The 55,820-nt window shown below is 73.4% G+C and carries 51 protein-coding genes and 1 pseudogene; 31 read left to right on the forward strand and 21 right to left on the reverse strand.

The annotated features are described in order from the left end of the window. Window positions 1–183 precede the first annotated feature (183 nt). A complete protein-coding gene (locus KUM32_RS00470) occupies window positions 184–2,577 on the reverse strand; it encodes an HAD-IC family P-type ATPase (protein ID WP_217139701.1) in 2,394 nt (797 codons plus the stop codon). Between the two features lie 304 nt (window positions 2,578–2,881). Beyond that, window positions 2,882–3,133, reverse strand: coding sequence for a DUF2530 domain-containing protein (locus KUM32_RS00475; protein WP_217139702.1), 252 nt, complete (start codon window positions 3,131–3,133; stop codon window positions 2,882–2,884). Between the two features lie 179 nt (window positions 3,134–3,312). On the opposite strand from KUM32_RS00475, the gene KUM32_RS00480 reads away from it, so the two are divergent. After that, on the forward strand, window positions 3,313–4,770 hold the full coding sequence (locus tag KUM32_RS00480) for an NCS2 family permease (protein ID WP_217139703.1): 1,458 nt from the start codon (window positions 3,313–3,315) through the stop codon (window positions 4,768–4,770). Window positions 4,771–4,777: 7 nt separating this feature from the next. On the opposite strand, the gene KUM32_RS00485 is transcribed toward KUM32_RS00480, so the two are convergent. Further along, a complete protein-coding gene (locus KUM32_RS00485) occupies window positions 4,778–4,960 on the reverse strand; it encodes a BrnA antitoxin family protein (RefSeq protein ID WP_217139704.1) in 183 nt (60 codons plus the stop codon). A gap of 155 nt (window positions 4,961–5,115) precedes the next feature. On the opposite strand from KUM32_RS00485, the gene KUM32_RS00490 reads away from it, so the two are divergent. After that, window positions 5,116–5,553 (forward strand): MarR family winged helix-turn-helix transcriptional regulator, encoded by a 438-nt coding sequence (locus KUM32_RS00490; protein WP_217139705.1) that lies wholly within the window; start codon window positions 5,116–5,118, stop codon window positions 5,551–5,553. Window positions 5,554–5,580: 27 nt separating this feature from the next. After that, window positions 5,581–6,960, forward strand: coding sequence for an MFS transporter (locus tag KUM32_RS00495; RefSeq protein ID WP_217139706.1), 1,380 nt, complete (start codon window positions 5,581–5,583; stop codon window positions 6,958–6,960). Between the two features lie 12 nt (window positions 6,961–6,972). Here KUM32_RS00495 and KUM32_RS00500 read toward each other — a convergent pair whose 3' ends face one another. Further along, window positions 6,973–7,149: a hypothetical protein gene (locus tag KUM32_RS00500; protein WP_217139707.1), complete on the reverse strand. Its 177-nt coding sequence runs from the start codon at window positions 7,147–7,149 to the stop codon at window positions 6,973–6,975. A gap of 32 nt (window positions 7,150–7,181) precedes the next feature. Here KUM32_RS00500 and thpR point away from each other — a divergent pair, with 32 nt between their 5' ends. Beyond that, window positions 7,182–7,754: an RNA 2',3'-cyclic phosphodiesterase gene (gene thpR / locus KUM32_RS00505; RefSeq protein ID WP_217139708.1), complete on the forward strand. Its 573-nt coding sequence runs from the start codon at window positions 7,182–7,184 to the stop codon at window positions 7,752–7,754. Window positions 7,755–7,913: 159 nt separating this feature from the next. Here the strand turns inward: thpR and KUM32_RS00510 are convergent, their stop codons facing one another. Together KUM32_RS00510 and KUM32_RS00515 are read right to left on the reverse strand one after the other, a co-directional pair. Then, window positions 7,914–8,906 carry an aldo/keto reductase gene (locus KUM32_RS00510; protein ID WP_217139709.1) on the reverse strand — a complete coding sequence of 331 codons (993 nt, stop codon included), beginning with the start codon at window positions 8,904–8,906 and terminating at the stop codon, window positions 7,914–7,916. Between the two features lie 52 nt (window positions 8,907–8,958). Then, window positions 8,959–9,270, reverse strand: a pseudogene (locus KUM32_RS00515) (Uma2 family endonuclease); the annotation flags it as partial. Between the two features lie 32 nt (window positions 9,271–9,302). Between KUM32_RS00515 and KUM32_RS00520 the strand changes: the two are divergent. After that, window positions 9,303–10,058, forward strand: coding sequence for an aminoglycoside adenylyltransferase family protein (locus KUM32_RS00520; protein WP_217139711.1), 756 nt, complete (start codon window positions 9,303–9,305; stop codon window positions 10,056–10,058). Here KUM32_RS00520 and KUM32_RS00525 read toward each other — a convergent pair. Continuing rightward, window positions 10,040–10,720, reverse strand: a complete 681-nt coding sequence (locus KUM32_RS00525) for an SGNH/GDSL hydrolase family protein (protein WP_217139712.1) — start codon at window positions 10,718–10,720, stop codon at window positions 10,040–10,042. The two genes, KUM32_RS00520 and KUM32_RS00525, sit on opposite strands and share 19 nt — an antisense overlap. A gap of 88 nt (window positions 10,721–10,808) precedes the next feature. On the opposite strand from KUM32_RS00525, the gene KUM32_RS00530 reads away from it, so the two are divergent. Beyond that, window positions 10,809–11,798 (forward strand): WD40 repeat domain-containing protein, encoded by a 990-nt coding sequence (locus KUM32_RS00530; protein WP_217139713.1) that lies wholly within the window; start codon window positions 10,809–10,811, stop codon window positions 11,796–11,798. Here the strand turns inward: KUM32_RS00530 and KUM32_RS00535 are convergent. Next, the gene (locus KUM32_RS00535; protein WP_217139714.1) at window positions 11,772–12,638 is read right to left on the reverse strand and encodes a TetR/AcrR family transcriptional regulator; all 867 of its coding nucleotides are present in this window, start codon (window positions 12,636–12,638) and stop codon (window positions 11,772–11,774) included. The genes KUM32_RS00530 and KUM32_RS00535 overlap by 27 nt on opposite strands. A gap of 89 nt (window positions 12,639–12,727) precedes the next feature. Here KUM32_RS00535 and KUM32_RS00540 point away from each other — a divergent pair, with 89 nt between their 5' ends. Continuing rightward, entirely contained in the window at window positions 12,728–13,732 is a 1,005-nt protein-coding gene (locus KUM32_RS00540) for an ATP-binding cassette domain-containing protein (RefSeq protein ID WP_217139715.1), read from the forward strand. Further along, a complete protein-coding gene (locus tag KUM32_RS00545) occupies window positions 13,729–14,553 on the forward strand; it encodes an ABC transporter permease (RefSeq protein WP_217139716.1) in 825 nt (274 codons plus the stop codon). Before KUM32_RS00540 ends, KUM32_RS00545 begins: the two co-directional genes overlap by 4 nt. A 75-nt stretch (window positions 14,554–14,628) precedes the next feature. Here KUM32_RS00545 and serC read toward each other — a convergent pair whose 3' ends face one another. After that, window positions 14,629–15,747 (reverse strand): phosphoserine transaminase, encoded by a 1,119-nt coding sequence (serC, locus tag KUM32_RS00550; RefSeq protein ID WP_217139717.1) that lies wholly within the window; start codon window positions 15,745–15,747, stop codon window positions 14,629–14,631. A 109-nt stretch (window positions 15,748–15,856) separates the two neighbouring features. Here serC and KUM32_RS00555 point away from each other — a divergent pair, with 109 nt between their 5' ends. Further along, the gene (locus KUM32_RS00555) at window positions 15,857–18,715 is read left to right on the forward strand and encodes an FAD-binding and (Fe-S)-binding domain-containing protein (protein ID WP_217139718.1); all 2,859 of its coding nucleotides are present in this window, start codon (window positions 15,857–15,859) and stop codon (window positions 18,713–18,715) included. Between the two features lie 107 nt (window positions 18,716–18,822). After that, on the forward strand, window positions 18,823–19,395 hold the full coding sequence (locus tag KUM32_RS00560; protein ID WP_217139719.1) for a DinB family protein: 573 nt from the start codon (window positions 18,823–18,825) through the stop codon (window positions 19,393–19,395). 138 nt (window positions 19,396–19,533) lie between these two features. On the opposite strand, the gene KUM32_RS00565 is transcribed toward KUM32_RS00560, so the two are convergent. The 3 genes from KUM32_RS00565 to KUM32_RS00575 form a co-directional block, all read right to left on the reverse strand. Continuing rightward, on the reverse strand, window positions 19,534–19,818 hold the full coding sequence (locus tag KUM32_RS00565; RefSeq protein WP_217139720.1) for a hypothetical protein: 285 nt from the start codon (window positions 19,816–19,818) through the stop codon (window positions 19,534–19,536). Continuing rightward, complete coding sequence (locus tag KUM32_RS00570) at window positions 19,815–20,063, reverse strand: hypothetical protein (RefSeq protein ID WP_217139721.1); 249 nt, start codon at window positions 20,061–20,063, stop codon at window positions 19,815–19,817. The genes KUM32_RS00565 and KUM32_RS00570 overlap by 4 nt, the downstream gene beginning before the upstream one ends. Before the next feature lie 185 nt (window positions 20,064–20,248). Further along, window positions 20,249–20,968 carry a GntR family transcriptional regulator gene (locus KUM32_RS00575; RefSeq protein WP_217139722.1) on the reverse strand — a complete coding sequence of 240 codons (720 nt, stop codon included), beginning with the start codon at window positions 20,966–20,968 and terminating at the stop codon, window positions 20,249–20,251. A 55-nt stretch (window positions 20,969–21,023) separates the two neighbouring features. Here KUM32_RS00575 and KUM32_RS00580 point away from each other — a divergent pair, with 55 nt between their 5' ends. Continuing rightward, window positions 21,024–21,839, forward strand: coding sequence for a bifunctional 2-polyprenyl-6-hydroxyphenol methylase/3-demethylubiquinol 3-O-methyltransferase UbiG (locus KUM32_RS00580; RefSeq protein WP_217139723.1), 816 nt, complete (start codon window positions 21,024–21,026; stop codon window positions 21,837–21,839). A 338-nt stretch (window positions 21,840–22,177) separates the two neighbouring features. Here KUM32_RS00580 and KUM32_RS00585 read toward each other — a convergent pair whose 3' ends face one another. Further along, window positions 22,178–22,630, reverse strand: coding sequence for an NUDIX hydrolase (locus KUM32_RS00585; protein WP_217139724.1), 453 nt, complete (start codon window positions 22,628–22,630; stop codon window positions 22,178–22,180). A 195-nt stretch (window positions 22,631–22,825) separates the two neighbouring features. Here KUM32_RS00585 and KUM32_RS00590 point away from each other — a divergent pair, with 195 nt between their 5' ends. From KUM32_RS00590 to KUM32_RS00625, 8 genes are all read left to right on the forward strand, one after another. Next, window positions 22,826–23,800, forward strand: a complete 975-nt coding sequence (locus KUM32_RS00590) for a DMT family transporter (protein ID WP_217139725.1) — start codon at window positions 22,826–22,828, stop codon at window positions 23,798–23,800. A 369-nt stretch (window positions 23,801–24,169) separates the two neighbouring features. Further along, window positions 24,170–24,964, forward strand: a complete 795-nt coding sequence (locus tag KUM32_RS00595) for a TIGR03084 family metal-binding protein (protein WP_217139726.1) — start codon at window positions 24,170–24,172, stop codon at window positions 24,962–24,964. Beyond that, on the forward strand, window positions 24,961–26,634 hold the full coding sequence (locus KUM32_RS00600; RefSeq protein WP_217139727.1) for an acyclic terpene utilization AtuA family protein: 1,674 nt from the start codon (window positions 24,961–24,963) through the stop codon (window positions 26,632–26,634). Before KUM32_RS00595 ends, KUM32_RS00600 begins: the two co-directional genes overlap by 4 nt. Continuing rightward, entirely contained in the window at window positions 26,631–28,229 is a 1,599-nt protein-coding gene (locus KUM32_RS00605; protein ID WP_217139728.1) for an acyl-CoA carboxylase subunit beta, read from the forward strand. Before KUM32_RS00600 ends, KUM32_RS00605 begins: the two co-directional genes overlap by 4 nt. A gap of 14 nt (window positions 28,230–28,243) precedes the next feature. Further along, window positions 28,244–30,160: a biotin carboxylase N-terminal domain-containing protein gene (locus KUM32_RS00610; RefSeq protein ID WP_217139729.1), complete on the forward strand. Its 1,917-nt coding sequence runs from the start codon at window positions 28,244–28,246 to the stop codon at window positions 30,158–30,160. After that, window positions 30,157–31,299 (forward strand): acyl-CoA dehydrogenase family protein, encoded by a 1,143-nt coding sequence (locus KUM32_RS00615; protein WP_217139730.1) that lies wholly within the window; start codon window positions 30,157–30,159, stop codon window positions 31,297–31,299. The genes KUM32_RS00610 and KUM32_RS00615 overlap by 4 nt, the downstream gene beginning before the upstream one ends. Before the next feature lie 227 nt (window positions 31,300–31,526). Next, window positions 31,527–32,261, forward strand: a complete 735-nt coding sequence (locus KUM32_RS00620) for an enoyl-CoA hydratase family protein (protein WP_217139731.1) — start codon at window positions 31,527–31,529, stop codon at window positions 32,259–32,261. Then, window positions 32,249–32,875 (forward strand): TetR/AcrR family transcriptional regulator, encoded by a 627-nt coding sequence (locus KUM32_RS00625; protein WP_217139732.1) that lies wholly within the window; start codon window positions 32,249–32,251, stop codon window positions 32,873–32,875. Before KUM32_RS00620 ends, KUM32_RS00625 begins: the two co-directional genes overlap by 13 nt. A gap of 60 nt (window positions 32,876–32,935) precedes the next feature. On the opposite strand, the gene pdxH is transcribed toward KUM32_RS00625, so the two are convergent. Further along, on the reverse strand, window positions 32,936–33,673 hold the full coding sequence (pdxH, locus tag KUM32_RS00630; protein WP_217139733.1) for a pyridoxamine 5'-phosphate oxidase: 738 nt from the start codon (window positions 33,671–33,673) through the stop codon (window positions 32,936–32,938). Between the two features lie 274 nt (window positions 33,674–33,947). Between pdxH and KUM32_RS00635 the strand changes: the two genes are divergently transcribed. After that, window positions 33,948–35,048 carry a citrate synthase 2 gene (locus KUM32_RS00635; RefSeq protein WP_217139734.1) on the forward strand — a complete coding sequence of 367 codons (1,101 nt, stop codon included), beginning with the start codon at window positions 33,948–33,950 and terminating at the stop codon, window positions 35,046–35,048. Between the two features lie 692 nt (window positions 35,049–35,740). Next, complete coding sequence (locus KUM32_RS00640; protein ID WP_217139752.1) at window positions 35,741–37,171, forward strand: PAS domain-containing protein; 1,431 nt, start codon at window positions 35,741–35,743, stop codon at window positions 37,169–37,171. Window positions 37,172–37,402: 231 nt separating this feature from the next. Here the strand turns inward: KUM32_RS00640 and KUM32_RS00645 are convergent, their stop codons facing one another. Beyond that, complete coding sequence (locus KUM32_RS00645) at window positions 37,403–38,158, reverse strand: SIS domain-containing protein (RefSeq protein WP_217139735.1); 756 nt, start codon at window positions 38,156–38,158, stop codon at window positions 37,403–37,405. Between the two features lie 255 nt (window positions 38,159–38,413). Between KUM32_RS00645 and KUM32_RS00650 the strand changes: the two genes are divergently transcribed. From KUM32_RS00650 to KUM32_RS00665, 4 genes are all read left to right on the forward strand, one after another. Beyond that, complete coding sequence (locus tag KUM32_RS00650; protein ID WP_217139736.1) at window positions 38,414–39,106, forward strand: metal-dependent transcriptional regulator; 693 nt, start codon at window positions 38,414–38,416, stop codon at window positions 39,104–39,106. Between the two features lie 599 nt (window positions 39,107–39,705). After that, window positions 39,706–40,605, forward strand: coding sequence for an alpha/beta fold hydrolase (locus KUM32_RS00655; RefSeq protein ID WP_217139737.1), 900 nt, complete (start codon window positions 39,706–39,708; stop codon window positions 40,603–40,605). 275 nt (window positions 40,606–40,880) lie between these two features. Further along, window positions 40,881–41,255, forward strand: a complete 375-nt coding sequence (locus KUM32_RS00660; RefSeq protein ID WP_217139738.1) for a PadR family transcriptional regulator — start codon at window positions 40,881–40,883, stop codon at window positions 41,253–41,255. After that, window positions 41,252–41,854: a hypothetical protein gene (locus tag KUM32_RS00665; protein WP_217139739.1), complete on the forward strand. Its 603-nt coding sequence runs from the start codon at window positions 41,252–41,254 to the stop codon at window positions 41,852–41,854. The genes KUM32_RS00660 and KUM32_RS00665 overlap by 4 nt, the downstream gene beginning before the upstream one ends. 82 nt (window positions 41,855–41,936) lie before the next feature. Here KUM32_RS00665 and KUM32_RS00670 read toward each other — a convergent pair whose 3' ends face one another. The 3 genes from KUM32_RS00670 to KUM32_RS00680 all read right to left on the reverse strand — a co-directional run bounded on the left by KUM32_RS00670 (window position 41,937) and on the right by KUM32_RS00680 (window position 45,502). After that, on the reverse strand, window positions 41,937–43,601 hold the full coding sequence (locus KUM32_RS00670; protein ID WP_254404839.1) for a transporter: 1,665 nt from the start codon (window positions 43,599–43,601) through the stop codon (window positions 41,937–41,939). Continuing rightward, complete coding sequence (locus KUM32_RS00675; protein WP_217139740.1) at window positions 43,598–44,374, reverse strand: ABC transporter ATP-binding protein; 777 nt, start codon at window positions 44,372–44,374, stop codon at window positions 43,598–43,600. The genes KUM32_RS00670 and KUM32_RS00675 overlap by 4 nt, the downstream gene beginning before the upstream one ends. A gap of 474 nt (window positions 44,375–44,848) precedes the next feature. After that, a complete protein-coding gene (locus KUM32_RS00680; protein WP_217139741.1) occupies window positions 44,849–45,502 on the reverse strand; it encodes a bifunctional DNA primase/polymerase in 654 nt (217 codons plus the stop codon). A 292-nt stretch (window positions 45,503–45,794) separates the two neighbouring features. Here KUM32_RS00680 and KUM32_RS00685 point away from each other — a divergent pair, with 292 nt between their 5' ends. Continuing rightward, window positions 45,795–47,180, forward strand: a complete 1,386-nt coding sequence (locus tag KUM32_RS00685) for a transcriptional regulator (RefSeq protein ID WP_217139742.1) — start codon at window positions 45,795–45,797, stop codon at window positions 47,178–47,180. A gap of 201 nt (window positions 47,181–47,381) precedes the next feature. After that, on the forward strand, window positions 47,382–49,079 hold the full coding sequence (locus KUM32_RS00690; RefSeq protein ID WP_217139743.1) for a hypothetical protein: 1,698 nt from the start codon (window positions 47,382–47,384) through the stop codon (window positions 49,077–49,079). A gap of 39 nt (window positions 49,080–49,118) precedes the next feature. On the opposite strand, the gene KUM32_RS00695 is transcribed toward KUM32_RS00690, so the two are convergent. Beyond that, entirely contained in the window at window positions 49,119–50,435 is a 1,317-nt protein-coding gene (locus KUM32_RS00695; RefSeq protein WP_217139744.1) for an ABC transporter substrate-binding protein, read from the reverse strand. 117 nt (window positions 50,436–50,552) lie between these two features. Here KUM32_RS00695 and KUM32_RS00700 point away from each other — a divergent pair, with 117 nt between their 5' ends. Both KUM32_RS00700 and purU read left to right on the forward strand, forming a co-directional pair. Beyond that, on the forward strand, window positions 50,553–51,053 hold the full coding sequence (locus KUM32_RS00700) for a hypothetical protein (protein ID WP_217139745.1): 501 nt from the start codon (window positions 50,553–50,555) through the stop codon (window positions 51,051–51,053). Window positions 51,054–51,099: 46 nt separating this feature from the next. Further along, window positions 51,100–51,993: a formyltetrahydrofolate deformylase gene (gene purU / locus KUM32_RS00705; RefSeq protein ID WP_217139746.1), complete on the forward strand. Its 894-nt coding sequence runs from the start codon at window positions 51,100–51,102 to the stop codon at window positions 51,991–51,993. 262 nt (window positions 51,994–52,255) lie between these two features. Here purU and KUM32_RS00710 read toward each other — a convergent pair whose 3' ends face one another. Together KUM32_RS00710 and KUM32_RS00715 are read right to left on the reverse strand one after the other, a co-directional pair. After that, window positions 52,256–53,683: a zf-HC2 domain-containing protein gene (locus KUM32_RS00710; protein WP_254404840.1), complete on the reverse strand. Its 1,428-nt coding sequence runs from the start codon at window positions 53,681–53,683 to the stop codon at window positions 52,256–52,258. Then, a complete protein-coding gene (locus KUM32_RS00715; protein ID WP_217139747.1) occupies window positions 53,680–54,270 on the reverse strand; it encodes a sigma-70 family RNA polymerase sigma factor in 591 nt (196 codons plus the stop codon). Before KUM32_RS00715 ends, KUM32_RS00710 begins: the two co-directional genes overlap by 4 nt. 349 nt (window positions 54,271–54,619) lie before the next feature. Between KUM32_RS00715 and KUM32_RS00720 the strand changes: the two genes are divergently transcribed. Further along, a complete protein-coding gene (locus KUM32_RS00720; protein ID WP_217139748.1) occupies window positions 54,620–55,000 on the forward strand; it encodes an STAS domain-containing protein in 381 nt (126 codons plus the stop codon). Between the two features lie 85 nt (window positions 55,001–55,085). Beyond that, the gene (locus KUM32_RS00725; RefSeq protein WP_217139749.1) at window positions 55,086–55,598 is read left to right on the forward strand and encodes an EF-hand domain-containing protein; all 513 of its coding nucleotides are present in this window, start codon (window positions 55,086–55,088) and stop codon (window positions 55,596–55,598) included. Window positions 55,599–55,820 lie beyond the last annotated feature (222 nt).

The following is a 55,820-nucleotide window of genomic DNA, read 5'->3' on the forward strand; positions in this document are numbered from 1 at the left end:
CCCTGGCTGAGATCATCGAACGCCTGCTGCCCGCACGCCGTCATCGGACCTGCCCCAGAGTGATCAAACGCAAGATGTCGAACTGGCCACTCAAACGGGCCGAGCACCGCAACCGGACACCACCCGCACCGGACACCACGACCATCACCCGACAAGACACAAACTAAATCACCGGCATTGCGGCTAGGCCGGGAAGCGGCGGTCGACCCACCGCCACAGCAGTTCCAGGGCGGCCGCCGCCCCCGCCGCGATGCCGACGGCGGCCCACGGCATCGTCACGCCCACCAGCTTCAGCGCGAAGAAGTCCTGCAGCCACGGCACCACCAGCACCACCAGGAAGGCCGCGCCCATGGCCGCCACCAGGCCCACACGCCACCAGGTGTAGGGGCGGGCGACGATCGCCAGCACCCACATCGAGATCAGGAACAGCGTCAGCGTCGCCGCGCTCGTCTCCGCGTCCAGCGCCCCCGGGCCGGAGTAGTGCTGCCGGGCGACGAGGTACGTCGTGAAGGTCGCCGCCGCGGCCACCACCCCGCCCGGGATCGCGTACCGCATCACCCGCCGGACGAAGTGGGGCTTGGCCCGTTCCTTGTTCGGGGCGAGGGCCAGGAAGAAGGCGGGGACGCCGATGGTGAGGGTGGAGAGCAGGGTGAGGTGGCGGGGCAGGAACGGGTACTCGACCTGGGAGCAGACCACCAGGATCGCCAGCAGCACCGAGTACACGGTCTTGACCAGGAACAGGGTCGCGACCCGGGTGATGTTGCCGATCACCCGGCGCCCTTCGGCGACCACCGCCGGCAGGGTGGCGAAGCTGTTGTTGAGCAGCACGATCTGCGCGACCGCCCGGGTGGCCTCCGAACCCGAGCCCATCGCCACGCCGATGTCGGCGTCCTTCAGTGCCAGGACGTCGTTCACGCCGTCGCCGGTCATGGCGACCGTGTGGCCGCGCGACTGGAGGGCGCCCACCATGTCCCGCTTCTGCTGCGGGGTGACCCGCCCGAACACCGTGCCCTCGTCCAGGGCCTCGGCCATGCCGTCGCGCTCCGCGGGGAGCCGGCGCGCGTCGACGGTGGCGCCGGTCAGACCGAGCTTGCCGGCGACCGCGCCGACCGACACCGCGTTGTCGCCGGAGATGACCTTGGCCCGGACGTTCTGCTCGTCGAAGTAGCGCAGGGTGTCCGCGGCGTCCGGGCGCAGCCGCTGCTCCAGGACGACCAGGGCGGTCGCCGTGACCCCCTCGGCCACCGCGGGGTCGTCCAGGTCACGGGCGGCGCGGGCGAGCAGCAGCACCCTGAGGCCCTGCTCGTTGAGCCGTACGGTCTCGGCGAGGGCGGGGTCGTCCTCGGCCAGCAGCACGTCCGGAGCGCCCAGCAGCCACGTACTGGAGGTGCCGTCGCCCTCGCTGAAGGCGGCGCCGCTGTACTTGCGGGCGGAGGAGAAGGGCAGGGACTCGGTGCAGCGCCAGTTGTCGGCCGCCGGGAAGGCCGCGACGACCGCCTGCAGGGAGGCGTTGGGGCGCGGGTCGGACTCGCCGAGGGCACCGAGCACCGTGCGGACGTACGTCTCGTCGGCGCCGTCGAGCGTGCGCAGCTCGGTGACGTCCATGCCGCCCTCGGTGAGGGTGCCGGTCTTGTCCAGGCAGACGGTGTCGACGCGGGCCAGGCCCTCGATGGCGGGCAGCTCCTGGACGAGGCACTGCTTCCGGCCGAGCCGGACGACGCCGATCGCGAAGGCGACGGAGGTGAGCAGGACCAGGCCCTCGGGGACCATGGGGACGATGCCGCCGACCGTGCGCGCGATCGAGTCGTCCAGCTCGTCGTCCTTGGCGAGCAGCTGGCTGAGGACCAGGCCGATCGCGGTCGGCACCATCATCCAGGTGACGTACTTCAGGATCGTGGAGATGCCGGAGCGCAGCTCGGACTGGACCAGGGTGAAGCGGGAAGCCTCCTCGGCGAGCTGCGCGGCGTACGCCTCGCGCCCCACCTTGGTCGCCCGGAAGGCGCCGCCGCCCGCGACCACGAAGCTGCCGGACATGACCTCGTCCCCGGGCTGTTTGACGACCGGGTCGGCCTCACCGGTCAGCAGCGACTCGTCGATCTCCAGCCCGTCCGCCTCGACGCAGACCCCGTCGACGACGATCTTGTCCCCGGGTCCGGTCTCGATGACGTCGTCCAGCACGATCTCCGACGTACTGACCTCGGCGGCCGTCCCGTCCCGGCGCACCGTCGGCCGGATCTCACCGATCAGCGCCAGTGAGTCCAGGGTCTTCTTCGCCCGCCACTCCTGGATGATGCCGATGCCGGTGTTGGCGAGGATCACGAAGCCGAACAGGCTGTCCTGGATCGGCGCGACGAACAGCATGATCACCCACAGCACGCCGATGATCGCGTTGAACCGGGTGAACACGTTGGCGCGGACGATGTCGGCCACCGAGCGGCTGCTGCGCACCGGTACGTCGTTGACCTCACCACGTGCGACCCGTTCGGCGACCTGGGCCGCCGTCAGTCCGGTCGCGGCCGGGGGGACGGGAAGGGCGTGCGAGGAGCCGAGCCGGCCGCCCGCGTCGAGATGCGTCATGCATTCGACGGTACGTGCGGTTTTGGGGCTTCACTCGCTGAAAACGCGGAAGATCCGACCTGGGGAGGAGTGCCACGCCGACACTTGATGCCGTGGTACTACGAGCCCCGCACCGCGAGCCCCCGCGCGGCGCCCTGCCGCCGCCGCGCCGTCGCCCGTACGCCGCGCCGTTGCCCGTACGCCGCGCCGTATCGCCCGTACGCCGCGCGGGGCCGCTCCTCGCGCAGGGGGCTGTCGCGCTCCGCCTGCACCGTCCCCCCGCGTCGGGTGCCGCTCCCCGTCTCCGCCGTCCGCCGGGCGGGCGCTACGCCGCGTCCCGCGCCCGCTTGATCGCGGCGTCGCGCTTGCGGACGTACCAGACGCCGATGAGGCCCAGGCCGCCGCCGGCCAGGCAGGTCCACACCCACCAGGCGTGGCCGTGGTCGTCGAACCAGCCGTAGAAGGGCAGCTGCACGAGGAAGAGGACGAACCAGAGGACGGTGCCGCCGGTGATGGTCGGAACCACGGGGCCCTCCAGGGGCTCCGGCGCCTCGTGCGTGGGTGTCCACTTCGTCATGCGTACAGCTTACGAGGAGGGCGCCGACGGACCCGCGGCGCGGCGCCGCGCGGGTCTACGCGCGGAGATAGCGATCTCGGGCTCATACGTTCATACTGAATCCGTTTGTCTCTGACCACTTTCATTCGTAGGAAACACCAACAAGGCCGTGGGGGAACCTGTTGGTGATGAGGTTCCGCATGTCCACCTCGGCCTCCGCCAAGGTCCCCCCGTCCCCCGAGTCGCCCGAAGACCGGCGGCCCCCGCAGAACGCCCTCGACCGCTACTTCAAGATCTCCGAGCGCGGCAGCACGCTGCCCCGCGAGGTCCGCGGCGGCTTCGCGACCTTCTTCGCGATGGCGTACATCATCGTGCTGAACCCGATCATCCTGGGCAGCGCGAAGGACATGTACGGCCACCAGCTCGACAACGGTCAGCTGGTCACCGCGACCGCCCTGACGGCGGCGTTCACCACGCTCCTCATGGGCGTCATCGGCAACGTCCCGATCGCGCTGGCCGCCGGCCTCGGTGTGAACTCCGTCGTCGCCCTCCAGCTCGCCCCGCGGATGTCCTGGCCGGACGCCATGGGCATGGTCGTGCTGGCCGGTTTCGTCGTGATGCTGCTGGTCGCCAGCGGCCTGCGCGAGCGTGTGATGAACGCCGTGCCCTACGGCCTGCGCAAGGCCATCTCCATCGGTATCGGCCTGTTCGTCATGATCGTCGGCCTGGTCGACTCCGGGTTCATCACCCGTATGCCGGACGCCGCCCACAGCACCGTCCCGCTCCGGCTGGGCACGGGCGGTCACCTGCACGGCTGGCCGGTGCTGGTCTTCGTCCTCGGCGTGCTGCTGACCCTCGCGCTGATCGTCCGCAAGACCCCGGGCGCCATCCTGATCTCGATCGTCGTGATGACCGTCGTCGCGGTGGTCATCAACGCCGTCGCCGACGTCCCCTCCTGGGGCCTGACCACCCCGAAGTGGCCCGGCAACCCCGTCTCCGCGCCCGACTTCGGGCTGGTGGGCGAGGTCAGCCTGTTCGGCGGGTTCGAGAAGGTCGGCGTCCTGACCGGCGTGCTGTTCGTCTTCACCGTGCTGCTGTCGTGCTTCTTCGACGCGATGGGCACGATCATGGGTGTCGGCGACGAGGCCAAGCTGACCGACGCCCAGGGCCAGATGCCCGGCATCAACAAGGTCCTGTTCGTCGACGGTGTCGCGGTCGCCGCGGGCGGTGCGAGCTCCGCCTCGGCCACGACCTGCTTCGTGGAGTCCACGGCCGGTGTCGGCGAGGGCGCGCGCACCGGCTTCGCGAACGTCGTCACCGGCGCGCTGTTCGCCATGGCGCTGTTCCTCACGCCGGTCGCCACGATGGTCCCGTCCCAGGCGGCCACCCCGGCGCTGATCGCGGTCGGCTTCCTGATCCTGTCCGGCTCGATCCGGGAGATCGACTGGTCCGACTTCACGATCGCCATCCCGGCCTTCGTGACGATGATGATGATGCCGTTCACCTACTCGATCACCAACGGCATCGGCATGGGCTTCATCACCTTCTCGGTGCTGCGCCTGGCGGCCGGGCGGGGCCGGGGGGTTCCCGCCGCGATGTACGTGGTGTCGGCGGTGTTCGCCTTCTACTACCTGATGCCGGCCCTCGGCCTCACGTGAGCGGAGCTCAGGTGACCCCGTAGAACCGGTCCGTCTCCTCCACGGCGGACTGGAACCGCTCGTCGAAGTCATTGCGAATGAGCGTCCGGACGACATAGTCCTGGACGCTCATTCCTCTTTTCGCCGCATGGTGCCGGAGCCGGTCGAGCAGCTCCCCGTCCATCCGCAGGCTGAGCACGCTGGTCCCCATGCGCACGAGGGTCGCCCCGCGGACCGGGTCCTGCTCCGTTTTCCGGAAACGACTCACTCGTACGGGTGAATCATGAGTTTCAGTGGCGGGCGTCACGGGCACACGGGTCGACGACCGGTGGTATTTCGCGAGACTAATGAGTTACGCTAAGGAACATGCCGGACCTCAAGCATGGCGACGACGCCGCCGCCGTGAACTCCCTGCGCTCCGCCGTGATGCGGTTGTCCCGTCGGCTCAAGCACCAGCGGGTCGACGAGTCGCTCAGCCCCACCGAGATGTCGGTGCTCGGCACCCTGTCCAACTGCGGCAGCGCCACCCCGGGCGAGCTCGCCCGCAAGGAACACGTCCAGCCGCCCTCGATGACCCGCATCGTGGCGCTCCTGGAGGCCAAGGGACTGGTCCGGCTGGAGCCGCACCCCGAGGACCGGCGCCAGAAGGTCGTGACGCAGACCGAGCAGGCCGTGGTCATGCTCGAGGAGAGCCGCCGCAAGCGGAACGCGTTCCTGGCCACGCTGGTCGAGGGACTCGACGAGGACGAGTGGGCGAAACTGCGCGCCGCCGCCCCCGTGCTGGAGAAGCTCGCACACCTGTAGGCAGCATTCGCGAGGAGGCGAACCCTTTTGAGTACGGGACCCGGAGCAGCTTCCGCCCCCGCACCTGACGGCCACGATGCCCCGACCGCCCACGACGCCCCGACCGCCCCCGACGCCCCCCGCAGGACGTCGATGTTCGCCTCCCTGAAGGTCAGGAACTACCGCCTGTTCTTCCTGGGGCAGGTCGTCTCCAACATCGGCACCTGGATGCAGCGCATCGCCCAGGACTGGCTGGTGCTCAGCCTCACCGGTTCCTCGGCCGCCGTCGGTATCACCACGGCCCTGCAGTTCCTGCCGATGCTCCTCTTCGGCCTCTACGGGGGCGTCCTCGTCGACCGCCTGCGCAAGCGGCCCACGCTGCTGGTCACCCAGTCCGCGATGGCCCTGACCGCGCTCGCCCTCGCCGCCCTCACCCTGTCCGGCCACGTCGAGGTCTGGCACGTCTACGTCGCCGCCTTCGCGATGGGCCTGGCCACCGTCGTCGACAACCCGGCCCGCCAGTCCTTCGTCGCCGAGCTGGTCGGCCGGGACCAGCTCCAGAACGCGGTCAGCCTCAATTCGGCCAACTTCCAGTCCGCCCGACTGGTCGGCCCCGCCGTCGCCGGTCTGATGATCACCGGGGTGGGCACCGGCTGGGCGTTCCTCGCCAACGGCCTGTCCTTCGTCGCGCCGCTGAGCTGCCTGCTGCTGATGCGCGCCCGCGAGCTGCACGCCGTCCAGCGCGCCCCGCGCGGCAAGGGACAGCTGCGCGAGGGCCTGCACTACGTCGCGGGCCGCCCCGAACTGATCTGGACGATCACCCTGGTCGGGTTCATCGGCACCTTCGGTTTCAACTTCCCGGTGTTCCTGTCCGCCTTCGCCGACGACGTCTTCGACGCGGGGGCCGGGTCCTACAGCCTCTTCAACACCCTCATGGCCGTCGGCTCACTGGCGGGTGCCCTGCTCGCCGCCCGGCGCGGCACGGCCCGGCTGCGCGTCCTGATCGCGGCGGCCCTGGCCTTCGGCGTCCTGGAGATCGTGGCGGCGGCGGCACCGGGGCTGTGGCTCTTCGCGCTGCTGATGATCCCCATCGGTGTCTTCAGCATGACCGTCAACGTCACGGCCAACACCAGCATCCAGATGTCCACCGACCCGGCCATGCGCGGCCGTGTCATGGCCCTGTACATGATGGTCTTCCTCGGCGGCTCCCCGGTCGGAGCCCCGATCGTCGGCTGGGTCACCGACACCTACGGTGCCCGGGTCGGCTTCGCCGCCGGCGGCGCGGTCGCGGCCACCGCCGCGCTCGTGATCGGCCTGGTCCTGGCCCGCGTCGGCAACCTGCGGTTGTCGGTCGGCTGGCACCGGGGACACCCTCAGGTGCGGTTCGTGCCGCGTGAGCGGCGGGAGGAGCTGGCTCCGGCGGCGTAGCCGGGCCCCGGGTCAGTCGCGGGGGAAGCCGTCGGTCCTGAGGGCGAGGCCGACGGCGGTGCCGGTCGGGTCTCGCGCTCCTCGCCGGGGGACGTCCGGCGCTCCTCGCCGGGGACGTCCGGCGCTCCTCGCCGGGGACGTCCGGCGCTCCTCGCCGGGGGACATCCGGCGCTCCTCGCCGGGGGACATCCGGCGCTCCTCCCCGGGGGACACTGGCCCCCATGAGACTGTTCGCCGCCGTACTGCCCCCCGAGGACGTCACCGCCGGCCTCGCCGCCGAGGTGGCCGCGCTGCGGGGGCTGCCCGGCGCGGACCGGCTGCGCTGGACCGGCCGCCCCGGCTGGCACTTCACGCTCGCCTTCTACGGCGAGGTCGACGACGGCCTCGTCCCCGGCCTGTCGGCCCGCCTGGAGCGTGCCGCGCACCGCACGGCCTCCTTCGAGCTGGCGCTGCGCGGGGGAGGCCAGTTCGGGCACGGGCGGGCGTTGTGGGCGGGCGCGGAGGGTGATCTCGCGACCCTGCGGCTGCTGGCCGACCGCGCCGAGGCGGCGGCGCGCAAGGCGGGGATCCCGATGGGGGAGCACCGGCGCTACACCCCCCACCTGACGCTGGCCCGCAGCCGGGCGGCGTTCGAGGTCCGGCCGTACGTCGACGCGCTGGCCGCCTTCGCCGGCCCCACCTGGACCGTGACGGACCTGGCACTGGTGCGCAGCAACCTGCCGGCCTCCGGAGTGCCGGGCGAACAGCCCCGCTACGAGGCGGTCGCCCGCTGGCCGCTCGGCGCCTCCGGTTAGGCTCGGGGCGTGGACCCGAAGACCCGTAACCGGATCATGGCCGGTGTGCTCGTGCTGATGCTCGTGGTGGTGGCGGTGGCGGCGGCGCTCGGTTAGCCGAAGGCCGCCGGCCACCTCAGACCCCTGCGTACCCCGCGATCCCCGCGATCCCCGCGGGTGTCACCAGGCGAACGCCTCCGGGGAGGGACCCGTCCCCGGGAAGATCTCGTCCAGCCCGCCCAGCAGCTCGTCCGAGAGCTCCAGCTCCACGGCCCGCAGCGCCGACGCGAGCTGCTCGGCGGTGCGCGGACCCACGATCGGGCCGGTGACGCCGGGCCGCGTCAGCAGCCAGGCCAGCGCGGCCTCGCCCGGCTCGACGCCGTGCTTGTCGAGCAGGTCCTCGTAGGCCTGGACCTGCGCCCGCTTCGCGGGGTCGGCCAGGGTGTCGGCCGCCCGTCCGGAGGCGCGTCGTCCGCCCTGGACCTCCTTCTTGATGACGCCGCCGAGCAGCCCGCCGTGCAGCGGCGACCAGGGGATGACGCCGAGGCCGTAGTCCTGCGCGGCCGGGATGACCTCCATCTCGGCGCGGCGCTCGGCCAGGTTGTAGAGGCACTGCTCGCTCACCAGGCCGATGGTGCCGCCGCGCCGGGCGGCGGCCTCGTTGGCCTGGGCGATCTTGTATCCGGGGAAGTTCGATGACCCGGCGTACAGGACCTTGCCCTGCTGGACCAGTACGTCGATGGCCTGCCAGATCTCGTCGAAGCCGGTGGCGCGGTCGATGTGGTGGAACTGGTACAGGTCGATGTGGTCCGTCCGCAGCCGCTTCAGGCTGGCGTCGACGGCCCGGCGGATGTTCACCGCGGACAGCTTGTCGTGGTTGGGCCACGCCTCGCCGTCGGCGCCCATGTTGCCGTACACCTTGGTGGCGAGGACCACCTTGTCGCGCCGGTCGCCGCCCTTGGCGAACCAGTTGCCGATGATCTCCTCGGTACGGCCCTTGTTCTCGCCCCAGCCGTACACGTTGGCGGTGTCGAAGAAGTTGACGCCGGCGTCCAGCGCCGCGTCCATGATCGCGTGACTGTCGGCCTCGTCGGTCTGCGGACCGAAGTTCATGGTCCCGAGGACGAGTCGGCTGACCTTGAGTCCTGTGCGTCCGAGCTGCGTGTACTCCATGGTGTCCAAGCCAACGGCTTGGAGTGCGCTCCAGGCAAGCGGGTGCGGTCGGTCAGTCGCGGGGGAAGCCGGCGGTGGGGAGCGTGAGGCCGAGGACGGTGCCGGTGAGGTCCAGGTCCTGTCCGAAGGCGACCTTGGTCCCGGTCGTGCAGTCGCCGTCCCCGGGGTGCGTGAAGATGTGGCACCTGCCCTGGTACGGGTCGGCGATGAGGCAGAGGGGGACCTCGGCGGCGGCGTAAGCCGGCTTCTTGGGGCCGTAGTCGTTGGCGGCCGTCCCCTGGGAGACGACCTCGGCCACGAACTCGACGTCCTGGTAGCGCCGGCCGTCGCACGGGCGGGAGCAGCCGCGCGGTACAAACGATACGCACGGTGACCAGGACACGGGAGAACGCGCATATGCCAGAGCGGGACCGCACCGACCACCTCGTCGCTCTCGTCCGGCGCCACCTCGGTGACCACGAGGTGCTCGGCGTCTACGCGCACGGCTCCGCGACCCTCGGCGGCCTGCGCCCGTACAGCGACCTGGATCTCCTCGTCGTCGTGCGGAACCCCACGACGCACGCGCGACGCGCCGCACTCACGGAAGGGTTGTTGAAGGTGTCCGGCGGTGCGGGGCGCCGCCCCGTCGAGCTGATCGTCGTCGTGCGGGACGACGTCCGGCCCTGGCGGTACCCGCCCCGCCGGGACTACCTCTACGGCGAGTGGCTGCGCGACGCCTGCGAACGCGGCCACGTGCCCGGGCCGGAGGACGATCCCGACCTCGCCCCGCTCCTGACGATGGCGCTGCGCGCCGACACCCCGCTGTACGGCCCGCCCCCGGCCGCCCTCCTCGACCCCGTTCCGCACGGGGACCTGCGGCGCGCGATCGTCGCCGGGGTGCCGGGGCTCCTGGCCGAGCTGGAGTTGGACACCCGCAACGTCCTGCTCACCCTCGCCCGGATCTGGAGCACGCTCGCCACCGGCGACATCCGCTCCAAGGACGCGGCGGCCGACTGGGCCCTCGCGCGCCTGCCGGCCGCCCACCGCCCGCCGGTGGCCCACGCCCGCGCCGTCTACCTGGGGCTGGCGGAGGAGCACTGGGGTGATGGCGTGCGGCCCTGCGCCGACCGCCTGGTCCGGGCGATCCGGGCGGCCTACGCGGCGGCGGAGTAGGGCCCGCCCAGCCCCCACTCCTCGTGCAGCGCGTCCGCGAAGGCCCCCGCGATCCGGTGCTCGCCGCTCTCGTTGGGGTGGGTGCCGTCGTAGGTGTCCGTGTGGAAGTCGTACGCCGGGGGCTGCGGGACGAGGAGGAGCGGGGAGCCCGGGGCGTCGAGGTCGGCGGCCGTCTTCGCCAGGAGGTCGTTGAAGCGGTGGACCTGGTCGGCGAAGGACGTGTCGGCCTGCACCCGGACGTTCGTGATCACCGGCAGGACGGCGATGCGGACCCGCGGGTTCGCCGACCGGGCCCCGGCCACGAAGGAGCGGACGTTGTCGGCGGTCTGCTCCGGGTTGGTGTAGAAGCCGAGGTCGATCAGGCCGAGGGAGACCAGGAGCACGTCGGCGCGGTGGGCGCGCACCGCCTCGCCAATCAGCGGGGCCATGTGGTGCCAGCCCTCGCCCCAGCCGGCCAGGTGGGCGCGGGGGAAGGCGGGGTCGGCGTAGGCGTACGAGGTGGGGGCGTCCGTGACCTGGTCGTGCAGGGTCTCGCGCGGGCCGACGAACGTGAAGGGACGGCCGTACGAGGCGCGCAGGTGCTGCCACAGCCGGTAGCGCCACGTGTGTTCGCCGGCGCTCCCGATCGTCATGGAGTCACCGACGAACATGAACCTGAGCATCCGCTCATCATGGTCGACCGGCCCGGGTGGCGCGATGTGAGACCGACCACCTAAAATGAACGGCCGGGCGGGATGGCAGTCTTGGGGCATGCGTCGACCCTTCGCCCTCCTCGCCTCGGCCCTTCTCGTGGGCGCGTTCGCCGTGCCCGCCTCCGCCGCCGACGGGGACGACGGGGTCGCCGGGTCCGGGGGGTTCACCATCAAGGACCCGCGCATCACCGAGTCCAGCGGGCTCGCCGCCTCCCGCCGGCACCCCGGCGTCTACTGGACGCACAACGACCAGGACACCGGGCCGTACCTGTACGCCGTGGACGGCGCGACCGGCGAGACCGTCGCCCGCGTCACGCTCTCCGGCATCGGCACGCCCCGTGACGTCGAGGCGATCTCCGTCGGGCCGGGCGACCGGATCTTCGTCGGCGACATCGGGGACAACCTCGGCGGCACCTGGCCGCACGTGTGGATCTACGAGCTGCCCGAGCCGAAGGAGCTCAAGGACCAGACGGTCAAGGCCACCCAGTACGTCGTGAAGTACGCGGACGGCGCCCGCGACGCCGAGTCGATGGTCGTCCACCCGAAGACCGGGCGGGTCTACCTCATCGACAAGAAGGAGGAGGGCGGGCACCTGTACGAGGGGCCCGCGAAGCTCTCCGCGTCCGGCACCAACGTCTTCCGGCGCGGCGCCGCCGTCGACCTCTGGGCCACCGACGCCGCGTTCTCCCCGGACGGCGAGCGACTCGCCGTGCGCGGCTACCTCGGGGGCATCTGGTACGACTGGAACGGCGGGAAGATCCAGCGCAAGGGCCGGATCAGCGTGCCCCTGGGGCAGGGCGAGTCCGTCACCTACACCGCCGACGGCGCCAAGCTGCTGCTCGGGATGGAGGGCGCCCAGAGCCCGGTGCGGGCCGAGGACGCGCCCGGGGCGGGGTCCGGCGGGGACAAGGAGTCGTCCGGGGGCACCGGGGCCGCCGCGTCCGACGAGGACGGCTCCGGCGGGAACACGCTCAAGGTCGGTGCGCTCGGCCTGCTCGTGGCGGTCGCCGCCGTCTTCGGGCTACGACGGCTGTTCCGGCGCGGCTGAGCAGACGTCCGGCGCGGTCGCGCCGGAGGAACGGCCCGCCGCGTCCCGCGCGGCCACCAGCACCTCCAGCCCGTCCAGGATGCGCTGCAGGCCGAACTCGAAGTGGTCGAAGCCGGTGCCGAAGGTGTCCTCGGAGAGGGAGGCCAGGACGGGGTAGCGGCCGCTGGTCATGGCCTTCTCCAGCACCGGCTGCTGGGCCGCCCAGAACTGCGCGTCCGTCAGCCCGGAGCGGCGCTCGGCCTCCTCCTGGTACACCTGCGTGCGGGCGGCGCCGACGACGTACCCGTCGACCATGATGATCGCCGACAGCAGTTCGGGGTCGGTCAGGCCCATCGGCCTGATCCGCGTGAGCACCTTCTCCATGCCCTCCAGGGCGGACGGGCCGAGGATGGGGCGGGACTGGTTGACCTCCAGCAGCCAGGTGTGGCGACGGTAGAGGGCGAGGGTGGCGCGGCCGAGGGCCTCCAGCGCCGAGCGCCAGCCGCCGTCGTCACCGCCGTCACTGCTGTCGCCGCCGCCGTCACCACCGCCGTCGCCGCCGCCGTCACCGGGGTTCTCGGACGGGCGCTGCACGCGGTCCAGCATCAGGTCGATCAGCTCGCCCTTGCCGGGGACGTAGCGGTACAGGGACATCGTGCCGGTGCCCAGTTCGGTGGCGATGCGGCGCATCGAGACCGCGCCGAGTCCTTCCCGGTCCGCGACCTCGACGGCGGCGTCCACGATCCGCTCCAGCGTCAGACCCGGTTTGGGCCCCCGGCTGGGCCGCCGGCCGGTGTCCCACAACAGGTCGAGGGTGCGGCCGATGTCACCGCTGCCGCTGGTCTCCGTACCGCTTGCCATGAGGGCAGTTTAGTTCCGCCGACAAAAACTGAGTACGGCGTACGCGTAATCGGGTACGGTGTACTCGGTTGTGAGTGAAAGGGGGACCCATGAGCGACGGACACGCGGTACGGGCCGAGGGTCTGCGCAAGCGGTACGGCGGCAAACACGCCCTCGACGGCTTCGACCTGGCCGTCCGCGAGGGCACGGTGCACGGCCTGCTGGGGCCGAACGGCGCGGGCAAGACCACCGCCGTGCGCATCCTGTCCACGCTCGTCCGGATGGACGGGGGACGGGCCGAGGTGGCCGGCCGGGACGTCGCCCGGCAGGCGCGCGAGGTGCGGGCGCGGATCGGCCTCACCGGGCAGTACGCGGCCGTGGACGAGGTGCTCACCGGCCGCCAGAACCTGGAGATGTTCGGACGCCTGTTCCACCTGGGCGGCAGGCGGGCCCGGGCCCGCGCGGCCGAGCTGCTGGAGCAGTTCGACCTGACCGACGCCGCCGACCGGGGCGTCGGCAAGTACAGCGGGGGCATGCGGCGCCGCCTCGACCTCGCCGCGTCGATGATCCTCGCCCCGTCCGTGCTGTTCCTGGACGAGCCGACGACGGGCCTCGACCCGCGCAGCCGCGGCGAGGTGTGGGACTCCGTGCGGGCGCTGGTGGCGAGTGGCACGACCGTGCTGCTGACCACGCAGTACCTGGAGGAGGCCGACAAGCTGGCCTCCCGCATCACCGTCATCGACCAGGGCAGGGCCATCGCCGACGACACCCCGGACGGGCTGAAGAACCTGGTCGGCGGCGACCGCATCGAGGTCGTGGTCGCCGACCGGAGCGAGATACCGAGGGTGGTGAAGACGGTCGCCCGCGTCTGCGACGGTGAACCCGAGGCCGACGAGGTGGCGCTGCGCGTGCACGCCCCGGTCACCGACCGGGTGGCCGCGCTGACCGAGGTGGCGCGCAGTCTCCAGGACGAGGGCGTCGCCGTGGAGGACATCGGGCTGCGCAGGCCGAGCCTCGACGACGTGTTCCTGCGCCTGACCGGCCACCGTACGGACCGACTGGACACGGAACGCACGGAACGCACGGACCGTACGGAGAAGGAGGCGGCGGCATGAGCGCACTCGACCTGGCGCCGGGCACGCGCGAGCACGGACGGCTGTACTGGCTGCTCGCCGACTGCGGCAACATCGTCCGCCGCGGCCTGACCCACTACCGGCGCCAGCCCGTCAACATCGCCTGGCAGCTCGGCTTCCCGATCCTGTCCGTCCTCCTGTACGGCTATGTCTTCGGCAGCGCGATGACCGTGCCGGGCGGCGGGGACTACAAGGACTTCCTGATGCCGGGCATGTTCGCGATGACCATGGCGTTCGGCTTCATCAACACCGCGACCCTCGTCGTCCACGACTCCACCAAGGGCGTCATCGACCGGTTCCGTTCCATGCCGATGGCCTCCTCCGCGGTGGTGGCGGGGCGCGGGGTGACCGACCTCGTGGTCGCCTGCGCCGAGCTGGCGATCATGATGCTGACGGCACTGGCCATGGGCTGGCGGCCGGACGGCGGCTGGGGCTTCCTGGCCGCGTTCGGGCTGCTGCTGTGGCTCCGGTTCGCGCTGATCTGGATCGGCGTGTGGCTGGGGCTCCTGGTCCCGAACCCGGAGGCGGCCGGCGGCCTGTTCGCGGTGGCCTTCCCGCTGACGATGATCTCCAGCATCTTCGTCGCCCCCCAGCTCATGCCCGACTGGCTGGGCTGGGTGGCCGCCTGGAACCCGATCTCCTCCACGGCCGCCGCCGCCCGCGAGCTGTTCGGCACGCCGGTCGGCGGGGGCGACTCGTGGGTCGAGCAGCACGCGCTGCTGATGGCGGGCGTGTGGCCGGTGATCCTCACGGCGGTCTTCCTGCCGCTCGCGGTGCGCCGGTTCCAGCGGCTCAGCCGGTAGCAGCGACAGTGGTGGGACGACGACGAGGGGCGCCCGGTGTCCGCCGGGCGCCCCTCGTCGTCGTACCGAAGACTGCTAGAGCTTCTCGATCACGTAGTCGACGCACGTGGTCAGCGCCTCGACGTCCGCCGGGTCGATCGCCGGGAACATCGCGACGCGCAGCTGGTTGCGGCCGAGCTTGCGGTACGGCTCGGTGTCGACGATGCCGTTGGCGCGCAGCACCTTGGCGACGGCGGCGGCATCGATGTCGTCGGAGAAGTCGATGGTGCCGATGACCTGGGACCGCTTGGACGGGTCCGAGACGAACGGGGTGGCGTACTTGGCCTCCTCCGCCCAGGCGTACAGGCGGGACGAGGAGTCCTTGGTGCGGGCGGTGGTGAAGTCCAGGCCGCCCTGGCCGTTCATCCACTCCAGCTGTTCGCCCAGCAGGAACAGGGTGGCGAGCGCCGGGGTGTTGTACGTCTGGTTCTTGCGCGAGTTGTCGATCGCGGTCGGCAGCGAGAAGAACTCCGGGACGTGCCGGCCGGACGCGTGGATCCGCTCGGCGCGCTCGATGGCGGCCGGGGAGAAGACGCCGATCCACAGGCCGCCGTCGGCGGCGAAGGATTTCTGCGGGGCGAAGTAGTAGACGTCGGTCTCGGCGATGTCCACGGGCAGGCCGCCGGCGCCGGAGGTGGCGTCGACCAGGACGAGGGAGCCCTCGTCCGCGCCGGTGACGCGCTTGATGGGCATGGCGACGCCGGTGGAGGTCTCGTTGTGGGTGAACGCGTACACGTCCACGCCGGCCTCGGCCCGCGCCTCGGGGTGCGTGCCCGGGTCGGAGGAGACGACGGTCGGCTCGGCCAGCCAGGGGGCGAGCTTGGCCGCCTTGGCGAACTTGGAGGAGAACTCGCCGAAGGTGAGGTGCTGTGACTTGTTCTCGATCAGGCCGTGGGTCGCGATGTCCCAGAACGCGGTGGAGCCGCCGTTGCCGAGGACCACCTCGTAGCCGTCGGGGAGCTGGAACAGCTCGCGGATGCCCTCGCGGACCTTGCCGACCAGGTTCTTGACGGGCGCCTGGCGGTGGGAGGTGCCGAGGAGGGACGTGCCGGTGGCGGCCAGGGCGTCCAGCGCCTCCACCCGCACCTTGGAGGGACCCGCGCCGAATCGACCGTCCGCGGGCTTGATGTCAGCAGGAATCTGGATCTCAGCCACGAGCCGGAGGGTATCTCCTCGGCGAAACCGGACGGGGACATGTCCGTCCGATGAGACGAGAGTCTCCGCCCTACGGACCTGTAGTGAGCTACGAAGCCATCCTGGACGCATGACCGATCTGGAGGCAGCACTGCGGAAGGCCGTCCGGGGCGAGGTCGGCTTCGACGTCACCTCACGGGCACTGACCACCATGGACGCGTCCAACTACCGGCGGGTCCCGCTGGGTGTGGTGGCGCCGGCGGACGCCGACGACGTGGCGGCCGTGCTGGAGGTGTGCCGGGCGCACGGGGTGCCGGTCGTGGCGCGGGGCGGCGGCACGTCGATCGCGGGGCAGGCGACGGGCACGGGGGTCGTCCTGGACTTCACCCGGCACATGAACCGGCTGGTCTCACTCGATCCGGAGGCGCGTACGGCGGTCGTCCAGCCGGGCCTGGTCCTGGACCGTCTCCAGGAGGCCGCCGCCCCGCACGGCCTGCGTTTCGGCCCCGACCCCTCCACCCACAGCCGGTGCACGCTCGGCGGGATGATCGGCAACAACTCGTGCGGCTCCCACTCGGTGGCGTGGGGCACGACGGCGGACAGCGTGCGCGAGCTGGCGGTGCTCACCGCGCGCGGTCGGCGGCTGCGGCCCGGGCAGGGGTGGGCGGGAGCGCCGGAGGGGCTGCGGGAGCTGGCGGAGGGCGAGTTGGCGCGGCTGCGCACCGGCTTTCCGGAGTTGCCCCGCCGTATCTCCGGCTACGCGTTGGACGCGCTGCTGCCGGAGCGGGGCGCGGACGTGGCCCGCTCCTTCTGCGGTTCGGAGGGCACGCTGGGTGTGGTGACCGAGGCGGTGGTCCGCCTGGTCGAGGCGCCGCGTGCGCGTGCGCTGGCGGTCCTCGGGTACGCCGACGAGGCCGCGGCGGCTCAGGCGGCGGCCGGTCTGCTGCCGCTCGGGCCGCTGACGGTGGAGGGCATGGCGGTGGACCTGGTGCCGTCCGCGTCCGTGGCCGGCCTGCCACGGGGCGGGGCCTGGCTGTTCGTGGAGACCGGCGGTGAGTCGGAGGCGGAGGCACGGGCGGGTGCGGAGGCGGTCGTGCGGGCGGCCGACGCCGTCGACGCCCTGGTGGTGGCCGACCCGGCCGGGCAGCGGGCGCTGTGGCGGATCCGGGAGGACGCGAGCGGCACGGCGACGCGGATGCCGGACGGTTCGGAGGCGTGGCCCGGCTGGGAGGACTGCGCGGTGCCCCCGGCCCGGCTCGGCGGGTACCTGCGGGACTTCCGGGAGCTGCTGACCGCCCACGGTCTGCGCGGGACGCCGTACGGGCACTTCGGGGACGGCTGCATCCACGTACGCATCGACTTCGACCTGCTGACGGACGCCGGGGTCGCCCGTTTCCGCCGCTTCTCGCAGGAGCTGGCCGACCTGGTCGTGGCGCACGGCGGGTCGCTGTCCGGGGAGCACGGGGACGGGCAGGCGCGGGCGGAGCTGCTGCCGCGGATGTACGGCGAGGAGATGGTCGCCGTCTTCGAGCGCGCGAAGGCCGTCTGGGACCCGGACGACCTCCTCAACCCGGGGATGCTGGTCCGCCCGGCGCCGCTCGACGCGAACCTGCGCTTCTCCGTCCTGCCGCGCGAGCCGGTGGACGTGGTGTTCGGCTATCCGTCCGACGGCGGCGACTTCTCGGCGGCGGTGCGGCGCTGCGTCGGGGTCGCCAAGTGCCGTACGACGTCGGTGTCCGGCTCCGGGGTGATGTGTCCGTCGTTCCGGGCGACGGGGGAGGAGCAGCATTCCACGCGCGGGCGCGCGCGGCTGCTGCACGAGATGCTCGCCGGTGAACTGGTGGCCGGCGGCTGGCGCTCCACGGAGGTCCGGGACGCCCTCGACCTGTGCCTGTCCTGCAAGGGCTGCCGCTCCGACTGCCCGGTCGAGGTCGACATGGCCACGTACAAGGCGGAGTTCCTGCACCATCACTACGCGGGCCGGCGCCGCCCGGCCGCCCACTACGCGATGGGGTGGCTGCCGGTGTGGCTGCGCTGGGTGGCGCGGGCGCGTGTGGCTCCGGTCGTCAACCTGCTGGCCGGATCGGGGCCGTTGGTGGCGGTGGTGAAGCGGCTGGGCGGGATCGCGGGCGAGCGGGAGGTGCCGCGGCTGGCGGGGGAGACGTTCAGCCGGTGGTGGCGCGGGCGGCGTCCGGCTGCCGGGCGGTCCGGCGACCTGGTGGTGCTCTGGCCCGACACCTTCACCGAGTACCTGTCTCCGTCCGTGGGCCGGGCGGCGGTACGGGTGCTGGAGGCGGCGGGGCTGCGGGTGGTGCTGCCGCCGACGCTGCGGGGGCGGGCCGTCGGGGACGGCGCCTCGACGTCGGCGACCGCGCTGCTGGCTGCCCGCCGGGGCCGCGTCTGCTGCGGCCTCACGTACGTCTCCACGGGCCAGCTGGACCGCGCCCGCGCGCTGCTGCGCCGCACGCTGGACCTGATGGCACCGGTGCTGGAGACGTCCGCGCCGGTCGTCGTCCTGGAGCCGAGCTGCGCCGCCGCCCTGCGCACGGACCTGCCGGAGCTGCTGCACGACGATCCGCGCGCGGCCCGACTCGCCGGGCGGGTGCTCACCTTCGCGGAGGTGCTGGAGCGGCATGCCCCCGACTGGGCCCCGCCCGCCGTGGACCGCCCGGTCACCGGCCAGACCCACTGCCACCAGCACGCGGTCCTGGGTGACGCGGCCGACCGCCGCCTGCGGGCCGCCGCCGGCCTCACCGGTGAGCTGAGCGGCGGCTGCTGCGGCCTCGCGGGCAACTTCGGTTTCGAGGCCGGTCACTACGAGGTGTCGGTCGCCTGCGCCGAGGACCGGCTGCTCCCGGCGGTGCGCGAGGCGCCGGACGGGGCGGTGGTCCTGGCGGACGGCTTCTCGTGCCGGACGCAGCTGGAGCAGCTGGGCGGGGTGCGGGGGCGGCATCTGGCGGAGGTGCTGGCGGAGGGGCTGGGGGAGTGAACGGGCGGTCCGCCCCCCTGCCCTTCGAGATCTAGGACACCAACTGACCTCGATGGTCCCTAGCGTGCTCCTTGTCCAACGGAAGAGAACACCGGAAGGCGGAGAGCATGACCTTCGACGAGACGACCTTCGACGAGACGACCATTCGCGACCGGGCCGGGGCCCCGGCCATCACCGGTGAGCGCGCCGACCTGCTGGAGACGCTGGCCAAGCACCGGCACTTCCTGCGCTTCACCACCCGTGACCTCACCGATGAGCAGGCCGGGCTCCGGACCACCGCCGGCGAGCTGTGCCTGGGCGGCCTGATCAAGCACGTGGCCGCGGTCGAGCGGAAGTGGGGGGACTTCATCCTGAACGGCCCCTCGGCGATGGGGGACTTCACGGCCATGACCGAGGCTGACTGGGCCCGACGGGCCGACGAGTTCCGGATGCTGCCCGGTGAGACGCTGGCCGGTGTCCTGGCCGACTACGCCGAGGTGGCCCGCCGGACCGACGACCTGGTCGCCACCCTGCCCGACCTGGGCGCCTCGTGGCCGTTGCCGAAAGCGCCGTGGTTCGAGCCGGGCGCGCGGTGGTCGGCCCGCCGGGTGCTGATGCACATCATCGCCGAGACCGCTCAGCACGCCGGCCACGCCGACATCATCCGCGAGTCCCTGGACGGCGCCAAAAGCATGGGCTGACCGGTGACGCGGTCAGGGTGCCGTTCCCGATGCCGGGACAGGCGGGTGTGCGGGGCGGCACCTGGTGGAGGTGCCGACGGAGGGGCTGGGCAGTCCCGGGACACGGTGACAGAACCGGCCCGGGTGTCATCGGCCCGCTCAGTTGAGCCCGCTTGGTCTCCGCCCTCGGCTCTCGGCCACCCGTAGCGCGTCCGCGAGGGCTTGGGTGAGGCACTCGGCGAGGTAGCGGAGTTCGCCGTGCGGCGCACGAGGGAGGAGGTCGTGGGCGTGGGCGAGGAGCTCCACCCCCATGCGGAGCTGGGTGGCCTCGGTGGTGTCGGCCAGCCGTGAGACGGGGCCGCCGTCGTCGTCGGTGACGAGGTAGCAGGGCTTGCCGTCGGACCCGGACCAGGGGAGCAGGCGGGGCTCGCGTGGTGTCGTCATGCCGCCTCGCTCATCGTGTACGGCTGGTGGGCGACGACGTACGGGCGTACGGCCGCTGTCTCGGCGCCGTCGAGAACGAAGAGCAGGCCATAGGGGCTGCGGTGGGCGGGGAGGGGGGCGATGCCGGTGGCAAGCGCATGGTGGGGTGTGGGGCGGACGGCCGGGTGAGCACGTCTGCGGTGGGTGCCATGGGGTCTGAACAGCAGGCCCACCCACATGACGAGGCGGTCGATAAGGTCGGTCATGTCATCAGCTCCGAACGGGTTCAGCTGGTGGCCATGCCCCGGGGCCGGTCGGACGGCCGCCGGGGTCTCGCCATGTCGGCGTTCAAGGCAGGACGTGAGGGCGGCAGCACGACTGGTGCCGCTCCCCGAACACAAACAAAGACTGGACCGGTGGACCGGTCCAGTCAAGCGGAACGTCGGTTCTGCTACTGCATGGGGTAGTTGTCGATCTGCTCGAAGACGTGGGACGGAGTGACGCCCTCTTCGCACACCAGCGCGTGATGCCGTTCGTCGAACGCCGTATGCAGGACGACAGCCACTGCTGCGGGCTGTTCCACCTCCAGGTGCCGCGCTTCTTCGTCCGTGGCCAGGCGCACCGTGGTCACGTCGATGCCTTCGACGGGGGAGCGGCCCGTTTCGCGACGGACATAGTGTGTCGTGCCTTCGGCGATCGGGCCGTTCGCGGACAGGCGCGGCGCGGCGTCCACCACGGAGGCCGGAAACCACGCGGTAACCAGGCTGTGTGGCGAGCCGTCGTCGAGGAGCATGAGCCGGACCCGGCGCAGTGCCTTCTCGCCGGGTGCCAGCCCCAGAGCGTCGGTGACGTGAGCGGGCGGCACCGCGCGGTCCGGTGTGCCGAGGCGGCGGTACGGTGCCCCGCCCGACAGGCGAGTGGAACCCGAGCGTCGCCCGCCGGCGGGCCGGGCGACGGGTGACTCCGTGACGAGAAAGCCGGAGCCTTGTCGCGCGACGACGAGTCCGTCGTGACGCAGGATGTCGTACGCCTTGACCACGGTGGCCCGTGACACGCCCCACTGTTCGGCCAGGTCGCGACCCGACGGCAGGAGGTCTCCCGGACCGAACTCGCCGTTCGCGACCCGGGTGCGCAGATCGTCGGCGATCTGCTCGTACTTCAACAGTGGCATGGCACTCCTTCCCGATCGCTGGACTGGTCCACCGGTGCAGCACCAGAATGCAGAGATGACGAGCCCCGAGGTAACGCCAGAGATCGTGAGGTTCTACAGCGAGATCGTCGACGAGGCGGACCGGCTGGTCACCACCGCCGACGGGCGTCTGGAGATGGTACGTACGCAGGAGTTGCTGCGCCGCCACCTCCCCTCGTCACCGGCTCGGGTGCTCGACGTCGGTGGCGGTCCCGGGACGCACGCCCGGTGGCTTGTCGAGGACGGGTACGTGGTGCATCTGGTCGACCCGATTCCCCGTCACGTGGAACAGGCCAAGGCCACCGGCGCGTCCGTCGAACTGGGCGATGCGCGATGTCTCACGGCCGACGACGGCTCCTACGACGTCGTCCTCATGCTGGGTCCCCTGTACCACCTGCCGGAGCGGGCGGACCGGGACCGTGCGCTCGCGGAGGCACGCCGTGTGGTGAAGCCCGGCGGGTTGCTGGCGGTCGCCGGTATCAACCGGTACGCGTCGCTGTTCGAGCACGCCGCGTACGCCCACCTGCACAAGGAGTCGATGCGGGAGAGCATCGGGGTGATCCTTGCGACCCAGGTGCACGACGGGAAGAAGGCGTTCACGACGGCGTACTTCCACAGCGGGGAGCAGTTGCGCGACGAGGTGGCGGCGGCGGGATTCACCGGCGCGGAGGTTTTCGGGATCGAGGGGCCCGCATGGTCCCTGCTGGCGGCGGCGGAGCGGAACACCGGTCAGTCGTTCCGGGAGTCGAGCCTGTTCGAGTCCGCCCTCACGGCCGCGCGTATGGCCGAGCCCCACCCGGATCTGCTGGCGGCGAGTTCGCATCTGCTGGCCGTCGGGCGTCGACCGGTCTGACACGCAGGACCGCGCCTGAGCGCCCCGCTCTGCGCAGGCCGGGGAACGGGGGCGGAACCGTGTGGTCCGGTTGGTGCGTGATCATGTGGGGCTCCCCGGGCGGGTTGTCGCGGGCCACCCGGGTGCCGGGGACGGACGGCAGCCACGTCTTCTGGGACAACGACCCGATCCTGGAGGAACAACTCACCGCCGGTGACTTCGACGGTGACGGGCATGCCGACCTGGTCTTCGGGCTCGGCTCCGGCAAGGGCCTGCTCAGGGGCTCCTTCGAACGGGACGGCACCCCGGCCGCGACGGGCGCCGTCCCCGCCCCGCGCCGGCCCGGGAGGGATATCGGCTCAGGGTGTCGTCTCGCCCCGTACCAGCGGATGGCACACCGGCTGGACGTCCTCGGGGAGGTCGTCCGGGCGGCACCAGCGGGCCTCCAGGATCTCGGCGGGGTCGATGCGCAGCTCGCCGCCCAGCAGACGCGCCTCGTAGGCGGCTTCGAGGCGGGTGCGCAGGCCGCTGTTCAGCATGACGAGGCGGCCCACCTCCACGTCGAGGCCGGTCTCCTCCTTGACCTCGCGCACCACGGTCAGCCGGAAGTCCTCGCCCTTGCGTGCGAAGCCGCTCGGCAGACCCCACTGGCGGCCGGGCGGCCACATCCGGTGCTTCAGCAGCAGGACCCGCCCCTCGTCGTCGCGCACGACGCCGGTCACGCCGACCACGAACTTGGCGTTCACGAGCCACATGACGCGGCTCTGCACCGGGCGCAGGAGGCGCCAGAGGCGGGTCAGGAGTCGTCTCACAGAGCGGACGGTACCTGGTCGGGGTGCGGGCCCGTCCGGCGAGTCCCGACCGCCTGACGGACCTCCGTTGACAGCCGCGTTCCCCTCGCGTGACAGTTGCATGAATGTGCTACACGCCTGACCAGGTCCCTTGCCCTGGATCCAGTCGTGCGGCGCGTCGAACGACACCCACCCGCAGACCGTCCCGGAGCCCTCGTGAGCACCCCCAGCGCCACCCCCGGCACCTCGTCCCCGGCCGCCGCCACCGGCCACGCGCCCACGCCGAGCGGTGCGCCGGGTGGCCGGTGGGGGGCCCTCGGCCCCGTCGGGCTGGTCCTCGCCGGTGGAGTGTCCGTGCAGTTCGGCGCGGCACTGGCGGTGAGTCTGATGCCCCGGGCCGGCGCGCTCGGCGTGGTGACCCTGCGGCTGGTCGTGGCCGCCGTCGTCATGCTCCTGGTCTGCCGGCCCCGGCTGCGCGGCTACTCCCGGGCCGACTGGGGCACGGTCGTCGTCTTCGGCGTCGCCATGGCCGGCATGAACGGCCTCTTCTACCAGGCGGTCGACCGCATCCCCCTCGGCCCCGCCGTCACCCTGGAGGTGCTCGGCCCGCTCGCCCTCTCCGTCCTCGCCTCCCGGCGCGCGGTCAACCTCGTCTGGGCCGCGCTGGCCCTGGCCGGCGTCTTCCTCCTCGGCGGCGGCGGTTTCGACGGCCTCGACCCGGCCGGCGCCGCCTTCGCACTGGCGGCGGGCGCGATGTGGGCGGCGTACATCGTCTTCTCCGCGCGCACCGGGCGCCGCTTCCCGCAGGCCGACGGGCTGGCCCTCGCGATGGCCGTCGGGGCGGTGCTGTTCCTCCCGCTGGGCATCGCGGAGTCGGGCGCGAGGCTCGTCGAGCCGGTGACGCTCGCGCTGGGTGCCGGGGTGGCCCTGCTCTCCTCCGTCCTGCCCTACACCCTCGAACTCCTCGCCCTGCGCCGCATGCCCGCGCCGACCTTCGCCATCCTCATGAGCCTGGAGCCCGCCATCGCCGCGGCGGCCGGCTTCCTCATCCTCGACCAGGCCCTGTCCGCCACGCAGTCCGCGGCCATCGCGCTGGTCATCGCGGCCAGCATGGGTGCGGTACGGACGCAGGTGGGGCGGGGCGGCGGGAAGCGGCGGCCGCTCCCGGGGCCGGGGGACGACGGCCGCTAGCCCTCACCCCCACGGCACGCTGACGGCTCGCGTCGCGGGACGCCGGACGGGGTGCCGGAGCGCATGCCCCGGCGGCGGACCGCCGGGGCACCGATGCGCCGGGACGTCCGGTCCCCTCACGGCCGGTCACCGAGCCCGGGGCCGGACACTGAGCCCGGGGCCGGACACTGAGCCCGGGACCGGACACTGAGCCCGGGACCGGTCACTGAGCCCGGGGCCGGACACCGAGCCCCGGGGAATCACCGAACCCCGGAACCGAGCCCCGAGCCCGCGGCCGGAATGCATGCAAGCATGCTTGATTGTTTCCCGACCCCCTGCCATGCTCCTCCCCACCGCGCCGCACGCCGCCGTGCCCGAGGGGAGCGCCCCGTGTCCGACCCGACGCCCGTGATCGACGACCTGCGCGAGGAGAGCGAGGAGCTCGACGCGCTGGTCGCCCCGCTGGGCCCCGAGGAGTGGCGGCTGGCCACCCCGGCGCCCCGCTGGACGATCGCCCACCAGATCGCGCACCTGGCCTGGACCGACCGGTCCGCCCTGCTGGCCGTCACCGACGAGGACGGCTTCCGCGCCCTGGTGGAAAAGGCCCTCGCCGCACCCGACCGGTACGTCGACGACGGCGCCGAGGAGGGCGCCCGGCAGGCCCCCGCCGAGCTGCTGGCCGCCTGGCGCACGGGCCGCGCCGCCCTCGACGGGGCGCTGCGCGCGTCCGCCCCCGGCGCCCGTTTCCCCTGGTACGGCCCGCCCATGGCCGCCGCCTCCATGGCCACCGCCCGCCTGATGGAGACCTGGGCCCACGGCCTCGACATCGCGGACGCCCTCGGTGTGACGCGCCCACCCACCGACCGGCTGCGCCACGTGGCCCGCATCGGCGTCCGCGCCCGGGACTTCGCCTACGCGGCCCACGGCCTCACTCCGCCCGCCGACCGGTTCCGGGTCGAGCTCACCGGGCCCGGCGGGGACCTGTGGACCTACGGCCCCGAAGACGCGGGCCAGCGCGTCACGGGCCCCGCCCTCGACTTCTGCCTCCTCGCCACCCAGCGCGCCCACCGCACCGACCTCGCCCTGCGCGCCGAGGGCCCGGACGCCGACCGGTGGCTGGACATCGCCCAGGCCTTCGCCGGGCCGCCCGGGGCGGGGCGGCGGCCGAAGGGGGCCCGGCGGTGACGGCACCGCTGCGCGTCGGCAACGCCTCCGGCTTCTACGGCGACCGCTTCGACGCCCTGCGCGAGATGCTCACCGGGGGCCCGCTGGACGTCCTCACCGGCGACTACCTCGCCGAGCTGACCATGCTCATCCTGGGCCGCGACCGGCTGAAGGACCCCGGCGCCGGATACGCCCGCACCTTCCTGCGGCAGCTGGAGGAGTGCCTGGGCCTCGCCCACGAGCGGGGCGTCCGGATCGTCAGCAACGCCGGCGGGCTCAACCCGGCCGGTCTCGCCGACGCCGTACGCGCCCTCGCCGCCCGGCTCGGCATCCCCGTACGCGTCGCGCACGTCGAGGGCGACGACCTCACCGCCGCCCACCCCGGCAGCCTCGCCGCCCACGCCTACCTCGGCGGCTTCGGCATCACCGCGTGCCTGCGCGCGGGCGCCGACGTCGTCGTCACCGGGCGGGTCACCGACGCCGCCCTGGTCACCGGGCCCGCCGCCGCGCACTTCGGCTGGGCGCCGACGGAGTACGACCGGCTCGCGGGCGCGGTCGTCGCCGGGCACGTGCTGGAGTGCGGGGCGCAGGCGACCGGCGGGAACTACGCGTTCTTCCGCGAGGGCGACGTCCGGCACCCCGGCTTCCCCCTCGCCGAGCTGCACGCCGACGGCAGCTGCGTCATCACCAAGCACGACGGCACCGGCGGCTTCGTCGACACCGGCACGGTGACCGCCCAGCTGCTGTACGAGACGGGCGGCGCCCGGTACGCCGGGCCGGACGTCACCGCCCGGCTGGACACCGTACGGCTCAGCCAGGACGGCCCCGACCGGGTACGCGTCGAGGGCGTGCGCGGCGAGGCCCCGCCGGCCACGCTCAAGGTCGGACGCAACCGCCTCGGCGGTTTCCGGGGCGAGATCACCTTCGTCCTCACCGGCCTCGACATCGAGGCCAAGGCCGCGCTCGTACGGGAACAGATGGCGCCCGCCCTCGGCAAGGCCGCCGACGTCCGCTGGGACCTGGTCCGCACCGACCGGCCCGACGCCCCGACCGAGGAGACGGCCGCCGCCCTGCTGCGGCTCGTCGTCCGCGACGCCGACCAGCAGGTCGTCGGGCGGGCGCTGAGCGGGGCCGCCGTCGAGCTGGCCCTCGCCAGCTACCCCGGGTTCCACGTGCTCGCGCCACCGGGAAAGGGCACGCCCTACGGGGTCTTCGAGGACGTGTACGTCCCCCGGGACGCCGTCGAGCACGTGGCCGTCCTGCCCGACGGACGCCGGGTCCCGGTGGCGCCGGCCCAGGACACGGCGGTACCGGCGGTCGTACCGGAACCCCCCTTGCCGCAGCCGCTGCCGCCGGGCCCCGTACGCCGCGCCCCCCTCGGCAGGGTCGCCGGGGCCCGCAGCGGCGACAAGGGCGGTGACGCCAACGTCGGCGTGTGGGCACGGACCGACGACGCCTGGCGCTGGCTCGCGCACGAGCTGACCACGGACCGGTTCCGGGAGCTGGTCCCCGAGGCCCGCGACCTGCCCGTCACCCGGCACCCGCTCCCCAACCTGCGCGCCCTCAACTTCGTCGTCGAGGGGCTCCTCGGCGAGGGCGTCGCCGCCCGGCACCGCTTCGACCCGCAGGCCAAGGCGCTCGGCGAATGGCTGCGCTCCCGCCACCTCGACATCCCGGAGGTCCTGCTGTGACCGTCCTCGCCTCCACGCTCGACCCCACAGCCCCCGAACACCGGGCGAACCGCGAGGCCATGCTCGCCAGACTGGCCGACCTGGACGCCGAGCACGCCAAGGCGCTGGCGGGCGGCGGCGAGAAGTACGTCGCCCGGCACCGGGGGCGCGGCAAGCTCCTCGCCCGCGAGCGCGTCGAGCTGCTCCTCGACCCCGACACGCCCTTCCTGGAGCTGTCGCCGCTCGCCGCCTGGGGCAGCGAGTACACGGTCGGCGCCTCCCTCGTCACCGGCATCGGAGTCGTCGAGGGCGTGGAGTGCCTGATCACCGCCAACGACCCGACCGTGCGCGGCGGCGCCAGCAACCCCTGGTCGCTGAAGAAGGCCCTGCGCGCCAACGACATCGCGCTCGCCAACCGGCTGCCCTGCGTCAGCCTGGTGGAGTCGGGCGGTGCCGACCTGCCCTCCCAGAAGGAGATCTTCATCCCCGGCGGCGCGATCTTCCGGGACCTCACCCGGCTGTCCGCCGCCGGCATCCCCACCGTCGCCGTCGTCTTCGGCAACTCCACGGCCGGCGGCGCCTACATCCCGGGCATGTCCGACCACGTGATCATGGTCAGGGAGCGGGCCAAGGTGTTCCTCGGCGGACCGCCGCTGGTGAAGATGGCCACCGGCGAGGAGAGCGACGACGAGTCGCTGGGCGGCGCGGAGATGCACGCCCGCACCTCCGGCCTCGCCGACCACTTCGCCCTGGACGAGCCGGACGCGATCCGGCAGGCCCGCCGTGTGATCGCCCGCCTCAACCACCGCAAGGCGTACGCCGACCCGGCACCGGCCGAGCCGCCCGAGTACGACCCGGAGGAACTCCTCGGCATCGTCCCCGGCGACCTCAGGACACCCTTCGACCCGCGCGAGGTCATCGCCCGCGTCGTCGACGCCTCCGACTTCGACGAGTTCAAGCCGCTGTACGGGACGAGCCTGACCACCGGGTGGGCGACCCTGCACGGCTACCCGGTGGGCGTCCTCGCCAACGCGCGGGGCGTCCTGTTCAGCGAGGAGTCGCAGAAGGCCGCCCAGTTCATCCAGCTCGCCAACCAGCGCGACATCCCGCTGGTGTTCCTGCACAACACCACCGGCTACATGGTCGGCAAGGAGTACGAGCAGGGCGGCATCATCAAACACGGCGCGATGATGATCAACGCCGTCTCCAACTCGCGCGTCCCCCACCTGTCCGTCCTCATGGGGGCGTCCTACGGCGCCGGTCACTACGGCATGTGCGGCAGGGCCTACGACCCCCGCTTCCTCTTCGCCTGGCCCAGCGCCAAGTCCGCCGTCATGGGCCCGCAGCAGCTCGCCGGCGTGCTGTCCCTCGTCGCCCGCCAGTCGGCCGCCGCGAAGGGACAGCCGTACGACGACGAGGCGGACGCGGCGCTGCGCGCCATGGTGGAGCAGCAGATCGAGTCCGAGTCACTGCCCGTGTTCCTGTCCGGACGGCTCCACGACGACGGCGTCATCGACCCGCGCGACACCCGCACCGTCCTCGGCCTGTGCCTGTCGGCCATCCACACCGCCCCCTACGAGGGCGCGCGCGGTGGCTTCGGCGTCTTCCGCATGTGAGGTGGGAGGAACCAATGATCACTTCTCTGCTCGTCGCCAACCGGGGCGAGATCGCCTGCCGCGTCTTCCGCACCTGCCGGGAATCGGGAATCCGGACGGTGGCGGTGCACTCGGACGCCGACGCGAACGCCCTCCACACGCGCGTGGCCGACGCGGCGGTACGACTGCCGGGGACCGCGTCCGCCGACACCTACCTGCGCGGCGACCTGATCGTGAAGGCCGCGATCACCGCCGGCGCCGACGCCGTGCACCCCGGCTACGGCTTCCTCTCCGAGAACGCCGGCTTCGCCCGCGCCGTCGTCGACGCCGGCCTGACCTGGATCGGACCGCCCCCGGAGGCGATCGAGGCGATGGCGTCCAAGACGCGTGCCAAGGAACTGATGGGCATCGCCCCCCTGGGCGAGGTCACCGAGGCCGACCTGCCGGTCCTGGTGAAGGCGGCGGCGGGCGGCGGCGGGCGCGGCATGCGCGTCGTACGCCGCCTCGCCGACCTCGGCGCCGAACTGGCCGCCGCCCGCGCGGAGGCGGCGAGCGCGTTCGGCGACGGCGAGGTGTTCGTCGAGCCGTACGTGGTCGACGGCCGCCACGTCGAGGTGCAGATCCTCGCCGACACCCACGGCACGGTGTGGACGCTCGGCACCCGGGACTGCTCCCTGCAGCGCCGCCACCAGAAGGTGATCGAGGAGGCCCCGGCACCCGGCCTGACCGAGGAACTGACGAAGGAACTCCACACCCTCGCGGTACGCGCCGCCCGCGCCGTCGACTACGTCGGCGCCGGAACCGTCGAGTTCCTCGTCGCGGACGGCACGGCGCACTTCCTGGAGATGAACACCCGCCTCCAGGTCGAGCACCCGGTCACGGAAGCGGTCTTCGGCCTGGACCTCGTCGCCCTCCAGCTCCGGATCGCCGAGGGCCACGCCCTCGACGCCGACCCCCCACGCGCGCGTGGCCACGCCGTCGAGGCCCGCCTGTACGCCGAGGACCCGGCGGCGGGGTGGGCCCCGCAGACCGGCCGGCTGCACCACCTCGGCGTCCCGGACGGCATCCGCCTCGACACCGGGTACACCGACGGCGACGACATCGGCGTCCACTACGACCCGATGCTCGCCAAGGCCGTCGCCCACGCACCCACCCGCGCGGAGGCCGTCCGCCGGCTCGCCGGCGCCCTGGAACGGGCGGAGATCCACGGCCCGGCCACCAACCGCGACCTGCTCGTCCGCTCCCTGCGCCACGAGGAGTTCACCTCCGCCCGCATGGACACCGGCTTCCTGGACCGTCACCTGCCCGAACTCACCGCGCCCGCCGGCGACCCCCTCGCCCCGCTGGCCGCCGCCCTCGCCGACGCCAGTGGCCGCTCCCGGTTCGGCGGCTGGCGCAACCTGCCCTCGCAGCCGCAGGTCAAGCGGTACGCCATGGCGGGCGAGGAGCACGAGGTCCGCTACCACCACACCCGCACCGGCCTCGCGGCCGACGGCGTACGCGTCGTCCACGCCGACGCCACACGGGTCGTCCTCGAAACGGGCGGCGTACGGCGCCGCTACGACGTCGCCCGCTACGGCGACCGGATCCACGTGGGCGCCACCGCCCTCACCGCCCTGCCCCGCTTCCCCGACCCCACCACCCCGCGCGCCCCCGGTTCCCTCCTGGCCCCCATGCCGGGCACGGTCGTCCGTGTCGCGGAGGGCCTGGCGGAAGGGTCCCTCGTCCAGGCCGGCCGGCCCCTGCTCTGGCTGGAGGCGATGAAGATGGAACACGAGGTCACCGCCCCGGTCACGGGAACGCTCACGGCTCTCCACGCCGAGCCGGGCAGGCAGGTGGAGGTCGGGGCCCTTCTGGCCGTAGTCGAGGGACACGCCGCTCAGGGGCGCGGGGAACCGCGCGACCAGCCACCACGGACCCGCACACGGAAGACGACCGAAGGAGCCCCGTGACCACCCTCATCGAATCCGACGAGCACAAGTCCCTCCGCGCGGCGGTATCGTCCTTCGCCAGGAGCCACACCCGCACCCTCGGCGCCGCCGACAACAAGCAGTTCTGGCAGGACGCCGCCAAGCTCGGCTACATCGGCGTCAACCTGCCGGAGGCGTACGGCGGTGGCGGCGGCGGCATCAGCGAACTCTCCCTCGTCCTGGAGGAGTTGGGAGCGGCCGGCAACCCCCTGCTGATGATGATCGTCTCCCCGGCGATCTGCGGCACCGTCATCGCCCGCTTCGGCACCGAGGCCCAGAAGCAGCAGTGGCTCCCCGCGCTGGCCGACGGCAGCCGCCTCATGGCCTTCGGCATCACCGAACCCGACGCCGGCTCCAACAGCCACCGCATCACCACCACCGCCCGCCGCGACGGCGGCGACTGGGTCCTCACCGGCCGCAAGGTCTTCGTCAGCGGCGTCGACATCGCCGACGCCACCCTCGTCGTCGGCCGCACCGAAGACGCCCGCACCGGCAAGCTCAAGCCCTGCCTGTTCATCGTCCCCCGCGACGCCCCCGGCTTCGAACGCCGGCAGATCGACATGGAACTGCGCGCCGCCGAGAAGCAGTTCGAGCTGACCCTCGACGACGTACGGCTGCCCGCCGACGCCCTCGTCGGCGACGAGGACGCGGGCCTCCTCCAGCTCTTCGCCGGTCTCAACCCCGAGCGCGTCATGACGGCGGCGTTCGGCATCGGCATGGGCCGCTACGCGCTCTCCCGCGCCCTCGACTACGCCCGCGAACGCACCGTGTGGAAGACCCCCATCGGCGCCCACCAGGCGATCGCCCACCCCCTCGCCCAGGCCCACATCGAACTCGAACTCGCCCGCCTGATGACGCAGAAGGCGGCCCACCTCTACGACGCCGGTGACGACCTGGGCGCCGGCGAGGCCGCCAACATGGCCAAGTACGCCGCCGGGGAGGCCTGCGTGAAGGCCGTCGACCAGGCCGTGCACACCCTCGGCGGCAACGGCCTCACCCGGGAGTTCGGGCTCGCCTCGCTGGTGACGGCGGCGCGCGTGGCCCGTATCGCCCCGGTGAGCAGGGAGATGATCCTCAACTACGTCTCCCACCAGACCCTGGGCCTGCCCAAGTCGTACTGACCCGGCGGAGCGTGGTGCGTACGAGCAGTGGACCGGACCGCCGGACAAGCCGAACCATCGGAGCGTGAGAACGTGACGTACGTCGCCGAACCCGTCGCCCCCCGCGCACGCGTCCGCCGGGTCGCCTTCGCCGCCGGCCCGCCCGGGGCGGCCGGGGCGTCCGGGGCGGCCGGGGCGTCCGGGGCGGCCGGCGGGCCGCTCCCGCGCCGGGAAACACGGGAGCGCCCATGACCCCGGTCGCCCGCGCCCGCGAACGCGGTGTCGAGACCCTCACCCTCGACTCCCCGCACAACCGCAACGCCCTCTCCGCCGCCCTCGTCGGCGACCTGGCCGACGCGCTCACCGACGCCGGCCGGGACCCCGGCGTCCGCGCCGTCGTCCTCACCCACACCGGCAACACCTTCAGCGCCGGCGCCGACCTGCGCGACCCGCCCGGCCCGGACGCCCTGGTCGGTCTGCTCCGGCGGATCGTCGAGCTGCCCAAACCGGTCGTCGCCCGCGTCACCGGGCACGTCCGCGCGGGCGGCCTCGGCCTGCTCGCCGCCTGCGACATCGCCGCCGCGTCCACCACGTCGACGTACGCCTTCACCGAGGTCCGCATCGGCGTGGCCCCCGCCGTCATCTCCCTGACCCTCCTGCCCCGTGCCGACCCGCGTGCCCTCGCCCGCCACTACCTCACCGGCGAGCGCTTCGACGCCGCCGAGGCCGTCCGCACCGGCCTGGTCACGGCGGCCGGCGACGACGTGGACGCCGTACTCGCGCCGGTCCTGGAGGGTGTGCGCCGTGCCTCACCGCAGGGCCTGGCCGAGACGAAACGGCTGCTCACGGCTAGGGTGCTGGAGGCCTTCGACCGGGACGCGGCCGACCTGACCGCGCTCTCGGCCCGGCTGTTCGCCTCCTCGCAGGCACGCGAGGGGATGACGGCCTTCCTCGAACGACGGGATCCGGAATGGGTGGTGTGAGCGGCGCCGTGAACACGGCCGACCGCGCGGAGCGCGTTCCCAAGCAGGACCGCAGCCGGGCCACCCGGCAGCGGCTCCTGGAGGCCGCCGTGGCCTGCCTCGCCGAACACGGCTGGGCGGGCTCGACGGTCACCGTCGTCGCCGAACGCGCCGGGGTCTCCCGCGGCGCCGCCCAGCACCACTTCCCGACCCGCGAGGACCTGTTCACGGCGGCCGTGGAGTACGTCGCGGAGGAACGGTCCGTCGCCCTGCGGGCCCTGTTCCCCGACGGCGCGGCGGCCGGCGACCGCCGGGCCGTGGTCGCCGCACTGGTCGACCTCTACACCGGGCCCCTCTTCCGCGCCGCCCTCCACCTGTGGGTCGCCGCCTGCGACGAGGAGCAGCTGCGCGGCCGGGTGACCGAGCTGGAGGCCCGCGTCGGCCGCGAGAGCCACCGCATCGCGGTCGACCTCCTCGGCGCCGACGAGACCCGCCCGGGCGTCCGCGAAACCGTCCAGGGCCTGCTGGACATGGCCCGCGGCCTGGGCCTGGCCAACCTGCTCACCGACGACGGGGCCCGCCGGGAACGGGTGGTCGAGCAGTGGGCCCGGCTGCTGGACGGGGCGCTGGACTGACCCCGGGACCGGCCACGGGGCCCCGGAGCGCGCCCCTGCGGCGGGACCGGCGTCCCGGCGTCACGGGCTGAGCCGCTCCACCCGCCAGCCCCCGCCGGCGTCCGCGTCCGCCACGTACCGCAGCCGGTCGTGCAGCCGGTTCTCCCGTCCCTGCCAGAACTCCACCGTCCGCGGCGCCACCCGGAACCCGCCCCAGTGCGGCGGCACCGGCACCCGCTCACCCTCCGGGTACCGGGCGGCCAGCTCGGCGTAGGCGGCGTCGAGGGCGCCCCGGCCGGCCACCACCGACGACTGGGCGCTCGCCCAGGCGCCCAGCTGGGAGCCGTGCGGCCGGGTCCGGAAGTACGCGGCGGTCTCGTCCCGTCCGGTCCGCCGGGCGACCCCCGTGACGATGACCTGCCGGGCCATCGGATGCCAGGGGAACAGCAGCGACACGTGCGGGTTCTCGTCCAGCTCGCGCGCCTTGCGGGAGCCGTAGTTGGTGTAGAAGACGAAGCCCTGCTCGTCGAAGTGCTTCAGCAGCACCGTGCGGGAACTGGGCCGGCCCTCGGCGTCGGCCGTCGAGACGACCATGGCGTTCGGCTCGAACAGCCCGCCCTCCGTCGCGGCCTGCTCGAACCAGCGCGCGAACTGCTCGACGGGGGTGGCGGCCAGCTCGCTCTCGGAGAGTCCCTCGGCCCGGTACTGCTTGCGCATCGAGGCGAGGCCGAAAGAGGCGGAGGAGCCGGCGGGGACTGGGGGGACGGCGGGGACGGCGGGGACGGCGTCACGGTCGGTCACGCGGCCATCCTGCCGCATCCATGCCGTCCGCAGGCCGGATCCCCGGTGTCCTTCGTCACGGAGTGGCACTGAGTGCCGCGCCCTCTCCCCAATCGTGGCACTCGGGGCTATCGTGCTGATCCCGGCCCGGTTGGGTGACCGCCGACCGTACGGGGCATCACAGGGATGACCGCCAGGACCGCGAGTCGACGAGACGACCGTGGATCCGATGGACCCGGCGGGCCCCACGGAGGAGACCGCACAGCCTCCGCACAGGTCGCCGCCACACATCACGATCACGAGGAGCCGCCTGATGTCCGACTTCGTACCCGGACTCGAAGGAGTCGTCGCGTTCGAAACGGAGATCGCCGAACCCGACAAGGAGGGCGGTGCCCTGCGCTACCGCGGCGTCGACATCGAGGATCTCGTCGGCCACGTCTCCTTCGGCAACGTGTGGGGCCTGCTCGTCGACGGCGCCTTCAACCCCGGCCTGCCGCCCGCGGAGCCCTTCCCGATCCCCGTGCACTCCGGTGACATCAGGGTCGACGTCCAGTCGGCGCTCGCGATGCTGGCACCGGTCTGGGGCCTCAAACCCCTCCTGGACATCGACGCCGAGCAGGCCCGCGCCGACCTCGCCCGTGCCGCCGTCATGGCCCTGTCCTACGTCGCCCAGTCCGCGCGCGGCCAGGGCCTGCCCATGGTCCCGCAGCGCGAGATCGACAAGGCCCGGTCCGTCGTCGAACGCTTCATGATCCGCTGGCGCGGCGAGCCCGACCCGAAGCACGTCGCCGCGGTCGACGCCTACTGGACGTCCGCGGCCGAACACGGCATGAACGCCTCGACCTTCACCGCCCGCGTCATCGCCTCCACCGGCGCCGACGTCGCCGCCGCCCTCTCCGGGGCCGTGGGCGCCATGTCCGGGCCCCTGCACGGCGGCGCCCCCTCCCGCGTCCTGCACATGATCGAGGAGATCGAACGCACCGGGGACGCCGAGGCCTACGTCAGGAAGACCCTCGACGCCGGCGAACGCCTCATGGGCTTCGGCCACCGCGTCTACCGCGCCGAGGACCCCCGCGCCCGCGTCCTGCGCCGCACCGCCCGCGAACTGGGCGCCCCGCGCTACGAGGTCGCCGAAGCCCTGGAGAAGGCGGCCCTCACCGAACTCCACAACCGCCGCCCCGACCGCGTCCTGGCCACCAACGTCGAGTTCTGGGCGGCCATCATGCTGGACTTCGCCGAGGTCCCGGCCCACATGTTCACCTCGATGTTCACCTGCGCCCGCACCGCCGGCTGGTCCGCCCACATCCTCGAACAGAAGCGCACCGGCCGCCTGGTCCGCCCCTCCGCCCGCTACATCGGCCCGGGCCCCCGCGACCCGCGCGAGATCGAGGGCTACGAAGCCATCGCGCACTGACGCGCCCCCTGAACGCAGGCGACCCGCGAGTCTGGTTCCTCCGGAGGAGGAGCCGGCCGGACGTACCGGCGACTCGCGGGTCGGGTGACTGCTCGGGATTGGGCCGGCTGCACGCGTCCTTCGCGCACTGGTCCGGCACCGCACTGGGTGTGGTGGCGAGCCGCTAGCCCGCAGTCACCTCACGCGTCCGGTATTCATACATCTGCCGAACCACCTCCCTTCTCGTGTACCGCACACCCTAGGAACCGGTCGGCCACCGTTCAACGGGTTTTCCCGACTCCCTCCGCTGCCGGTCTCCCGCTGCCGTTCTCCCGCTGCGGTCTCCGTGGACGCGTCCGCGCCGGTCACCTGGCGCCGGCACCCGAGTCCGGGCCGGCGCACGCGCGCGTGCGGGGGGCCGGGGCGGTGGATACGGTGGTGCCGGCGGCCGACACCGACGGGCTCCGGTTCGCCGGGGCGCGCGGACGCGCCGAGCGGGAGCGGTGCGTGCCGGACGGCGAGCGTGACGGACGGGTCGGTCCGCGGCTCGACCCGCACCCGGCATGACGGGGGCGTATGCCGAGTTTCCGCAGGACAACGATTTCTGCAATCTTGTGGGAACCCGGTGTGCGGTGCGTCACGTTCGAGTTGAATGAAGGCCAGTGAACGAACCGGCGTACGGGTACGGCGGACGCAGCCTGCAGGGGGTCCAGGTGAGTGCTTCCCGGCGTAGTGGGACCACCGACGAGCTGGGGCCGGACGAGCCGGAGCAGCCCGAGCGGGACGGCGCGGACCTGTTGGCCGCGCTCCTCGACGGCATGGACGCCGCCCTGTGCGCCTTCGACGCGGACGGGGTCGTCACCCACTGGAACCGCGAGGCGGAGCGCATCCTGGGCTGGACCGCGGCGGAGGCCGTGGGGCGGCAGGGTTTCGCCGGGTGGGCGGTGCGCAGGGCGGACGCGGGGGAGGTCGAGGAGCGGCTGCTGTCCGCGATGCGGGCGCCGGGGCGGCAGGTGAACGAGTTCGCGCTGCTGACCAAGGACGGCGGGCGGGTGCTGGTGCGTACGCAGTCCGCGGCCGTGCGCGGCCCGGACGGCAGACCCGCGGGCGTGTACTGCGCGTTCAGCGAGGTGCACGCGCAGATCGACCTGGAGCGTTCCATCGCGCTCAGTGAGGCCCTGCTGGAGGACGCGAGCTGGGGTGTCGTGCTGGTCGACGCCGACCTGCGCCCCGCCGTGGTGAACGCCCACGCGGCGCGTGCCCTGGGGGCCGGGCGTACGTCCGTGCTGGGCCGGCCGCTGGGCGACCTGCTCACCCAGGGCGTCGAGGAGTTGGAGAACGCGCTGACGCACGTCCTCGCGGAGGGTGCGCCGCCCGCCCCCGCCGAGGTGTGGGTGCGGGTGCGCACCCCCGAGGGCGAGCGGCGCCGGTGCTGGCGCAGCGGGTTCGTGCGGCTGGCGTCGCCGCTCGCGGAGGAGCCGGTGCCGCTGGGCGTCGGCTGGCTGTTCCAGGACGTCACCGAGGCCAAGCAGGGCGAGCAGGAGGCGGCGCTGCTGCGGTTCCGGGCCAACCAGTTGCACCGGGCGGCGCGTGCGGCGGCCGAGTGCGAGGATCCGGCGGAGGCGGCGATCGTCCACCTGGACTTCGCGCTCGCCGGGTTCGCCGACCACGCCCTGATCGACCGGGTGGCGGGCGGTGCGGAGACCGACACCGACGCGGCGGAGCCGGTCCGGCTGGTCCGGGTCGCGGCCACGCCGTCCGGCGCCCCGGGCCCCAGCGTGCCGACCGGGACGGCGGGGCTGCCGGTGCGGTACGGCGAGGGGCACCCGGCGGTGCAGTGCGTGGAGCGGATGGGCTCGGTGCGGGCCAGCGCGGGGGTCAGGGCCGCGCCCGAGCAGGTACGCGAGTGGGCCCTGGCCCGGCAGTGGCCGGCGGACACGGTGCACGGGCTGTGCGCGGTGCTGCGCAGCCGGGGGCGGACGCTGGGGGTCGTGACGTTCCTGCGGGGCGCGGGCCGAAGCGCGTTCGAGCGGCCCGACGCGATGTACGCGGAGGACGTGGCCGTCCACATCGCGACGGCGCTGGACCTGGCCGCCGCGACGGAGACGCGCCGGCGGCACGCCGGGGACACGGGCGCGGGGTGACGGGGAGCCGGGCGGATGGCGCCCGGGCGGGTGGGAGCGCGGGGACGTGCATGTCCCGGCGGGCGCGGGGGGCCCGAGCCGGGAGGTGGCGCGCGGTGTCGGGTGCCCGGGTGGGCATGGGCGTGCGGTGCCAGGGTTCCCCGGTGGGCGTGGGCGTGGGCGTGGGCGTGCGGTGCCCGGGCTCCCTGTGGGCGGACGCGCGGTGTCGGCGGAGGAGCGGTTCGCCGGTGTTCAGTGGCGGTAGAAGATCCGGTCCCGGTACTGCTCCAGTACGCGCCCGTTCCAGTCGTGGCCGCCGTCCACGTTGCCCGAGCGCAGCAGCGGGGGTTCGATGCCGCGGTCGGCGAGGGTGGCGGCCGTCGTGGCCAGCACGGCCTGGAGGAGGGCGCTGGTGACGACCGTGGAGGCGGGCGCGAAGGGGGCCGGGACGGTGTCGAGCGTGAGCTCGGCGTCCCCGACGGCGATCTTGGAGTCCAGGACCAGGTCGCAGTGGTCCTTGAGGAAGGTGCCGGAGGTGTGCCGCGACGTCGTCTCGCGGGCGTACGCCACCGAGGTCACGCCGATGACCTTCACGCCGAGCGCGCGGGCGTTCATGGCCATTTCCACGGGCAGGGCGTTGCGCCCGGAGAGGGAGACGATCACCAGGGCGTCGCCCGCGCGCAGCGGCGAGGAGTCGAGGACGGCGCTCGCGAGGCCGTCGACGCGTTCCAGGGCGGAGCCGAGCGTGGCCGGCATGACGTCGACGCCGACGACCCCGGGCACGGTGAGCAGGTTCATCAGGGCGAGCCCGCCGGCGCGGTACACGACGTCCTGCGCGGCGAGCGAGGAGTGCCCGGCGCCGAAGGCGAAGAGCCGGCCGCCGTTCTGCACGGTGTCGGCGAGCAGGACACCGGCCGCCCCGACGGTGTCGGCCTCCTCGTCGCGGACACGTCGCAGCAGGTCGATCGCCGCGTCGAGGAACTGGCCGGCCGGCTTGCGGTCGCTCATGCGGTGCCCCTTCGGTGTGGCTGCGTCGCGGATCACCGTGCGGTCTGGACCAGCGCGGTGTCAATACGGCGGGTCGGGGCCGCGCCACCGGTGCCGGTGGCCGGATCGCGTGGGCGCGGCCGGGCGGGCGGGCATCGGTGTCCCCGGGTGGTCGCGGCGGGGCACGGTTGTCAGTGGTATGCGTCAGAATTGAATCCAGGGCCAGCGCACGCGCCGGTGGGCCGCAGCCTCCGGCAATCTCATCGAGGGGCACGTATGTCCGGACTGATCGACACCACGGAGATGTATCTCCGCACCATCCTCGAGCTGGAGGAGGAAGGCGTGGTCCCGATGCGCGCCCGGATCGCCGAGCGGCTCGACCAGAGCGGCCCGACGGTCAGTCAGACGGTGGCGCGCATGGAGCGCGACGGTCTGGTGTCCGTGGCGGCCGACCGGCACCTGGAGCTGACCGACGAGGGCCGTCGCCTGGCCACGCGCGTGATGCGCAAGCACCGGCTCGCGGAGTGCCTGCTCGTCGACGTGATCGGCCTGGAGTGGGAGCAGGTGCACGCCGAGGCGTGTCGCTGGGAGCACGTGATGAGCGAGGCGGTCGAGCGCCGCGTGCTGGAGCTGCTGCGGCACCCGACGGAGTCGCCGTACGGCAATCCGATCCCGGGCCTGGAGGAGCTGGGCGAGACGGACGGTGCCGACCCGTTCCTGGACGAGGGCATGGTGTCGCTCGCCGACCTGGACCCGGGCATGGAGGGCAAGACGGTCGTCGTGCGCCGTATCGGCGAGCCGATCCAGACGGACGCGCAGCTGATGTACACGCTGCGCCGCGCGGGTGTGCAGCCCGGCTCGGTGGTGAGCGTGACGGAGTCGGCGGGTGGCGTGCTGGTGGGCAGCGGCGGCGAGGCGGCCGAGCTCGAGTCGGAGGTGGCCTCCCACGTGTTCGTCGCCAAGCGCTGATCACGGCCGTGCGGTGGTTGGCCCTGCGGTGACGGGCGCCGGGGGGACCGACGGCGCGCCGGTCATGGCGGTGCGCTGAGCGGCGTCGGCGATCCGGGATGTTCCGTGCGCCGAACCGCAGCGCCCGGGCGCTGTGCGTGCGAGGCTGTGCCGTGAGGCGTGGGCGTACGCGTGCGTGCTCTTGGCCGTGGCGGGAAGCGACGTCGCCCGGCCGGAGAGGGGGGAGGGACGTGCCGGAGAGATGGAGAGGGCCCCGGCGCGGTGTGGCGCCGGGGCCTGTCCTCCCCTGTGCTGACCCGGAGCCCCGAGCTCTCAGGGTCAATCCCCTCGGACCGTTTTCCCCGAGCGGTCCGCCTCCCGTTGAAGATCTCCCCCCGGCGGCGACGATCAATCCCTGAGGGGTGTCACTCGAATGAGGGGTGTTGCTCACCGAGACCGCGTTTTCGAATAGGTATTCGATACCCTGCGGAGGCCGACCGGCCGTAAGTTGCGAGGGCGGCCATGGCCGACAGGACGGGCACGGCAGGCAGGACACGGTTCACAGGACCGCGGGCCCGAAAGGGGCGACGGTCCGAGCGGAGCTTGGGGGTGCCAGACCTATGGCGCGGCGCATCGATGTGACCGGCGCGGGCGGCGTACGCCTCGCCGCGTGGGAGTTCGGCGACCCTCCCAAGACCGACACGCACGACCCGGACCAGCGGGCCACGCCTTCCGCGTACGGAGCCGGCGACCCGCCGGGCGTGCTGTTGCTGCACGGCCTGATGGGCCGCGCCTCGCACTGGGCCCCGACGGCCCGCTGGCTCTCCGCCCGCCACCGGGCCGTCGCCCTCGACCAGCGCGGCCACGGACGCAGCGACAAGCCCCCGCGGGCCTCCTACATCAGGGAGGCCTACGTGGAGGACGCCGAGGCCGCGCTGGAGCAGCTGGGCCTCGGCCCGGCCGTCCTCATCGGGCACGCCATGGGAGCGCTGACCGCCTGGCAGCTCGCCGCCAAACGCCCCGACCTGGTCCGCGGTCTGATCATCTGCGACATGCGGGCCTCCGCGCTCGGCGCGGCCTCGCAGCAGGTCTGGGCCGAGTGGTTCCGCGCCTGGCCGGTCCCCTTCGCCACGCTCGCCGACGTGCGCAAGTGGTTCGGCGAGGACGACCCGTGGGTGGAGCGGCCGAATCCGGCCCGCGGCGAGTTCTACGCGGAGGTGATGGCCGAGTCCTCCGACGGCTGGCGGCCCGTCTTCGAGCCGGAGCAGATGCTCCGGTCCCGCGAGGCCTGGGTCTACGACGCCCACTGGGACGAACTGGCCCAGGTGCGCTGCCCGGCCCTGGTCGTCCGCGGCCTCGACGGCGAGCTGGGCCGCGCCGAGGCGCAGGAGATGGTCCGCGTACTGCCGCACGGCCGGTACGCGGAGGTCGCCGACGCCGGTCACCTCGTCCACTACGACCAGCCGGAGGCGTGGCGCGCGGCCATCGAGCCCTTCCTGGACGGCCTCCGGGAGGGCTGACCCCGGCGCCAGGGGGGTGGCGGGAGGCGCGGCCCGGCCGCCACGGGGACAGGCGACCGACGTCCGGTTCCCGTCCGGCCGTACCCGGCCATGGCGGCCACGGCAGCCTCGAATGCCGTACGCCGTCCCACCGGCCGGGTCCCCCGGCTGTGCGCCGACGAGCCGTCCCGCGTCCCTGTTCCGGGCTGGACCGGGGCCGGCGGCGGTGGTCCGCGGCCCTGAAGGCGAGCCCGCCACCTCTCAGCCATCCTGCCACGCCATGTACCATGCAACACATGGAACCAGGTGATTCGACCAAGCAGGCCCGGGCAGCCGCCCAGCTGCGCAAGGGTGTCCTGGAGTACTGCGTGCTCGCCCTGATGCGGGACCGCCCCCGCTACGGCGTGGAACTCCTCCAGGTCCTGGAGGAGTCCGGTGCGCTGGCCACCAGCCAGGGCACGGTCTACCCGCTGCTCTCCCGGCTCCGCCGCGAAGACCTGGTCACCACCACCTGGCAGGAGTCCGCCTCGGGACCACCCCGTCGCTACTACGCGCTCACCGACAGCGGCCGGGCCGCGCTCGACGAGTTCACCCGCGTCTGGCCCGGCTTCCGCAACGCCGTCGACTCCTTCCTGACCCCCCCACAAGCCTCTCCCGGAGACCACGCATGAAGACCTCTGCCGACCGCGTCAGCGACTACCTCTCCGCCGTCGAGCGCGAGGCCTCCGCGCTCCCCGCCGACCGCCGCCGGGAACTCCTCGCCGACCTCGCCGAACACATCGAGGTGACGCGCGCCGAGCACCCCGACGCCGCGCTCGGCGAGGTCCTGTCGGAGCTGGGCGACCCCCGCACCATCGCGGCGACGGCACTGGCCGAGGCGGGGAACGCGGCCGGGAGCGGGACCCCGGCCCGGGGAGGCGCGGGCGTCCCCGTCCGGCGCGGCAGGGTGCACCCCCTGGTGCCGCTTTTGATGCTCACCGTCCCGTACCTCGCCGCGACGGTCGTCACCGACGTTCCCGCCCTGCAGCTGTGCAGCGGCCTGTTCCGCATCGTCGGCGCGGTGCTGCTGTGCACGTCGGTGCACTGGTCTCCGGTCCGCAAGACCGTCGGCGTGCTGCTCACCGCGGTCCTGCCGACCGTCGCCATCTTCATCTGGGAGGAGACCACCGTCGCCCCGGCGGGCGACACCCCGGCCCTCGTGGCCAACCTGGTGATGCTCGCCGTCCTGACCGGCACCGCCGCCTGGCTCTGGCGCTCCCGCCGCGCCTGAGACCTCGCCCCCGGGGGCCGCGGCGACCGGCGGCGGGCCGGCCGGAACACCACACGCGCGCCCGGCCGGGGGCAGCAGTTCACTACCCCTTGCTGACCGCCGTCAGAATCTCCGGCAGCCGGCTCGCCGTCCTCGGCGCCGCCAGCCGCAGACCGAGCAGCGTGAGCGCGGCGCCGTACACCGCGCCCACCGGTAGCAGCAGCAGACGGAGGCCGTCGCCGCCCGAGCCCACCTTCAGCCAGATCGTCAGCGCGATCACCGGCGCGCACAGCAGGGCCGCGGCAGCCATGCCGCCGAAGATCGAGATCCAGGCGAGCCCGACCTGGCCGGGCGCGACGTTCTTGTACCCCTCCTGCGGAATGGAGTACGGGAAACGCGCCGACGTCCACGCACCGGTCGCCAGCATGGCGCCGAGCAGCGCGAAGGACAGGCCCAGCACCTCGGGCAGCGTCCGCCACTCGTCGAGCATCGCCGTGGTCAGGACGGTGACGAGGACGGCGTACGGCAGCGTGATCAGCAGCAGCGCCAGCGCGCGGGCCCGCAGCTCGACATAGGCGTCCCGCGCCGACGAGATGGTCATCGCCACCATCCAGAACGCGGACGTGTCCTGCCCGAACTGGTTGTACATCTGGACGCCGAGCATCCCGGCGGCGAAGCAGGCGAAGTACACCGAGCCGGTGCCCTGCCAGGCGTTGAACACCGGCACGATCAGGCCGATGGCCAGCGAGGTCACCCAGGCGGCCTTGGTCTTCGGGTCGCGCCACACGTACCGCAGGGTGCGCTCCATGACGGTGCCGGTGCGTCCGGCGGGGAGCAGCCGGGCGAGCCCCGCCGAGTCGCGTTCGCGGACCGGCCGGCTGTCGCTCGGGAGGGTGGAGCCGTCGGGCGTGGTCATCAGCCGGGTGAGGTGACGCGACCAGACCCGCAGCAGCAGCACCAGGGCCGCGGCGGTGAGCGCCAGTTGGGCGGCGGCGGTGCCGTACGCGCCGTCGCTCGCCGCGTCCATCGCGCCGACCGCCGACGCGGGCGGCACCCAGCGCAGCACGTCGGCCGCCGGGTCGAGCTGCTCAAGGCCCGACGCACCCAGCCGCTGCGCCCCGAAGTTGACGAGCTGCGCCCCGACCGCGACGACCAGTCCGCTCAGCACCGCCAGGTCGCGTCCCTTGCGGCTGGACAGCAGCCGTACGTTGGCGGCGGCGACGGCCCGCGCGAGGGTCACGCACACCAGGAGCGCGATCACGGCCCCGACGACGCCGACGGCGTACGCCGCCCCGCCGTGCGCGACCGCGACCACGGAACCGGCGAACATGCACAGCGTGAACAGCGGTCCGATCCCGACCAGCGACGCCGTGAGCAGGGACCGGACCAGCGGGCCGGGGCGCAGCGGCAGCATCACCAGGCGGGTCGGGTCGAGCGTCTCGTCCCCACCGGGGAAGAACAGCGGCATCACCGCCCAGCCCAGGGCCGTCACGGCTGCCAGCAGCACGACCAGCGAGTCCACGTGGGCATGCCCGCGCAGCAGGACCAGGCCGATCAGCTGGAGTGCGGTGAAGAGCAGGACGACGACGGCCGAGGCGACGTAGGCGGCCCGCCGCCCGCCGGACTGCCGCAGCCCGTTGCGCAGCAGGGACAGCTTCAGCCGTACGAAGACGGAGGTGAGTGACGGGGCGGAGGCGCCGGCAGTGTCCGCGGGGCCCGGCGAGCCCGGCGTGCCGACGGTGAACGGCGGGGTGGCCTCGGCGCTCATCGGGATCCGCCGCCCAGCCAGTCCAGGTCGGACCCGGCGTCCCGGCCACCGGCGCCGACGAGTTCCAGGAAGGCCTGCTGCAACGAGGCCGCCTCGCCGCGGACCTCGGCGAGCGTGCCGGTGGCGCGGATGCGGCCGGCGGCCATGACGGCCACCCAGTCGCACAGCGACTCCACCAGCTCCATGACGTGGGAGGAGAAGACGACGGTGGCGCCGGAGGCGGTGTAGCGCTCCAGCACCCCGCGGATCGTCTGGGCCGACACCGGGTCGACGCCCTCGAACGGTTCGTCCAGGAACAGCACTTCGGGGTTGTGCAGCAGCGCCGCGGCCAGCCCGATCTTCTTTCGCATGCCGGTCGAGTAGTCGACGACCAGTTTGTGCTGGGACCCGGCCAGGTCGAGCACGTCCAGCAACTGCGTGGCCCGCTTGTCGACCTCGGCGCCGGGCAGTCCGCGCAACCGGCCCGTGTAGCCGAGCAGTTCCCGCCCGGACAGCCGCTCGAACAGCCGCAGTCCCTCGGGCAGCACCCCTGTCCTGGCCTTCACCTCGGCCGGATCACGCCACACGTCGTGCCCGACGACCTCGACCGACCCCTGATCAGGCCGGAGCAGTCCGGTCACCATGGAGAGCGTGGTCGTCTTGCCGGCCCCGTTCGGCCCGACGAGCCCGATGAACTTGCCCGCGGGCAGCTCGAGATCGATCCCGCCCACGGCGACCTGCTGCCCGAACCGTTTCCAGAGCCCCCGCACGCGTACGGCACTTGCGCTCACCACGTCTCCCTCCGTCGGGTGAAAACCCTACGGGGGCGACGCGGACGGGGGCACGGTCCGCCGGCGCTGGAGCTGCGGTGTGCGGTGCGGCTGCGCGGTGCGGCTGCGCCACACGGGCCCGACAAGCCACGGACGAACCGCACTCACCCGTGCGCGCCTGCTGCCGCGCGTCCACCGATCCGTGCCCGCCAATCCGCGGTCGCTGGTCAGCAACCGCCGATCCGCGCCTGCCGGTCAGCAACCGCCGATGTGCGTTCGCCGGTCAGCGTCCGCCGAGCCGCGCCTGCCGGTCAGCAACCGCCGATGTGCGTTCGCCGGTCAGCGTCCGCCGAGCCGTGCCCGCCGGTCACCAACTGCCCGTCCGCGCCCGCCGATCCGCAACCGCCCGTCCGACGCCCACCGATCCGCAACCGCCGATCCGAGCCGCCCACCGACCCGCACCCCCACCCGCGGCGACCCGGCGGGCGGAGTCGCGCGCTACCGGTCCCGGCCGCACGCATAGGCCAGGGGTGAGATCAGCTCCTCCACATCCGGCAGCCACCGGTTCGCCGGGGTCGGCCGGCAGACCCACTGCACGGCCCCCCGCGTCCCGTACCGCGTGGGCGGCGCGGCCACGTACGTCCCTTCCCCCAGCGCGGCCAGATCGAGGGACGACGGCGTCCACCCCAACCGCCGCACGAGGTCCGGCACCTTGACCGCCGCACCCGGGAGAACGAAGAACCGCATCCGCCGGTCTGGCGTCAGTGTCACCGGCCCGAGCGTCAGCTCCATCCGCTCCATCCGGGCCAGCGCCAGGAACCCCGCGGTCTCGGGCACGTCGATCGCGTCGAAGGTCCGGCCCGTGGGCAGCAGGATCGACGCCGACGGCTGCTTCTGCCACAGCCGGCGGGCGACGGACGCGCTGCCCGTCGCCTGCGTCGCCCAGTCCTCGCGCGCCGGGTGCGCGCCCGGGGCGGCGCACACCGGGTCCCCGCAGGAGCAGCGCTGCACTCCGTCGGCGGCTTCCAGCCAGGTGCCGGGGAACACGTCCCAGTGGCGCTCCTCGGCATAGCGGACGGCGGTCTCCAGCAGCGATGCGCCGCGCTGCTGGGGGATCTGTGCGGCTTCGGTGCCCGGGATGGTCTCTTCCACGTGGAACTCAACTCCCGTGCTCAACCCGGGTTACGGGGGTTGCGCGCGCGGGGGAGGAGCATTGTTTCCGCATTCGGGGCGCATGGGCGCATATGTGGGGGCGCGCGGGAGGATTCGCCGTGGGCGCTGGGTAGCCACGTCGGGGGCCGGCACCAGCCGTTACCCCGGCAATCCTCGCAAGCTTCGTAAGGCTCGCATTGTCGGCACTTCGACGGGGCATTGATCTGCACGGCCGGACCTTCCCGTCCGCCGGGACAGCATCGAACCGCAAGAGACCGCATGGGGGTACGCCATGGCCGCAAGGCCTCTCGTCGCGCGGCAGCCGAACGAACGACTGCAGGCGCTCATTCAGGAAGCGGGCTGCTCGAACGCGGGCCTCGCCCGCCGGGTCAACATGTGCGGCGTCGAGCACGGCCTCGACCTGCGGTACGACAAGACGTCCGTGGCCCGCTGGCTGCGCGGACAGCAGCCGCGCGGCCGGGCCCCGGCGATCATCGCCGAGGCGCTCGGGCGCAAGCTCGGCCGCACGGTCACGATCGACGAGATCGGCATGGCCAACGGCAAGAACCTCGCGTCGGGGGTCGGCCTCCAGTTCTCGCCGACGGTACTGGGGGCCATCGAGCAGGTCTGCGAGCTGTGGCGCAGCGACGTCGGACGCCGGGACTTCCTGTCCGGGTCCTCCGTCGCCGCCTCCGCGCTCGTCGAACCCAGCCGCGACTGGCTGATCTCCGCCCCCGACCCGCAGGTGTCGCGCGCGGCCGGGCCACGGGTGGGCCAGTCCGACGTGGCGGCCGTGCGGGCGATGACGCAGGCGCTGGTGGACCTGGACCACCAGCACGGCAGCGGACACGTCCGCCCGGTGGTCGTGCACTACCTGAACAGCGTCGTCTCGGGGCTGCTCGCGGGCTCCTACCGGGAGGCGGTCGGACGGGAACTGTTCGCCACCGTCGCCCGACTGACCGAGCTCGCCGGGTACATGGCCGTGGACACCGGGCAACCGGGCCTCGCCCAGCGGTACTACATCCAGTCGCTGCGGCTCGCGCAGGCGGCCGGCGACCGCGGGTACGGCGGGTACGTCCTCGCCGCGTCCATGAGCCACCTGGCCGCCCAGCTCGGAAACCCGCGCGAGATCGCACAGTTGGCGCGCGCGGCGCAGGAAGGGGCGCGGGGACGGGTGACGCCGCGCGCGGAGGCGATGTTCCACGCGGCCGAGGCGCGCGGGCACGCGCTGCTCGGTGACGTACGGGCGGCCCACGAGGCGGCCGGACGGGCGGTCGGCGCCATGGAGGCGGCCGACGCCGCCTCCGGGGACGACCCGGTGTGGATCAGGCACTTCGACGAGGCCTACCTCGCCGACGAGCTGGCGCACTGCCACCGGGACCTCGGGCAGGCCGACGCGGCGGCGCGGTACGCGCGGCAGGCCCTGGACGGGCACCCGGAGTCGCGGGCGCGCAGGCGGGCCATCGGTCATGTGCTGCTCGCCACCGCGCAGGTGCAGCAGCGCGAGGTCGAACAGGCCTGCGCCACCGCGACGCGGGCCGTGGAACTCCTGGAGACGCTGCGCTCCAACCGGGGCGCCGAGTACCTGGAGGACTTCCAGGCGCGGTTGGAACCGTACCGGGAGGAAGCGGTGGTCAGGGAGTTCGGGGCGCGGCTCGACCTGCAGACGGCCGCGTGAGGGGCCGGGCCGTCGACGCGTCAACGGGCCCGGGAATGCGGCTTGGTGAGGGGGAGGGGCCATCAACAGCGTGCCGCGGCCCGGTTTTGTTACTGCGGTCACAGGGAAGGAGTTGACGCCCCCTGCGGCGTGGCAGCGGGCTCCGGGGACCCGGTAGCGTGAGCCGACGATTCCGAAGGTCCCCCATTCATTGGAGTCCCGGTGACGCAGAGCGGACAGGGCGAGGAGCCCTCGGCGCGGCAGGCGCGCGAAGGCATCGTGCTGCCCTCCGACGGTGGCGAGCCCTTGCTGCCCGGCCCGGCCGGCGGCTCCGTCGGCCCGCAGGCCGGCCGGCCCGCGCCCGCCTCGGCGCCACCCGGCGGCCAGGCCTGGGACCAGCCGTGGGGCCCCGGACAGCAGCAGAGCCCGGCCCCGGGCCAGGACCAGGGCTGGCCCACGCCGTCCGGCGTCCAGCCCTGGGGGGCACCGGAGGCCGGCGGTCAGCCCGCCACGCAGGCCTGGCCGGCCCAGGGCGGCCCGGCCCAGGCGCCCGGCGCCCTGCCGCCCCAGGCCGGTCCGGGACCGCTGCCCCCGGAGGGCGCGCCCGCTCCCGCCCACGGCGCACCGGCCGGCGGCCAGGCCTACGGCGCGCAGCCGTCGTACCCGCAGTACGGCCAGGCACCCGCCCCCCAGCCGTCGGCGCCCCTGCCGCCCGCCGACGAGGGCGCCACCCAGTACCTGCCGCCGGTCGGCACGCCCGCCGACGAGGGCGCCACCCAGTACCTGCCGCCGGTCGGCACGTCCGCGGACGAGGGCGCGACGCAGCACATACCCCCGGTGGCGCCGGGAGCGCTGCCGCCGGAGAGGCCCGCGGCCCCGCACGCCGAGTCGACCCAGTTCCTCGGCCGGGCCCCGCAGTACGCCCCGCAGCCCGCGCCCGGGTACCAGCACGCCCCTGCCGCGCCCGTCCCCGCCCCCCATCCCGACGCCGAGGCCACGCAGTACATCGCGCCCGTGCCCGGGGGCCCCGCCGCGGACCCGTACGGGGCCGTGCCCGGTGGCGACGAGGGGCGGCAGCCGCCCGCCGAGTTCGACAGCCTCTTCCGCAGCGCGCCGGGTGCCGACAGTCCGGCCTCGGCCACCCAGCAGCTGCCCCGGTTCGACGAGCCGCAGTCACCGCACCCCGTCGGCGGCGGGTCCGGGTACGCCCCGCAGGGCCCGGGCGGCGGCGGGCGGCACGGCGGGTACGACGACAACGGCGGCCGGGGCGGCCGTGGCGGCCGGTCCGGTTCGCGCCTGCCGCTCTTCGCGGCCGTCGGTGTCGGCATCGCCGTGGTCGGTGTCGGCGCCGGGGCGCTGATGGCCGGCGGGGGCGGCGAGGAGGACAAGGGCGGCAACCAGACCGTGTCCGCCACGGCCCCCGTCTCCGAGTCCGTGTCGGCGCCCGCCTCGCCGTCCGCCGACCCGGTGCGGCAGCAGGCCGTGGAGCTGGACAAGCTGCTGGCCGAGAGCGGCACCGGCCGGACCACGGTGATCAACGCCGTGGCCGACGTGAGGTCCTGCGACAACCTGCCCCAGGCGGCCAAGGACCTGCGCGAGGCCGCCAAGCAGCGCACCGGGCTGGTCACCAGCCTCTCCCGGCTGTCCGTGGACAAGCTGCCCCGGCACACCGAGCTGACCACGGCCCTCACCAAGGCGTGGCAGGCCTCCGCGTCGGCCGACAACCACTACGCGGCCTGGGCCGACCAGACGGCCGGCAAGAAGGGATGCCACAAGGGCAAGGCCCGCTCCACCAGCCAGACCCAGGCCGGGAACCGGGCGAGCGGCACCGCGAGCAAGGAGAAGGCCACGGCCGCCAAGCTCTGGAACGCCATCGCCAAGCAGTACGGCCTGACCCAACGCGGCCCGGCCCAGCTGTGACCCGGCCGGGCGGGCCGCCCGGTCCGTCCGGGGAGCGGGTCAGGCCACGTCGGCGTTTCGCAGGGTGCTGGTGGTGTCCACGGTGCCCTTGCGGGCCGACACCAGGCGGCCCTGCCGTACGACCTGGAGGGTGACCTCGGTGTTGACCAGCCGCGGGAAGCCGACCGAGGCCAGCTTGTCCGCGAACGTCCATTGGAGGGGCGGCGTGAGTCCGCCCGTGCCGACCTTCAGCCCGCCGTCGAGGGCCCGCCTCACGGTGGCGGCGCTCACCTCGCCGTCGCCGAGCGACTCGACGACCTCCCGCAGGACGGAGTAGGCGATCCAGGTCGTCTGCACCCCGGCGTCCGCCGCGTCGACACTGTTGTCGCCGAACGCCTCCTCCTCGATCACCTTCTTCATCGCGTCCCAGGCCGGGTCGTTCACCGCCGGGTACCAGCCGGTGACGTACGCGCCCTCGTAGGGACCGGACGCCCCGCCGCTCGCGTTGACCGTGGTCTGGTCGACGCTGCCGAGCACGGTCGCGGTCCGCACCTCGGGGTGGTCCACGCGGCCCCGCCGGAAGGAGTCCATGAACGTGCCGGTGCGGTCCCCGAGGACGGGCACCACGCACCCCGTCTCCGACGGGTCGGCGGTCGCCTGCTCCAGTGCCTGCTCGGACTGGTCGCCGTACTCGGTGGCGTCCTCCTCCGCCCGCTGGTCGTGGGCCGGCGCGTGCCCGCCCGAGGTCAGTCCCGAGTCGAGCAGCACGGGCAGCTGGTCGCCCGCGATGGTGTCGGGGCGGACGAGGGTGACGGGCCCGCAGGCGTCGGCGAGCACGTCGCCGAGGCCGGCCAGCAGCGCCGGCTGCCCTCCGTTGACCGGGTAGGACAGGGGGCTGGTGAACTCCGTGTTGGTGATGCCGTAGCCGCCGATGTAGGGGATGCCCGCGCCCTCCAGCACCGGGAAGAACGAGTCGGCGTGCTGGCTGTAGGAGCCGACGACGGCGACCACGTCCTCCTTGACGGCACGGCGGGCGCACTTCGCGGCGGTCACGCTGTCGTTGTGGTCGTTGCAGGTCAGGACGTTGAGGTCGCGCCCGTTCAGGCCGCCGTGGGCGTTGATCCAGCGGGCGTACGCGCGCGCGAAGGCGGGCATGCCCGGCTTGTTGGTCGCGCCCGTGTCCTTCGGCGCCCAGGTCATGACGGTGACCGGGTCGTCCCCGGAGCCCCCCGTGGCACCGGGGACGATCCCGCAGCCGGTGGCGAGGGACACACACGCCACCAGCGCGCCCGCGGACAGCGCACCGGTACGTGTGGCCCGGGAGCGGCCGCGCAGGCCGCGGAGGACGGTGATGCGGGTCGGTCGCCTGCCGGTCATGTACCCGCACGCTTCCGTCACACGGCTAACCTGGCTGCGACCTGCGGTCAACGCGTGGTGACGCGAAGGTGAATTGCGGGGGCCGGTGTGTCACGAGTGGAGGGGAACGTACGATCGATGACCGTGCAAGGTTCGGAGAACTCTTCCCGTCGCGGCCGTCGCTCCTCCACCATGGGCGGCATGCCACTCAACGACATGCCGTGGTGGCGCTGGCGCAGCCAGGTGCGCTCCGCGCTCCACATGCTCTCCGCCCCCGCCTTCCAGCGGGACGTCTGGCTGGCCGGTGTGGACGGCTACGGCGACGTCACGGACGCGGTGTACCGGCTGGTGGAGGACACCTGGCTGGACCACTGGTCCGCCGAGAAGTACGTGGGCACGGTCTTCCGTGACTCGCAGGAGGCGGCGCTCGTCGACACGGCCGTGCTGCGCGTCCTGCGGATCATGCACCAGGTCGGGCCGGACGCGCCGGTGCACGCCTACCTCGACCACGCGGACTGGCCGGAGGCGGTGCGGGCGGCACGGGACGCGCACGTACGGCTGTCCACCGCCGACGGCGACGACCCCGAGGCGGAGCCGCGCTCGCTCGAGGTGCTGAGGATCCTGACCCGGTCCGCCTGAGGGGACGTCCGCCGGGACGGGGGCCGGATATGCGACCCTGTCCTGCATGAACGAGCAGTCCTCCCCTGTCGCCCCCTCGGCCGCCACCCCGGCCGACCAGTACGTCCTCACCCTGTCCTGCCCCGACAAGCAGGGCATCGTGCACGCCGTGTCGAGCTACCTGTTCATGACCGGCTGCAACATCGAGGACAGCCAGCAGTTCGGCGACCACGACACGGGACTGTTCTTCATGCGGGTCCACTTCTCGGCCGAGGAGCCGGTGACCGTGGACAAGCTGCGCGCCAGCTTCACGGCGATCGGTGACGCCTTCCACATGGACTGGCAGATCCACCGGGCCGACGACCGGATGCGCATCGTCCTCATGGTCAGCAGGTTCGGGCACTGCCTGAACGACCTCCTGTTCCGGTCCAGGATCGGCGCGCTCCCGGTGGAGATCGCGGCGGTGGTGTCCAACCACACCGACTTCGCCGAACTGGTGGGGTCCTACGACATCCCCTTCCACCACATCCCCGTGACCAGGGACACCAAGGCGGAGGCCGAGGCACGGCTCCTGGAGATCGTGCGCGAGGAGAACGTCGAACTCGTCGTGCTGGCCCGTTACATGCAGGTCCTCTCGGACGACCTGTGCAAGCGGCTCAGCGGCCGGATCATCAACATCCACCACTCCTTCCTGCCGAGCTTCAAGGGTGCCAAGCCGTACCACCAGGCGCATGCGCGGGGCGTGAAGCTGATCGGCGCGACCGCGCACTACGTGACGGCCGACCTCGACGAGGGGCCGATCATCGAGCAGGAGGTCGAGCGGGTCGGGCACGACGTCACGCCGGACCAGCTGGTCGCCATCGGGCGGGACGTGGAGTGCCAGGCGCTGGCGCGGGCCGTGAAGTGGCACGCCGAGCGGCGGATCCTGCTGAACGGGCGGCGAACGGTGGTGTTCGCGTAGGGCTCCGCCAGGGGCCACGTCCGGCCCCGCCCCGTGCCCTTCGAGGCGGGTGCTCCGGCCACACCCGCGGGGGCGCGGGACCGCTTGGAATGGTTACTTCGCGGGTTGAGGGGCTCCGGCCCCGCCCGCGGGGGCGCGGGTACGGCGTGATGTCCCACCGGGTCTGGGGGTACGCTCCGGCCCCACCCGCGGGGGCGCGGGGCTGCGCGAGCAGCCACACCCCCCGCGACCGCCCGCGGAACCGCGAGCCGTCCCGCCTCTCCTACATCCGGCTCAGGCTCGCCGCCGCGAACAGCACGTCCCTGATCGCCTGACGGTCGCCCACCTGACCCGCCGCCGCCTCCGCCGGGGGCACGTGGCCCGCGGCCAGTCGGCAGAACTCCACGTCGTCCAGCGCGACGTGGGCCACCTCGTGGTCGGCGGAGCCCACCGCGCCCGGTGAGTCCAGCGGGATGAACCACTCGCCGCCGCCCGCACCCTCGATCTCCAGTCGCAGGCTGCGCCCCGGTTCCCCCGCCGCGACCAGACGCGCGGGGGCGGCGTGCGCGGCCAGTCCGGCGCGGCGGCGCTCGGCCAGCACGCCCGGCAGCATCCGGGCCGCGAGGTCGATCATGCGGTTCAGGTGGCGACCGGAGGGCGGTTCGTACGGATAGTCCACCGCCTTGGCGATGTCCTCCGCGTGCACCCAGCACTCGAACGCCCGGTCCAGCATGGCGTCGTGCAGCGGCAGCTCGAAGTCGCCGTACGAGACCGGCATCCGGCCCGCGCCGCCGCCGGAACCGCCCGTGCCGCCGGTGAACGCCACCGTGCGGACGATGTCGTGGCTCTGTGCCCGCCACGGCGCCCGCACCGCGCGGGTCGGCGGGTAGTGCGAGGCACGCCAGTAGGCCTCGGTACGGGCGGCCGGCGCGGGGACCGCCGCGGTGATGTCGCCCAGCGGATCGGCGAGGCCCAGGGCGACCGCGACCAGCCCGTCGACCGTCATCAGATGTGCGATGACCCCGGCGACGGTGGTACGGCGGCTGGCGGCGCCGTCGGCCTCGAACCAGCGCAGCCGGACCGGCGCGTGCCACTCGGCGTCCCCGATGTCCTGGAGCAGCGCGTCCAGCCGCGCCGTCTCCGCGTCGTACGGGGTGGCCCACCCGGGCACCGGGATGCGCGGTGGCCGGCGCTCCAGACAGCCCTTCAGGACGCGGGTGCGCAGGCCGGGGTCCAGGTCGAGGCTCTCCGGGCGCTGGAGCAGCCCGACGGCCTCGCGCAGCCGCACGGCCTCGTCGGCGCAGGCGTCGCACACGCCGAGGTGCTCCTCGACGGCCGCCGCCTCCTCCGGGGAACAGGCGGCCAGGGCCCAGGCCCCGAGGAGCGACGTCAGCACGTGGTGCTCCAGCGTGAGCGGCGCGACCGCCGGCGGTGGCCCGGGCGACGACCACCGGCCGTCCTCGGCGGAGGCCCGCGGGAGCGGTACGCGCGGCGCGGACCCCGCCCCACCCGCCCCGGCGGACGCCGCCGGTCCGCCGGGGGCGGCTGGTTCGCGGTGGCCTTCCGGCCCGGCGGGGCCGCCCGGTTCACGGGGGCCGCCCAGCGTGTCCGGAGTGCCGGGGTTGCCCGGTGGGCCGGCGGTGGTGTCGTCCGGGGTTCCGGTGTCGTCGGGGGTGTCGCGGTGTTCGTGCTCGCCGGGTGGCCCGCTCATGCCGCACCTCCGTATCCGGGCGGCGCCCCGGGTGCCTGGGCGGATCCGGCGTCACGGGCGGTGGAGAGCAGCTGGAGGCCGAGGCGGAGGCGGCGGCGTGCCTCGTCCTCCGTGACGCCGAGGTCGGCGGCGGTCTGGCGGTAGTCGCGGCGTTGGAAGTAGGCCAGCTCCAGGGCGGTGCGCAGCGGTGCCGGCATGGACTGGACGATGTAGTCGGCGCGGGCGGCGACCGCGGCGTGGCGCACTCTGCTCTCCAGCTCCTCCGTGGTGCCGGGGCCGCCGCGCGCGAGGGCGGCCGTCTCGGTGGTACGCAGCCGCTGCACGGCCAGGCGGCGGGTCAGCGCGGCGAGCCAGGTGCGCAGCGGGCCCTGCCGGGGGTCGTAGGCGTCCGGATGCTCCCAGACGTGCGCGAAGACATCGCGCGTGAGGTGATCGGCGGCCCGTTCGTCACCGAGCACGCGGTGCGCGAGACCGTGCACGAGCGACGCGAACCGGTCGTAGAGCTCGCCCAGGGCGGCTGCCTCCCCGCGCGCGAGCCGCTGCTGCATCTTGCGGTCCCAGCGCAGTGGCACGTCCCGTTGCGCCATGCGGCCCCTCCACCCCCTGTTCGGTCCCCCGCGTTCGTCCACCTGCGTGCCGTGGCTCCGGCCCGCGGCCACCGCCTCCCGAATGTAGTCGGCACCTCTGACAGCGCACGCCCCTTTGTGGCAATGCACGCCCCTGAGGACCCGAAGGTGGTAAGTGTCTCAACTACCCTCTAACGTGCGTCCGGATTCGATCGAACAGGATCGAAACAGTCTGAAACAAGCCTCTTCCGGTCCGGCCTCGTTTCTCGCCGCGTGTTTGCGGGAACGGCCGGTGGGCAGGCGCGGGCCCAAGAAGCGTAACCACGGCTTCCACTTTGGGTGAATCCGGACGTTCCGACGAATGAAGGGCATGGTGGTGACACTCCATGTGACCGGCGGCGGGCAGGGCGAGTGGGCCGTGCTCCAGGTGTCGGGCGAACTGGACCTGGTGACGTCACCGGTGCTGCGGCAGCGCGTGCACGACGAGGTGGCCGAGGGGCGGCACAGTCTTGTCCTGGACCTCTCCGAGGTCCTGTTCTGCGACTCCAGCGGGGTCGGCGTGCTCATCGCCGCCCGCCGTCTGATCCGCTCCTGCCAGGGCAGGCTGCGCCTGATACTGCCGGCCCAGGGCGCCGTCGACGGCTCCCACGTCAACCGCGTACTCGGCGCGCTGGGGGTGCGCCGGCTCTTCGACGTCCACCCGGACCTGGCCTCGGCGACCGGCGACGAGCCGCGCCCGCTCTCCGCGTAGATCCCGCCCGCGACCACGTCCGGCGTCGTACGCTCCGAGCGGGACGTACCCACCGACACCGAGACGTGAGGCGGCCGGAGGAAAGATGGTCAACAGCGAGTACGAGCGCAGGATCGCCGCGCGGTTCGCCACCTTCGACCAGGACGGCAACGGCTACATCGACCGCGCGGACTTCAGTGCGGCGGCCAAGGCGCTGCTCGCCGAGTTCGGCACCGCCGCCCGGTCCGACAAGGGCCAGGCCCTGTACGGCGGCGCGGAGGCGTTCTGGCAGGGCATGGCGGGCATCGCCGACCGGGACGGCGACCAGCGCATCACCCGCGAGGAGTTCGTCACCGGAGCCGTCAAGCGGCTGCGGGACACCCCGGACCGGTTCGCCGAGATCGCCCGCCCCTTCCTGCACGCGGCCCTGGACGTCGCCGATGCCGACGGTGACGGGGCCGCCACCGTGGAGGACGCCGCACGCGTGCTCACCGTGCTCGGGGTGGAGCGGGACACCGCCCGGTCGGTCGCCGCCGCGCTCGACGCGGACGGCGACGGCAAGGTGGGGGAGGCGGAGATCGTCCCGGCCTTCGCCCGCTACTTCACCGTGCCCGAGTGACGCGCGCCGCACCGGCGGCCACCCCCGTCGGCGGCCGTCACGGGCCCCCGGTCCGTTGTCGCGGATCGTGGCGGGGAGTCGTCACGGAGCGTTGATACCGGGTTGTGTCCGCCGTGTGACCCGTTACGGTCCGGAGTCGGCGCCACGCTCCGGTACCTTGTGTGGGATGCGAGTGGTCCCGAGCACCGACCGTGCCGGAGTTGCCCCCGAGGCGGCTCCGGA

The organism is Streptomyces sp. AC627_RSS907, assembly GCF_019049165.1.

Excerpts from the sequence above, each read along its gene's own strand:
- KUM32_RS00480 (WP_217139703.1), top strand. The coding sequence starts at position 3,313 with ATGTCCACCTCGGCCTCCGCCAAGGTCCCCCCGTCCCCCGAGTCGCCC.
- KUM32_RS00485 (WP_217139704.1), bottom strand. The coding sequence starts at position 4,960 with ATGGGGACCAGCGTGCTCAGCCTGCGGATGGACGGGGAGCTGCTCGAC.
- KUM32_RS00685 (WP_217139742.1), top strand. The coding sequence starts at position 45,795 with ATGGCCGCAAGGCCTCTCGTCGCGCGGCAGCCGAACGAACGACTGCAG.
- KUM32_RS00540 (WP_217139715.1), top strand. The coding sequence starts at position 12,728 with ATGAGCGACGGACACGCGGTACGGGCCGAGGGTCTGCGCAAGCGGTAC.
- KUM32_RS00500 (WP_217139707.1), bottom strand. The coding sequence starts at position 7,149 with ATGTCCCCCGGCGAGGAGCGCCGGATGTCCCCCGGCGAGGAGCGCCGG.
- KUM32_RS00645 (WP_217139735.1), bottom strand. The coding sequence starts at position 38,158 with ATGAGCGACCGCAAGCCGGCCGGCCAGTTCCTCGACGCGGCGATCGAC.
- KUM32_RS00710 (WP_254404840.1), bottom strand. The coding sequence starts at position 53,683 with ATGAGCGGGCCACCCGGCGAGCACGAACACCGCGACACCCCCGACGAC.
- KUM32_RS00635 (WP_217139734.1), top strand. The coding sequence starts at position 33,948 with ATGTCCGACTTCGTACCCGGACTCGAAGGAGTCGTCGCGTTCGAAACG.
- KUM32_RS00665 (WP_217139739.1), top strand. The coding sequence starts at position 41,252 with ATGAAGACCTCTGCCGACCGCGTCAGCGACTACCTCTCCGCCGTCGAG.
- KUM32_RS00655 (WP_217139737.1), top strand. The coding sequence starts at position 39,706 with ATGGCGCGGCGCATCGATGTGACCGGCGCGGGCGGCGTACGCCTCGCC.
- KUM32_RS00475 (WP_217139702.1), bottom strand. The coding sequence starts at position 3,133 with ATGACGAAGTGGACACCCACGCACGAGGCGCCGGAGCCCCTGGAGGGC.
- KUM32_RS00530 (WP_217139713.1), top strand. The coding sequence starts at position 10,809 with ATGCGTCGACCCTTCGCCCTCCTCGCCTCGGCCCTTCTCGTGGGCGCG.
- KUM32_RS00670 (WP_254404839.1), bottom strand. The coding sequence starts at position 43,601 with ATGAGCGCCGAGGCCACCCCGCCGTTCACCGTCGGCACGCCGGGCTCG.
- KUM32_RS00510 (WP_217139709.1), bottom strand. The coding sequence starts at position 8,906 with ATGGAGTACACGCAGCTCGGACGCACAGGACTCAAGGTCAGCCGACTC.
- KUM32_RS00560 (WP_217139719.1), top strand. The coding sequence starts at position 18,823 with ATGACCTTCGACGAGACGACCTTCGACGAGACGACCATTCGCGACCGG.
- KUM32_RS00725 (WP_217139749.1), top strand. The coding sequence starts at position 55,086 with ATGGTCAACAGCGAGTACGAGCGCAGGATCGCCGCGCGGTTCGCCACC.
- thpR (WP_217139708.1), top strand. The coding sequence starts at position 7,182 with ATGAGACTGTTCGCCGCCGTACTGCCCCCCGAGGACGTCACCGCCGGC.
- KUM32_RS00545 (WP_217139716.1), top strand. The coding sequence starts at position 13,729 with ATGAGCGCACTCGACCTGGCGCCGGGCACGCGCGAGCACGGACGGCTG.
- KUM32_RS00610 (WP_217139729.1), top strand. The coding sequence starts at position 28,244 with ATGATCACTTCTCTGCTCGTCGCCAACCGGGGCGAGATCGCCTGCCGC.
- KUM32_RS00575 (WP_217139722.1), bottom strand. The coding sequence starts at position 20,968 with ATGCCACTGTTGAAGTACGAGCAGATCGCCGACGATCTGCGCACCCGG.
- KUM32_RS00620 (WP_217139731.1), top strand. The coding sequence starts at position 31,527 with ATGACCCCGGTCGCCCGCGCCCGCGAACGCGGTGTCGAGACCCTCACC.
- KUM32_RS00625 (WP_217139732.1), top strand. The coding sequence starts at position 32,249 with ATGGGTGGTGTGAGCGGCGCCGTGAACACGGCCGACCGCGCGGAGCGC.
- KUM32_RS00700 (WP_217139745.1), top strand. The coding sequence starts at position 50,553 with ATGACCGTGCAAGGTTCGGAGAACTCTTCCCGTCGCGGCCGTCGCTCC.
- KUM32_RS00525 (WP_217139712.1), bottom strand. The coding sequence starts at position 10,720 with ATGCTCAGGTTCATGTTCGTCGGTGACTCCATGACGATCGGGAGCGCC.
- KUM32_RS00535 (WP_217139714.1), bottom strand. The coding sequence starts at position 12,638 with ATGGCAAGCGGTACGGAGACCAGCGGCAGCGGTGACATCGGCCGCACC.
- purU (WP_217139746.1), top strand. The coding sequence starts at position 51,100 with ATGAACGAGCAGTCCTCCCCTGTCGCCCCCTCGGCCGCCACCCCGGCC.
- KUM32_RS00650 (WP_217139736.1), top strand. The coding sequence starts at position 38,414 with ATGTCCGGACTGATCGACACCACGGAGATGTATCTCCGCACCATCCTC.
- KUM32_RS00555 (WP_217139718.1), top strand. The coding sequence starts at position 15,857 with ATGACCGATCTGGAGGCAGCACTGCGGAAGGCCGTCCGGGGCGAGGTC.
- pdxH (WP_217139733.1), bottom strand. The coding sequence starts at position 33,673 with ATGCGGCAGGATGGCCGCGTGACCGACCGTGACGCCGTCCCCGCCGTC.
- KUM32_RS00490 (WP_217139705.1), top strand. The coding sequence starts at position 5,116 with ATGCCGGACCTCAAGCATGGCGACGACGCCGCCGCCGTGAACTCCCTG.
- KUM32_RS00570 (WP_217139721.1), bottom strand. The coding sequence starts at position 20,063 with ATGACCGACCTTATCGACCGCCTCGTCATGTGGGTGGGCCTGCTGTTC.
- KUM32_RS00720 (WP_217139748.1), top strand. The coding sequence starts at position 54,620 with ATGGTGGTGACACTCCATGTGACCGGCGGCGGGCAGGGCGAGTGGGCC.
- KUM32_RS00470 (WP_217139701.1), bottom strand. The coding sequence starts at position 2,577 with ATGACGCATCTCGACGCGGGCGGCCGGCTCGGCTCCTCGCACGCCCTT.
- KUM32_RS00565 (WP_217139720.1), bottom strand. The coding sequence starts at position 19,818 with ATGACGACACCACGCGAGCCCCGCCTGCTCCCCTGGTCCGGGTCCGAC.
- KUM32_RS00580 (WP_217139723.1), top strand. The coding sequence starts at position 21,024 with ATGACGAGCCCCGAGGTAACGCCAGAGATCGTGAGGTTCTACAGCGAG.
- KUM32_RS00715 (WP_217139747.1), bottom strand. The coding sequence starts at position 54,270 with ATGGCGCAACGGGACGTGCCACTGCGCTGGGACCGCAAGATGCAGCAG.
- KUM32_RS00660 (WP_217139738.1), top strand. The coding sequence starts at position 40,881 with ATGGAACCAGGTGATTCGACCAAGCAGGCCCGGGCAGCCGCCCAGCTG.
- KUM32_RS00520 (WP_217139711.1), top strand. The coding sequence starts at position 9,303 with ATGCCAGAGCGGGACCGCACCGACCACCTCGTCGCTCTCGTCCGGCGC.
- KUM32_RS00695 (WP_217139744.1), bottom strand. The coding sequence starts at position 50,435 with ATGACCGGCAGGCGACCGACCCGCATCACCGTCCTCCGCGGCCTGCGC.